Origin of the sequence: uncultured Oscillibacter sp., from assembly GCF_900546705.1 — a bacterium.
Taxonomy (GTDB): domain Bacteria; phylum Bacillota; class Clostridia; order Oscillospirales; family Oscillospiraceae; genus Oscillibacter.
The window spans coordinates 1-48097 of record NZ_URDP01000014.1 but is presented as its reverse complement, the minus strand read 5'-3'; the positions used below and the strand labels follow the sequence as shown (position 1 = coordinate 48097).

44 protein-coding genes and 1 other annotated feature are annotated in these 48097 nt (G+C 62.1%); of the genes, 32 read left to right on the top strand and 12 right to left on the bottom strand.

Going from position 1 to position 48097, the window contains the following annotated elements:
- Positions 1-1795, bottom strand: a 1795-nt coding sequence (locus QZS13_RS04765) for a polyribonucleotide nucleotidyltransferase (protein ID WP_295586195.1), incomplete at its 3' end; no start/stop codon positions are given.
- A 183-nt stretch (positions 1796-1978) separates the two neighbouring features.
- The gene (gene rpsO, locus QZS13_RS04760) at positions 1979-2245 is read right to left on the bottom strand and encodes a 30S ribosomal protein S15 (RefSeq protein ID WP_295586192.1); all 267 of its coding nucleotides are present in this window, start codon (positions 2243-2245) and stop codon (positions 1979-1981) included.
- A 301-nt stretch (positions 2246-2546) separates the two neighbouring features.
- Here rpsO and QZS13_RS04755 point away from each other — a divergent pair, with 301 nt between their 5' ends.
- From QZS13_RS04755 to QZS13_RS04735, 5 genes are all read left to right on the top strand, one after another.
- Entirely contained in the window at positions 2547-2909 is a 363-nt protein-coding gene (locus QZS13_RS04755) for a GntR family transcriptional regulator (protein WP_295586189.1), read from the top strand.
- On the top strand, positions 2906-3802 hold the full coding sequence (locus QZS13_RS04750) for an ABC transporter ATP-binding protein (protein ID WP_295586186.1): 897 nt from the start codon (positions 2906-2908) through the stop codon (positions 3800-3802). The genes QZS13_RS04755 and QZS13_RS04750 overlap by 4 nt, the downstream gene beginning before the upstream one ends.
- Positions 3777-5780: an ABC transporter permease gene (locus tag QZS13_RS04745; RefSeq protein ID WP_295586183.1), complete on the top strand. Its 2004-nt coding sequence runs from the start codon at positions 3777-3779 to the stop codon at positions 5778-5780. Before QZS13_RS04750 ends, QZS13_RS04745 begins: the two co-directional genes overlap by 26 nt.
- Positions 5777-6415, top strand: coding sequence for an N-acetylmuramoyl-L-alanine amidase family protein (locus QZS13_RS04740; RefSeq protein WP_295586180.1), 639 nt, complete (start codon positions 5777-5779; stop codon positions 6413-6415). Before QZS13_RS04745 ends, QZS13_RS04740 begins: the two co-directional genes overlap by 4 nt.
- 110 nt (positions 6416-6525) lie before the next feature.
- A complete protein-coding gene (locus QZS13_RS04735) occupies positions 6526-6696 on the top strand; it encodes a hypothetical protein (protein ID WP_295586178.1) in 171 nt (56 codons plus the stop codon).
- A 39-nt stretch (positions 6697-6735) separates the two neighbouring features.
- Here the strand turns inward: QZS13_RS04735 and QZS13_RS04730 are convergent, their stop codons facing one another.
- Positions 6736-6951 carry a helix-turn-helix domain-containing protein gene (locus tag QZS13_RS04730; protein ID WP_295586174.1) on the bottom strand — a complete coding sequence of 72 codons (216 nt, stop codon included), beginning with the start codon at positions 6949-6951 and terminating at the stop codon, positions 6736-6738.
- Between the two features lie 88 nt (positions 6952-7039).
- Between QZS13_RS04730 and QZS13_RS04725 the strand changes: the two genes are divergently transcribed.
- Together QZS13_RS04725 and ileS are read left to right on the top strand one after the other, a co-directional pair.
- Positions 7040-7225, top strand: coding sequence for a hypothetical protein (locus QZS13_RS04725; RefSeq protein WP_295586171.1), 186 nt, complete (start codon positions 7040-7042; stop codon positions 7223-7225).
- A 73-nt stretch (positions 7226-7298) separates the two neighbouring features.
- Positions 7299-7548: a binding site (T-box leader), on the top strand.
- Positions 7549-7610: 62 nt separating this feature from the next.
- Positions 7611-10424, top strand: coding sequence for an isoleucine--tRNA ligase (gene ileS / locus QZS13_RS04720; RefSeq protein ID WP_295586168.1), 2814 nt, complete (start codon positions 7611-7613; stop codon positions 10422-10424).
- A gap of 137 nt (positions 10425-10561) precedes the next feature.
- Here ileS and QZS13_RS04715 read toward each other — a convergent pair whose 3' ends face one another.
- From QZS13_RS04715 to QZS13_RS04690, 6 genes are all read right to left on the bottom strand, one after another.
- Positions 10562-11308, bottom strand: coding sequence for a nucleoside phosphorylase (locus QZS13_RS04715; RefSeq protein ID WP_295586166.1), 747 nt, complete (start codon positions 11306-11308; stop codon positions 10562-10564).
- A gap of 89 nt (positions 11309-11397) precedes the next feature.
- Positions 11398-12309 (bottom strand): ABC transporter permease, encoded by a 912-nt coding sequence (locus tag QZS13_RS04710; protein ID WP_295586163.1) that lies wholly within the window; start codon positions 12307-12309, stop codon positions 11398-11400.
- Positions 12306-13403, bottom strand: coding sequence for an ABC transporter permease (locus QZS13_RS04705; RefSeq protein ID WP_295586160.1), 1098 nt, complete (start codon positions 13401-13403; stop codon positions 12306-12308). Before QZS13_RS04705 ends, QZS13_RS04710 begins: the two co-directional genes overlap by 4 nt.
- Positions 13390-15042, bottom strand: a complete 1653-nt coding sequence (locus tag QZS13_RS04700; RefSeq protein WP_295586158.1) for an ABC transporter ATP-binding protein — start codon at positions 15040-15042, stop codon at positions 13390-13392. The genes QZS13_RS04705 and QZS13_RS04700 overlap by 14 nt, the downstream gene beginning before the upstream one ends.
- Before the next feature lie 47 nt (positions 15043-15089).
- A complete protein-coding gene (locus QZS13_RS04695) occupies positions 15090-16157 on the bottom strand; it encodes a BMP family protein (protein WP_295586155.1) in 1068 nt (355 codons plus the stop codon).
- 312 nt (positions 16158-16469) lie between these two features.
- Entirely contained in the window at positions 16470-17633 is a 1164-nt protein-coding gene (locus QZS13_RS04690) for an iron-containing alcohol dehydrogenase (protein ID WP_295586151.1), read from the bottom strand.
- Positions 17634-17947: 314 nt separating this feature from the next.
- Here QZS13_RS04690 and QZS13_RS04685 point away from each other — a divergent pair, with 314 nt between their 5' ends.
- The gene (locus QZS13_RS04685) at positions 17948-18736 is read left to right on the top strand and encodes a DeoR/GlpR family DNA-binding transcription regulator (protein WP_295586148.1); all 789 of its coding nucleotides are present in this window, start codon (positions 17948-17950) and stop codon (positions 18734-18736) included.
- A gap of 55 nt (positions 18737-18791) precedes the next feature.
- Here the strand turns inward: QZS13_RS04685 and QZS13_RS04680 are convergent, their stop codons facing one another.
- Both QZS13_RS04680 and QZS13_RS04675 read right to left on the bottom strand, forming a co-directional pair.
- Positions 18792-20093 carry an amidohydrolase gene (locus QZS13_RS04680; protein WP_295586145.1) on the bottom strand — a complete coding sequence of 434 codons (1302 nt, stop codon included), beginning with the start codon at positions 20091-20093 and terminating at the stop codon, positions 18792-18794.
- Positions 20094-20112: 19 nt separating this feature from the next.
- Positions 20113-20934: a purine-nucleoside phosphorylase gene (locus QZS13_RS04675; RefSeq protein ID WP_295586142.1), complete on the bottom strand. Its 822-nt coding sequence runs from the start codon at positions 20932-20934 to the stop codon at positions 20113-20115.
- A 237-nt stretch (positions 20935-21171) separates the two neighbouring features.
- On the opposite strand from QZS13_RS04675, the gene QZS13_RS04670 reads away from it, so the two are divergent.
- From QZS13_RS04670 to lepA, 22 genes are all read left to right on the top strand, one after another.
- A complete protein-coding gene (locus QZS13_RS04670; RefSeq protein WP_295586140.1) occupies positions 21172-21858 on the top strand; it encodes a GNAT family N-acetyltransferase in 687 nt (228 codons plus the stop codon).
- An 89-nt stretch (positions 21859-21947) separates the two neighbouring features.
- On the top strand, positions 21948-22439 hold the full coding sequence (gene lspA, locus QZS13_RS04665; protein WP_295586137.1) for a signal peptidase II: 492 nt from the start codon (positions 21948-21950) through the stop codon (positions 22437-22439).
- Entirely contained in the window at positions 22420-23337 is a 918-nt protein-coding gene (locus tag QZS13_RS04660) for an RluA family pseudouridine synthase (protein WP_295586133.1), read from the top strand. Before lspA ends, QZS13_RS04660 begins: the two co-directional genes overlap by 20 nt.
- A 238-nt stretch (positions 23338-23575) precedes the next feature.
- On the top strand, positions 23576-23797 hold the full coding sequence (locus QZS13_RS04655) for a hypothetical protein (RefSeq protein WP_295586130.1): 222 nt from the start codon (positions 23576-23578) through the stop codon (positions 23795-23797).
- 111 nt (positions 23798-23908) lie between these two features.
- Positions 23909-25321, top strand: coding sequence for a tRNA (N6-isopentenyl adenosine(37)-C2)-methylthiotransferase MiaB (miaB, locus tag QZS13_RS04650; protein ID WP_295586128.1), 1413 nt, complete (start codon positions 23909-23911; stop codon positions 25319-25321).
- Positions 25322-25367: 46 nt separating this feature from the next.
- Positions 25368-27974 carry a DNA mismatch repair protein MutS gene (gene mutS, locus QZS13_RS04645; RefSeq protein ID WP_295586125.1) on the top strand — a complete coding sequence of 869 codons (2607 nt, stop codon included), beginning with the start codon at positions 25368-25370 and terminating at the stop codon, positions 27972-27974.
- Positions 27975-27987: 13 nt separating this feature from the next.
- The gene (locus tag QZS13_RS04640; RefSeq protein WP_295586122.1) at positions 27988-28695 is read left to right on the top strand and encodes a CPBP family intramembrane glutamic endopeptidase; all 708 of its coding nucleotides are present in this window, start codon (positions 27988-27990) and stop codon (positions 28693-28695) included.
- 11 nt (positions 28696-28706) lie between these two features.
- Positions 28707-29195: a hypothetical protein gene (locus tag QZS13_RS04635; RefSeq protein WP_295586120.1), complete on the top strand. Its 489-nt coding sequence runs from the start codon at positions 28707-28709 to the stop codon at positions 29193-29195.
- A 1-nt stretch (position 29196) separates the two neighbouring features.
- Complete coding sequence (gene mutL / locus QZS13_RS04630; protein WP_295586116.1) at positions 29197-31251, top strand: DNA mismatch repair endonuclease MutL; 2055 nt, start codon at positions 29197-29199, stop codon at positions 31249-31251.
- A 180-nt stretch (positions 31252-31431) separates the two neighbouring features.
- Complete coding sequence (locus QZS13_RS04625) at positions 31432-31617, top strand: DUF6440 family protein (RefSeq protein ID WP_295586114.1); 186 nt, start codon at positions 31432-31434, stop codon at positions 31615-31617.
- A 3-nt stretch (positions 31618-31620) separates the two neighbouring features.
- Positions 31621-32214, top strand: coding sequence for an NAD(P)H-dependent oxidoreductase (locus QZS13_RS04620; RefSeq protein ID WP_295586110.1), 594 nt, complete (start codon positions 31621-31623; stop codon positions 32212-32214).
- 35 nt (positions 32215-32249) lie between these two features.
- The gene (gene miaA, locus QZS13_RS04615; protein WP_295586107.1) at positions 32250-33194 is read left to right on the top strand and encodes a tRNA (adenosine(37)-N6)-dimethylallyltransferase MiaA; all 945 of its coding nucleotides are present in this window, start codon (positions 32250-32252) and stop codon (positions 33192-33194) included.
- Between the two features lie 62 nt (positions 33195-33256).
- The gene (gene hfq / locus QZS13_RS04610) at positions 33257-33490 is read left to right on the top strand and encodes an RNA chaperone Hfq (RefSeq protein ID WP_295586105.1); all 234 of its coding nucleotides are present in this window, start codon (positions 33257-33259) and stop codon (positions 33488-33490) included.
- 33 nt (positions 33491-33523) lie between these two features.
- Positions 33524-34783, top strand: a complete 1260-nt coding sequence (locus tag QZS13_RS04605) for an HlyD family efflux transporter periplasmic adaptor subunit (protein WP_295586102.1) — start codon at positions 33524-33526, stop codon at positions 34781-34783.
- Between the two features lie 28 nt (positions 34784-34811).
- Positions 34812-35507 carry a YggS family pyridoxal phosphate-dependent enzyme gene (locus tag QZS13_RS04600; RefSeq protein WP_295586100.1) on the top strand — a complete coding sequence of 232 codons (696 nt, stop codon included), beginning with the start codon at positions 34812-34814 and terminating at the stop codon, positions 35505-35507.
- A 23-nt stretch (positions 35508-35530) separates the two neighbouring features.
- Positions 35531-35968 carry a cell division protein SepF gene (locus QZS13_RS04595; RefSeq protein WP_295586097.1) on the top strand — a complete coding sequence of 146 codons (438 nt, stop codon included), beginning with the start codon at positions 35531-35533 and terminating at the stop codon, positions 35966-35968.
- Between the two features lie 27 nt (positions 35969-35995).
- On the top strand, positions 35996-36763 hold the full coding sequence (locus tag QZS13_RS04590) for a DivIVA domain-containing protein (RefSeq protein WP_295586095.1): 768 nt from the start codon (positions 35996-35998) through the stop codon (positions 36761-36763).
- A gap of 50 nt (positions 36764-36813) precedes the next feature.
- A complete protein-coding gene (locus tag QZS13_RS04585; RefSeq protein ID WP_295586092.1) occupies positions 36814-37692 on the top strand; it encodes an HAD family hydrolase in 879 nt (292 codons plus the stop codon).
- A 144-nt stretch (positions 37693-37836) separates the two neighbouring features.
- Entirely contained in the window at positions 37837-38523 is a 687-nt protein-coding gene (locus tag QZS13_RS04580; RefSeq protein ID WP_295586090.1) for a helix-turn-helix domain-containing protein, read from the top strand.
- Position 38524: 1 nt separating this feature from the next.
- Positions 38525-39952 carry an MBOAT family protein gene (locus QZS13_RS04575; RefSeq protein ID WP_295586087.1) on the top strand — a complete coding sequence of 476 codons (1428 nt, stop codon included), beginning with the start codon at positions 38525-38527 and terminating at the stop codon, positions 39950-39952.
- 10 nt (positions 39953-39962) lie between these two features.
- The gene (locus QZS13_RS04570) at positions 39963-41042 is read left to right on the top strand and encodes a hypothetical protein (protein WP_295586084.1); all 1080 of its coding nucleotides are present in this window, start codon (positions 39963-39965) and stop codon (positions 41040-41042) included.
- Positions 41043-41101: 59 nt separating this feature from the next.
- Positions 41102-42907, top strand: a complete 1806-nt coding sequence (gene lepA / locus QZS13_RS04565) for a translation elongation factor 4 (protein ID WP_295586082.1) — start codon at positions 41102-41104, stop codon at positions 42905-42907.
- A 313-nt stretch (positions 42908-43220) separates the two neighbouring features.
- Here lepA and QZS13_RS04560 read toward each other — a convergent pair whose 3' ends face one another.
- Entirely contained in the window at positions 43221-45494 is a 2274-nt protein-coding gene (locus tag QZS13_RS04560) for a PAS domain-containing protein (protein ID WP_295586079.1), read from the bottom strand.
- Positions 45495-45750: 256 nt separating this feature from the next.
- Here QZS13_RS04560 and QZS13_RS04555 point away from each other — a divergent pair, with 256 nt between their 5' ends.
- Together QZS13_RS04555 and carB are read left to right on the top strand one after the other, a co-directional pair.
- Entirely contained in the window at positions 45751-46815 is a 1065-nt protein-coding gene (locus QZS13_RS04555; protein WP_295586077.1) for a carbamoyl phosphate synthase small subunit, read from the top strand.
- A partial coding sequence (carB, locus tag QZS13_RS04550) for a carbamoyl-phosphate synthase large subunit (protein ID WP_295586074.1) occupies positions 46815-48097 on the top strand: 1283 nt, incomplete at its 3' end. The genes QZS13_RS04555 and carB, both read left to right, overlap by 1 nt.

Below are 48097 nucleotides of genomic sequence, written 5' to 3'. Positions count from 1 at the left end.
TGATGTCGATCTTGGCGCCGGTGTCGGCCACGATCTTCTGGATCACCTTGCCGCCGGAGCCGATGACCTCCCGGATCTTGGAGGGATCGATGTGCATGGTCAGCATCTTGGGAGCGTACTTGGACACTTCCTTCCGGGGCTCAGAGATGCAGGGGAGCATAATCTGGTCCAGGATCTCGCACCGGGCGTCGTAGGTGATGTCCAGAGCTTCCTTGATGATCTCCATGGTCAATCCGTCGTTCTTCAGGTCCATCTGGATGGCGGTGATGCCCTTCTTGGTGCCGCCCACCTTGAAGTCCATCTCACCGTGGAAGTCCTCCACACCCTGGATATCGATGAAGGTGGTGAAGGAGCCGTCGTCGTCCTGAATCAGGCCGCAGGAGATGCCGGCCACGGGGGCCTTGATGGGCACGCCGGCGTCCATGAGGGCCAGGGTGGAGCCGCAGATGGAGCCCTGGGAGGTGGAGCCGTTGGAAGAGAGCACCTCGCTGACCACGCGGATGGCGTAGGGGAACTCGTCCACGGAGGGCAGCACGGGCAGCAGAGCCCGCTCTGCCAGAGCGCCGTGGCCGATCTCACGCCGGCCGGGGGAGCGGGCGGGCTTGGCCTCGCCCACGGAGTAGCCGGGGAAGTTGTAGTGGTGCATATACCGCTTCTCCGTCTCCTCCCAGATGGTATCCAGCTTCTGGCAGGCGGAGAGGGTGTCCAGCGTGCACACGGAGAGCACCTGGGTCTGGCCGCGGGTGAACAGGCCGGAGCCGTGAGCCCGGGGCAGCACGCCCACCTCGGCGCTGAGGGGACGGATCTCGTTCTTGGCGCGGCCATCCACGCGGTGGCCTTCCAGCAGCCACTGCTTGACAATCTTCTTCTGGAACTTGTAGGTGAACTCCTCCAGGTACTTGTCCATGTCGGGGTACTGCTCCAGATACTTCTCATGCCACTTTTCGATCATGGCGTTCCAGCGGGCCTCGCGGACGTTCTTGTCGTCGGTGTCCATGGCGGCCTTGGCCTCGTCCATAAAGTTGGCAACAATATCGTCGAACAGCTCCTGGTTGAAGTCGGCATGGGGATAGTCGAACTTGGGCTTGCCCACCTCGGCGACCATCTGGTCGATGAGAGCAATCACCTTCTGGTTTTCCTCATGGGCGGAGCGGATGGCCTCAAACATGACGTCGTTGGGCACCTCGTTGGCGCCGGCCTCGATCATGACCACCTTCTTGTGGGTGGAGACCACGGTCACGTCCAGATCGCTGACCTTGCGCTGCTCACTGGTGGGGTTGAACACCAGCTTGCCGTCCACCAGGCCTACCTTCAGGGCACCCACGGGGCCGTTCCAGGGGATGTCGGAGATGGCCAGGGCGGCGGAAGTGCCGATGAGGGCGGCGATCTCGGGAGAGCAGTCGTGGTCCACGCTCATGACGGTGCACATAATGGACACGTCGTTGCGGAAGTCATAGGGGAACAGGGGACGGATGGGCCGGTCGATGACGCGGCTGGTGAGGATTCCCTTCTCACCGGGACGGCCTTCCCGGCGGTTGAAGGAGCCGGGGATGCGGCCCACGGCGTAGAGCTTTTCCTCAAAGTCCACGCTCAGGGGGAAGAAGTCAATGCCGTCCCGGGGACGGGGGGCGGCGGTGGCGCAGCAGAGCACCCGGGTGTCGCCGTAGCCCACCATAACGGCGGCGTTGGCCAGCTCGGCCATCTTGCCCACCTCCATGAACAGGGGGCGGCCGGCCAGTTCCATCTCGTACTTGTGGTAGCCGGGGAACTGTCTCTTGGTAATAATGGTTGACATAACAATCTCCTTTTCGTTTGGATTTCATCCATGGGAGCCAACCATTTAGCACTTGAAAAAGCGTCCTGCCCGGGAAGAAAAAGGGCGTTTTTTCAACTGCTAAAGGCTTGAGAGGCTCTCATGGCGCCGGTGGAAAATGTGAAAGAAGGGTGGTGCAGAAGTCTACACCACCCTGTTTCAAACTTACTTACGGATGCCCAGCTTGGCAATCAGGGCGCGGTAACGCTCGATGTCCTTCTTCTGCAGGTAGTCCAGCAGGCTGCGCCGCTTACCGACCATCTTCAGCAGGCCCCGGTTGGAGTGCTTGTCCTGAGGATTGGCGCGCATATGCTCGGTGAGCACGTTGATGCGCTCGGTGAGAATGGCGATCTGGACCTCGGGAGAGCCGGTGTCCGTGGGATGAGTGCGGTTGGCATCGATGATAGCGGTCTTCTGTTCCTTACGAAGCATGGTTAAGTTCCACCTTTCTGAATATTCCCCACGATACTGCGCTTTGGGCCGGTGAAAGTCCGCAAAACGAAGCGCCGGGGCATGATACGCCGACATTGGCGTTCTTTGAGAGCATACCACAGCCGGAAGCGGTTGTAAAGAGGAAATCCGTACTTTTCGGATACTTTTTTAAATAATAAGACGTCCAATGGGCAAAAGGGGGATTGACAACCGCATGTTTGGGTAGTATCCTAACTGTACTAGAACAGTTAATACAGTTGTCGCGGCGGCCGGGACCCGCCGCGGAAGGGAGGGTGATAGGATGATCAGCCTGAACTATCGGGATTCCCGACCCATTTATGAGCAGATCAAGGACGGACTGCGAAAGCTGATCGTCACCGGCGGCATCGGCCCGGATGAGAAGCTGCCGTCGGTGCGGGCGCTGGCGGCGCAGCTTGCCATCAACCCAAATACTATCCAGCGGGCGTATAACGAACTGGAGGGTGAGGGCTACATTTACTCCGTCCCGGGCAAGGGCAGTTTCGCCTCCGGCAGTGCCGGAGCGGAGGACGGCCGCCGGGAGGAGCTGGAGCGCCAGCTGCGGGAGCTGCTGGCGGAGCTACGATATCTGGGCGTCACAGCGGAGGAGCTGGGGGCATTGGTAAAGGAGGCGTACGGGAAATGATTGAAGTGAAGGAACTCGTCAAGCGGTTTGACGGCTTTGCCGCGCTGGACGGAGCCACCCTAACCATTCCCACCGGCAGCGTGTACGGTCTGGTGGGGCCCAACGGCGCAGGCAAGTCCACCCTGATCCGCCATCTGACGGGGATTTACCGCCAGGACGGCGGTACCATCTCCATGGGCGGGGAGGACATCTGGGAAAATGCGGCGCTCAAGGCCCGGGTGGCTGCCATCCCCGACGACTGGTACTATTTTCTCCAGGCCACCGTTCGGGATATGATGCGCTTTTACCGTGGATTCTATCCCAATTTCAATATGGAGCGGTACGAAAAGCTCAAGGATGTGTTTTCCATTGACGAAAAGCGGATGATCCGCCGCCTGAGCAAGGGTATGCAAAAGCAGGTGGCCTTCTGGCTGGCCCTTTGCTGTATGCCGGAGTATCTCATTCTGGATGAGCCGGTGGACGGGCTGGATCCGGTCATGCGGCGGCAGGTGTGGTCGCTGGTCATGGGCGACGTGGCCGAGCGGGGCACCACGGTGCTGGTCTCGTCCCACAACCTGCGGGAGCTGGAGGATGTGTGTGACCACGTGGGCATCATGGACCACGGCAAGGTGCTGCTGGAGCGGTCGCTGGAGCAGCTCCAGGACAACATGGTCAAGATGCAGGTGGTATTCCGGGACGGCCAGGATACGGTGCCGCCGGAACTTCCGGTGCTGCATGCCTCCCGCGTGGGGCGGGTGCATACGCTCATCATGCGCATGAACGCCCAGGAGGCCACGGAGCGGCTCATGGCCTACCAGCCCATGCTGGTGGACGCGGTGCCGCTGACGCTGGAGGAGATTTTCATTTACGAGCTGGGAGGTGCAGATTATGCAGTCAAGGACATCGTGCTTTAACGGCACCCTCTTTCGCAAGAACCTGAGCCGGTTCTGGCCGCTGTGGGGCCTTGCGTCCTTTGTGGGAGCCCTGTTCCCTCTGGCGCTTTTTTTGCAGCTGGTGCGCAAGCATACCGCCATTGCTCCCCTGGAGATGACCGGAGTCTATTACGCGACGGTGTCCTGGGTGCTGCCGGCCCTGACCCTTTGCTACGCGGTGCTGTGCGCCATGACCGTGTGGAGCTATCTCTATAATGCCCGCAGTGTGGGGCTCATGCACACGCTGCCCATAGAGCGCCGGGGACTGTTTTTCACCAATTTCCTCTCCGGCATGGCCATGATGCTCATTCCCTACGCCGTCACCGGCGGACTGTGCGTTCTGGTGACCCTGTACGCCCGCGCCCTTGACCCGGTGGGTCTGGGCATCACTATCCTGGCGGTGGTGGGGGAGAGCTTTTTCTACTTTGCCAGCGCCACCTTCGTGGCCTTCGTCACCGGCAACATCTTCGCCCTGCCGGTTCTTTACTTCCTGCTGCACTTTCTGGCGGTGCTGGCGGACTTTCTGGTGTCCTCCTTTGCCCAGGGCTTTTTGTTCGGCTTCACGTCCGACTATACGGGCGTGGCCGAGTTTCTCAGCCCCACGGTGTACTTGGTGCACCATCTGAACACAAATCTTGAATACGTGGACATCACCGCGGAAAGCGGCGAGTACAACCGGATGCTCTCTGCCGTGACGCTGGAAAACGCATGGCTCATTGCCGTCTACGCCCTGGTGGGCGTGGTGCTGCTGGTGCTGGCCTACGGGGCCTACCGCCGCCGCCACAGCGAGTCCGCCGGGGACGTGATGGCCGTGCGGTGGCTGCGGCCGGTGTTCCGCTGGGGCGTGACGGTGCTGGTGGGCTCTCTGGGCGGACTGCTGCTCTACGAGCTGTTCTGGCGCAGCTTTCAGTACAGTTACAGCTCCACCTACGAGGCGTTGCCCATGACCGTGTGCCTGGTGATTGCCGGCATCATCGGCTACTACGCCGCGTCCATGCTGCTGGCAAAGTCGCTGCGGGTATTCCGGGGCAGCTGGAAGTCTCTCGTCGCGGTGGTGGTGCTCTCGGCCGCCTTCTGCATCGGCATGCACACGGATGTACTGGGCGTGGAGTGCCGGGTACCGGAGCTGAGCCAGCTGCGGCAGCTGGAGGTGCAGGTGGACGGCAATACCTATACCCTGACCCCCGGTGAGGACGACACCCTCATCCAGCAGGTGCGGGAATTGCACCAGACCATTGTGGCCGACGAGGCATATATCAGAGAGATGGACTCCGACGGCCCCTGGCCCGAGGACAGTGACGTCAGCTACGGCAACGCCCTGAATCTGAACTACACCCTCCGCTCCGGCATCCGGGTGGAACGATTTTACCGCCTGACGCTTACCCGGGAACGGATTGCCCAGGACGGCACCTACGATGCCCAGCTGGACGCCCTGGTGCGCAGCCAGACCATGAAGCAAAAGCGGCTGCATCTGGACGACGGCTTCACACCCGACGGCGGCAGCCTGTATGTGGAGGCCCAGGGACAGGGCTATGATCTGGGCAGCCGGGAGGCCACAGCCATCCTGAACGCCGTGGCCCAGGATGCCGCCGTGGGCGCCTGGGGCGATCCGGACTGGTTCAAAAATACGGACCGGGACGACTACGCCATGAGCCTGGATCTGAGCTTTACCCGCCAGGGGAAGAACGGCACCGACACCGACTGGATTACCATCACGGTGCACTCGGGCATGAACTACACCGTGGCCTGCTTGGAGAAGCTGGCGCTGGTGACGGAGAAGGACCTGCTGACCAACGGTCAGATGTACCCGGACCGGTATGATGCCTACGAAGCGGAGGAGGACGGGATCATCGATACGGCCCAGGTCCTGGAGCCGGAGGAGCATACGGTGGAGGCGGAACCCTCCGCAGACCCGTCTGCCACCACCAGCGTCGTAGGCGCCATGGTGCTGACGGCATGACCACCGTACAGACAAGACGCCGCCGCCGTACCCGCCGGGTTTCTCCGCTGTGGCTGGCAGCCGCGGCTGCGGTGCTGGCCGCGGTGCTATTCCTGACGAACCGGGGACTGCCGGGGGAGGGAGTCCCCCTGCCGGAGTACGTACAGGAGGACTATCTGCCCGTCAATCCCTACTCCCGTCCCGGCACGCCCCTGGAGAAAATCGACGGCGTGGTGGTCCACTATGTGGGCAATCCCGGCACCACCGCGCAGGCCAACCGGAACTATTTTGCCTCCCTGGCCTCCGGTACCGACGGGACCTATGCTTCCAGCCACTTTGTGGTGGGACTGGAGGGAGAGGTCATCGCCTGCGTGCCCTTGACGGAAGTGGCCTATGCCTCCAACAGCCGCAATGACGATACGGTGTCCATTGAGGTGTGCCACCCGGACGAGACAGGGGAGTTTTCCCAGGTGACCTATGAGCGCACGGTGGAGCTGACGGCCTGGCTGTGCAGGGAGTTTCACCTGGACCCGGAAAAGGACGTGATCCGACACTACGATGTGACGGGGAAGCTCTGCCCCCTGTACTATGTAGAACATCCAGAGGCGTGGGCGGAATTTCTGGACGATGTGGCGGCGGCGCTGGAGGCGTCGTGATTGTCCGAAAATAAAAAAATTTTTAAAAAAGTGAAACAAAACGGCCGGCTGAATCGTCTTATAAGTAAAACCCCGCTGCGCCGGGCCATAAGAAGGAGGGAGCCTTCCAAATGGAGCAAAAGCAGGTTGTGAACAATCTCTGGAGAATCTGGGTGGACACCAAGCGCCGTATTGTGTCTTTCCACGAGGAGGAGGGCTGCCAGATGCTGGAATTTCACAGCCACGAGATGTTTTTGAGTTGTGTGGACCAGTATTCCGGGAAGCAGTACCGCTATCAATAAGAAGATCCGCCAAAAAGGACGCCCGTCGGGCGTCCTTTTTTAATCTGGGTAGGGGACGGGACAACTGGTCAGCCCCAGCAGATAGTCCGTGCTGGTCCGGTAAAAACGGGCCAGGGCAATCAGCGCGGCGCTGGGAATGTCCAGTGAGCCGCTTTCATAGCGGGAATAGGTGGCCTGGGAGACGTGGAGCACCGCCGCCACGGTCTGCTGCTTCAGATCGCGGTCCTCCCGCAGTTCCCGCAGACGGCAATACATGGCGATCCCTCCTGCGTTTTTGTCCATTCTATGATATGCAAAAAATGCATATTGATTTTTATGCGAAAATCGCATAAGATAGGAGGAAATGGGAGGGAGCGGAACCATGGAGCAGGCGGGAAGGGCGCGGGTCTGGCGGATCTGGGTGGATGCAGAGCGGAAGATTGTCTCCTTTCATGAGATGAAAGGAGCACGGCTGCTGGAATTCCGGAACTGGGAGATGTTTATTTCCGCCGTGGACGACTATGCAAAAAGACAGTTTCGTTATCAGTGAAGTTTTTCGCCGGTTTTGCCGGAAAAACAGTTGACAAACCGGCGGAACGTGATATCATAGGCAAGGAATTGGATAATTGGCGTAGATAAGGACGAGTACCCCTTTTTCCCCGTGAAGAGAGCCGCCGTTTGGTGCAAGGCGGACGGGCGGGAAGGGCGAAGATCCCCTTGGAGCCTCCTGCTGAAAGACGACGCGAGTAGGACAGGACGCGTGATGCCCGTTAGCGCATCGGCCCGTGACGGCGGGCTGCGAGAGGCCGCATCCCGTAAGGGGACGGCAAGAAGAGTGGTACCGCAGAGTGTTTTCCGCACCCTGTCTCTTTAGTGAGAGACAGGGTGTTTTTATTTTGCCTGAACAAATTTGTGGATATAAAGGAGAAGCGGATATGGATTACAACAAGACCATCAATCTGCCAAAGACGGACTTCCCCATGCGGGCGGGATTGCCCAAGCGGGAGCCGGAGATGCTGGCGCGCTGGAAGGACCAGGACGTCTATCATGAGATGCTCAAAAAGAACGAGGGCAAGCCCCTGTTCAACCTGCACGACGGCCCTCCGTTTAGTAACGGCGCCCTGCACATGGGTCACGCCCTCAACAAGGCCATCAAGGACTTCATCACCCGTTCCTATGCCATGCGGGGCTATTATACCCCCTATATCCCCGGCTGGGATAACCACGGCATGCCCATCGAGTCTGCCATCATCAAGCAGAACAAGCTCAACCGCAAGGAGATGAGCGTGCCTGACTTCCGTTCCGCCTGCCAGGAGTTTGCCCAGCACTACATGGATGTCCAGAGCGAGGGCTTCCAGCGCATGGGCGTCCTGGGCGACTGGGAGCATCCCTACGCCACCATGCACCCCGGCTTTGAGGCCGAAGAGGTGAAGGTGTTCGGAAAGATGTACCAGAAGGGCTACATTTACAAGGGTCTCAAGCCCGTGTACTGGTGCCCCCACGACGAGACGGCTCTGGCCGAGGCGGAGATCGAGTATCAGGACGATCCCTGCACCACCGTGTATGTGAAGTTCCCCATGCACGACGATCTCGGCAAGCTCCCCAATGTGGATAAGAGCAAGCTCTATTTCGTGATCTGGACCACCACCATCTGGACGCTGCCCGGAAACCTGGCCATTGCCCTGCACCCCGATGAGTCCTATGCCCTGGTAAAGGCCCCCAACGGGGAGATCTATATCATGGCCGAGGCCCTCACGGAGAAGGTCATGAAGATCGGCGGCTTTGAAAGCTACGAGATTGTGGAGACCCATCCCGGCTCCTTCTTTGAAAACATGCTGGCGGACCATCCCTTCCTGCCCAAGACCAGCCGTCTGGTGAATGCCGACTACGTTACCATGGACTCCGGTACCGGCTGCGTCCACACGGCTCCCGGCTTCGGTGCCGACGACTATCAGACCTGCAAGCGCTACGGCATGGACATGGTGGTGCCCGTGGACGATCAGGGCCGCCACACCGACTATGCCGGCAAGTACGCGGGCCTGACCACCGACGAGTCCAACCCCATCATCCTCAAGGATATGAAGGAGAGCGGCGTGCTCTTCGCCCAGGAGGACATCGTCCACAGCTATCCCCACTGCTGGCGCTGCAAGGGCCCCATCATCTTCCGCGCCACCCCCCAGTGGTTCTGCTCCGTGGAGGCCTTCAAGGACGAGGCCTGCGCTGCCTGCGACGACGTGCGCTGGGTGCCCGGCTGGGGCATCGACCGCATGAAGTCCATGATCCGCGAGCGCAACGACTGGTGCATCTCCCGTCAGCGCAAGTGGGGCCTGCCCATCCCCGTGGTGTACTGCAAGGACTGCGGCAAGCCCATCTGCACCGACGAGACCATTGCCGCCATCTCCGCCCTCTTTGAGAAGGAGGGCTCCAACGCCTGGTTCGCCAAGACCGCCGAGGAGATCCTGCCCGAGGGCTTCACCTGCCCCCACTGCGGCTCCAAGTCCGGCTTTGAAAAGGAAGAGGACACCCTGGACGGCTGGTTCGACTCCGGCTCCACCCACTTCGCCGCTATGAAGCGGGACCAGGGCTTCTGGCCTGCCACCATGTACCTGGAGGGCCTGGATCAGTACCGCGGCTGGTTCCAGTCCTCTCTGCTCACCGCCGTGGGCGCCTTTGGTCAGGGCGCGCCCTTCAAGGAGTGCGTCACCCACGGCTGGACCGTGGACGGCGAGGGCAAGGCCATGCACAAGTCCCTGGGCAACGGCATGGACCCCTATGAGATCATGGACAAGTACGGCGCCGACCTGCTGCGGTTGTGGGCAGCCAGCGCCGACTACCACGCCGATATGCGCTGCTCTCACGAGATCTTCAAGCAGCTGAGCCAGAACTATCTGAAGTTCCGCAACACCGCCCGCTACTGCCTGGGCAACCTGAATGGCTTCGATGCAGACCACCTGGTGTCTGCCGAGGAAATGGAGCCTCTGGACCGCTGGGCTGTGACTGCGCTGAACAGCCTGATCGAAAAGTGCGAGCAGGCATACAAGGATTACGAGTTCAACGCCGTCACTCACGCCATCAATGACTTCTGCGTGGTGGAGATGTCCAACTTCTATCTGGACATCATCAAGGACCGGCTCTACTGTGAGGAGGCTGACGGCCTCAAGCGCCGCAGTGCCCAGACCGCCCTGTTCCTGATTCTGGACACCATGACCAAGATCATGGCTCCTATTCTGGCTTTCACCTGCGATGAGATCTGGCAGTCCATGCCCCATCGCGCCGGCGACGACGGCCGCAACGTAGTGTTCAACGAGATGAACAAGCCCTTCACCGCCTACGCCCTCAGCGATGAGGAGATGGCCAAGTGGGCCGTCGTAGAAAAGCTGCGGGACGACGTGAACGCCGTGCTGGAGACCGCCCGTGCCCAGAAGAAGATCGGCAAGGCCCTGGAGGCCCATGTAACCCTCCACGCCGGGGACGACGCCACCGCCTCTGCCCTGATGCAGGTGGCCGGACTGAACCTGGCGGAGCTGTTCATCGTCTCTGACTGCCGCCTGTCTGCGGGAGAGCCCGAGGAGGGCGCCGTGACCGGCAAGGGCACTGCTTATCCCGGTCTGACCGTGGCTGTCAGCGAGGCCAAGGGCGGCAAGTGCGAGCGCTGCTGGATGCACTCCACCCAGGTGGGCGAGGACCCCAACTATCCCACTCTTTGCCCCCGCTGCGCTGCTGTGGTGGCAAAGCTGCCCCAGTTCTGATTCCTGCGTTTTCCCTGAAGTGCAAAAGCACCCGGACCGTAAGGCCCGGGTGCTTTTTTTGCGGTGTGGTGAGAAGGCAGCCTGTCCGTCAGAAAAAACGTGGCCCCGCGGCAGCTGCCGCGGGGCCACGTTTCACATCAGTCCACAGGTACCTGAATGATGGCGTCTAGGGCAATGGAGATTTCGTTTTCCACCGCCTGCGCCACATCGGCAGCGTCGGCGGTCTGGTTGTAGCCCTCCACGCCCACCAGCTCGAAGGCGGGGGCATCGGCGGCGATGATGGCGCCGGCCTTGACGCCGTGGAGGGAGGCCACCACCAGCAGGCTTGCCACCTCGTTTTCCATGGCCTTGACGCCGGCCTTGGCATAGAGCTTCACGGTGGACTCCAGGAAGCCGGGATAGAACAGCGCCTGGGTCAATACGATGCCTTTGTGGACGGGGATGTCCAGGGCACGGGCGGAGGCGCTCAGGGCCGCCACCACCTCGCCATCGGCAATGGCGGGATAGGACAGGGGAATCATCTTCTCGGTGACGCCCTCCTCCCGGCAGGCGCCGGTGGCAATGATGAGGCTGCCGGCGGTAATGTCGGGCTGCATGCCGCCGCAGGTACCCGTGCGGATGATGACTTTGGCACCGGCCCGCCACAGGCTCTCAAAGGCGATGGCGGCGCCGCCGCAGCCTACGCCGTGGGAGGTAACGGCCACCTCCACGCCCTTATAGGTACCGGTGTAGGTCCAGTACTCCCGGTTTTGGGCAAGGCAGCGGGCGTTTTCCAGACGGTGGGAGATGCGCTCGGCCCGGGCGGGATCGCCGCACACCAATACCCGGGGCGGGATATCGCCGGGGGCCACGTGAATGCAGGGGAGCAGATTCTTTTCAGACATGAGAATAACCTCCTGACAGATGATACAACGTCCAAGATGACACTGGCCCGCTAAAAAGCGGGCCAGTGCGGGGATACGGGATGGACAGCTCAGCCTTTTTTGCGGAGCTTGCCGGAGGATGTGGTGCGCCGGCTGAAAATCACCAGTGCCACAATGGTGGCGATGTAGGGCAGGGCAGAGGTCAGCTGGCTCTTGATGACATTCTGGAGCGCCACGCCGATGCCCTGGCACAGTCCGAAGAACAGGCTGGAGAAGATCACCAGCAGCGGATGGGACATGCCCAGGGAAGAGGCTGCCATGGCGATGAAGCCTCGGCCGGAGGTCATGTTCTCGGTGAACATGGTCACCTGGCCCATGCTCAGTGCCGTGCCGCCAAGGCCGCACAGGGCGCCGGAGAGGATCACCATCCACATCTGGATGCGGGTACCCTTGGTACCTAGGCTCTCCGCTGCGGCCTTGTTGATGCCCACGGACAGTGTCCGGTAGCCGGCCACGGTCTTGAACAGGAAAATGAAGAGCACAATGGCGATCACATAGCACAGGTAATCAATGATGGTCAGGTTTTCCAGTACCCGGCCCAGGAAGGGAATGTCCTTGATAACAGGCAGGTTGATCTTGTAAATGGGGACCAGCCGCTCGTCCACCAGGCGGCCCCGCACATCAAAGATCATGTACAGGAGGAAGGTGGTCAGACCGTTGATCAGCAGGTTCAGGGAGGTGCCGATAACCATATCGGGGGCCTTGTACTTCACCTGCAGCACGGCCACTACGGCGCCTACCAGCGCACCGGAGACGATGCCGGCCAGCACGGACAAAATCACGCTGCCGGTAAAGTAGTTCACCACAATGGAGCAGAAGCACGCAATGAGCATCTGGGCTTCCAGGGCGATGTTGAACACACCCACCCGGCTGCAGATGGCACAGCCCAGCGCCGCCAGCAAAATGGGGGTGGTGGAGCGCAGGGTGGAGTTGACGATAGAGGCAATATACGCGCTGTTCATGCCTGAGCCCCTCCTTCCGCGGTCTTGGCCTTTTTCTTTCTGGTAAACTGGAACACCACTTTCACGGAGACGAACAGCGTGATGCAGCACTGGATAATGGTCGCAATTTCCAGGGGAATGCCCATGGAGCGCTGGATGGCGCTGCCGCCGATCTGGAGTCCGGACAGGAAAATGGAGGCCACGAACATGCCCACGGGATGTAGGTTGGCCATCAGGGCGGCCATGAGGCCCGTCCAGGCGTAGCTGGTGGAGGTGAACATGCCATCGATGAAGCGGTACTTGATGCCGAAGACCTCGGTGGAGCCGCCGATGGCGGCGATGGCGCCGGAGAGAGCCATGGTAATCATCATGACTTTGACCTGCTTGGTGCCGCCGTAGCGGGCAAAGGCTGCATTAAAGCCGCCCATCTTGGACTCGTAGCCGAACACCGTGCGTCTTGTCAGGTAGAGCATAGCCAGCATGACGATGACGGCGATAATAAAGCCGGCGTTGAATGTGCTGGTGGAGGACAGACGGGGCAGCTGCATGGCCTCGCTCAGCTCCATAGTCTGCAGGGCCAGGCCGTCGCCGGCGGTGTCCTTGAGGGGATAGGTGACAAAGTAGCTGGTGATGTAGCTTGCCACGTAGTTGAGCATCAGCGTGGTGATGACCATGCTGACGTTGAACTTCCAGGTGAGCACGGCGGGCAGCAGGGCATAGAGCGCGCCGGCGATCAGGCCCACAATCCAGGCCAGCAGGCAGATGAGCACCGGAGGACCGGGCACATACAGGGCAAACACCGTGGCGGCAAAGGCACCGGTGATCATCTGGCCCTCCACACCGATGTTGATGTAGCCCGCCCGCCAGGCCATGGCGGTGGCCATGGCGGAGATGATAATGGGCGTGGCACGGGTCAGGGTGGAGAAGAGGTAATAGGGCTTGAGAAAGGACTTTTCAAACATCTCTGCGTATACCAGCAGAGGATTCTGGCCGCAGGCGAGGATGACCACCGCGCCGACCACCAGGCCGAACACCGCGGCGATCAGCGGCTGGCGCAGCGCCAGCAGCGACCGCATACAGCTGCGGCCGAAAGCGGAACCGTTAGACTGCTTCATGGAGTGATCCTCCCATCATCAGGATACCAAGGGCCTCCTCCGTGGCGTCCGCCTTGCGGAACTCGCCTACGGCGCGGCCTTCAAAAATAACATAGATCCGGTCGGAGAGGGACATGATCTCCGTCAGCTCCGAGGAGATCAAGAGCACGGCGCCGCCCCGCTCCCGCTTTTCCAGCAGCTTGTTGTGAATGAATTCCATGGCGCCGATGTCCACGCCGCGGGTGGGCTCCGCCGCAATGAGCAGGGGAGAGTGCTGCTCGATCTCCCGGGCCACAATGAGCTTTTGGATGTTGCCGCCGGACAGCTCCCCGGCTTTTTGCTCCTGGCCGCTGTTGCGCACGTCATACCCGTCCAGCAGCTGCTGGGTGAAGGCCCGGATGCCCTTGGGGTTGAGCAGACCGTGGCTGGAGATCTGGCTCTGGCGCTGGTGGGCCATGATGGCCGTCTCTGCCAGGGTGGCCTCCTTGGCGCAGCCGTAGAGGTAGCGGTCCTCCGGAATGCAGGCACAGCCGGCCTGGCGAATCTGGCCCACAGTCTTGCCGGTAACATCCTTGCCCTCCAGCAGGACATGGCCGCCGGTGGGAGCGGTCAGGCCCGTCAGGCACTCAATCAACTCCGACTGGCCGTTGCCGGACACGCCGGCAATGCCTACGATCTCGCCGGCATCCACATGGATATTGAAGTGGTCCAGAATGTTCTTTTTCTCGGAGCCGGCCAGGACCAGGTCCTGAACATCCAGCACCGTGTTGCCGGGGGTCTTGGGGGCCACCTCCCGCTCCACAATGTGGCGGCCCACCATCAGGTAGGACATCTCCTCGATGCTGGTGTCCTCCTTGCGCATCTCCTTGATGTACTTGCCCAGCCGCATGACCATGACCCGGTCGGCCACGGCCATGACCTCGTGGAGCTTGTGGGTGATGATAATGATGCTCTTGCCCATCTGGGCCAGCTTGCGCATGGTGGCCAGCAGCTCCCGGACCTCCTGCGGCGTCAGCACGGCAGAGGGCTCGTCGAAGATAATAATGTCTGCGTCCTGGTAGAGGACCTTCAGAATCTCCACCCGCTGCTGCAGTCCCACCGGGCAGTCGGATACCCGCAGGTTCGGGTCAATGTGCAGGCTGTACTTTTCGCAAAGAGACTCCGTAATGCGCACGGCGGCCTCCCGGTCAAAGAAGATGCCGTGCTTGCGGGGCTCCCGGCCATAGACGATGTTCTCGGCCACGGAGCAGGGGCCCAGCAGCATGAAGTGCTGCTGCACCATGCCGATCTTCTTGGCAATGGCGTCGTGGGGAGAGCGGAAGTGCTGCAGCTCCCCGTTGAGATAGATCTCACCGGAGGTGGGGCGCTCCAGTCCATAGAGGATTTTCATCAAGGTGGATTTGCCTGCGCCGTTTTCGCCGACAACCGCCAGGATCTCCCCTTTTTCCAGGGAGAGATGAACGTCGTCGTTGGCGCGCAGAGAGCCGTATACCTTGGTGATGTGCTTCATTTCCAGCAGCAATGGAATCACCAGTCCTTTCATTGCGATCTTGTCTGTGCCGTCTCCCCGGCGGGAGGAAGCCTGCCGTCCGGGAGGCAGCGCAAGCGGAAAAAGCAGACGGGAAGAGATGCTTCTTCCCGTCTGCTTTTGCGTGTTCATTCTGAAAGCCCCTGAGAAAAGCTCAGAGCAGACGACCTTTTCGCGAATCAGCCGGCAAAATACTCTTCCTCGGTGGGAATCTCAGTCAGATCCAGCTTGCCGGTACGCAGATCCTCGGCAATCTGCTGCAGCTGGGCGATGTCCTCATCACTCAGACGGTCGCTTCTGGGGTTCTCGGAATCCTGGGTCACATACACAGCGCCGATGGCACCCTCGGAAACACCCCAGACGGCAGTGTCGTTGGTCCAGTTGCCGCTGAAAAACTCGTCGATGAGGTTCAGCATGGTCTGATGGGTATCCTTGATCTGGGAAGAGACGATATAGGGGTTGTTGGCGTCGGTCTCATCCACGTCCTGACCGGAGGTGTAGAAGCCCTTCTCCTGAGCAGCCTCATACACACCGCTGTCGCCGGCAGCAGCAGCGCCGTTGATGAACAGGCAGCCCTGCTCATACTGCTGGATGGCCAGCTCCTTGGCCTTGGCGGGATCGGAGTAGGAGTTGGTGTAGTTGAAGACGAACTGGGCATCGGGATCGATGGACTTGACGCCTTCCATGTAGCCGTAACGATACTTCCAGGAGCCGGGGCCCTCGTTGCAGTGGACACCGCCGTACATGTGGGACTCGCCGTCCACGGTCAGAGCGGCCAGAGCGCCGATCAGGTAGGCGCCTTCCTGCTCACGGTAGGCAATGCACTTGACGTTGTCGCTGTCGACCTCGGAGTCGATCAGGGCATAGTGGGCATCGGGGAACTCGGCGGAAACCTTCACCAGAGGATCGCCGGCAGCCCAGCCGCCGCCGATGATCAGGTCGTACTCCTCGGCAGCCAGAGCGCGGATGTTGTCCTCGAAAGCAGCGGTGTCAGCGCACTCCACCACGGTGGGCTCGAAGCCGTATTCCTCAGCGGCCTCGTTCAGGGCGTCGGACATCTGGACCAGGAACATATTGGTGCCGATCTTGTCGCACACCAGGGCGATCTTCATGCCCTCACCAGGCAGAGCGGTCTCCTCGCCTTCGGCGGGAGTCTCCTCAGCGGGGGTCTCTTCCTTGCTGCCGCAGGCAGTCAGCAGGGACAAAGACATGACCAGCGCCAGGAGCATAGCAAGCGTCTTCTTCATCTTTCATCCTCCATCGTTCACTTGTCAAAATCACGGGAAACCCGCGGCCCTTTTGCACACATTCCAAAAAGAACCAAAATTCGCCACGGTTCCCAAGGGGTATTATAGGGCAAGGTGTTATCTTTTGTCAATCGAGATTTTACAATTTCACCGCTCTTAAGCCTTGTTTCAACGAAAACCAACAAAATTTCGCCATTTTTTCATGAAAAACGCAAAAGAAAAGTCGACCTTTGATGAAATTCAACAAAAGAATGCGGGGCCAATCCGCTGTGCGGAAAAGGAGCTGCCGCCATTTTGGCGGCAGCTCCTTTTTTAAAGACTCATGCGCAGAATATTGAGGATATCCTCCTCGCTGAGGGGGACAAAGGTGCGGTCAAATGCGGCGGTGCGGGCTTTTTTCGCCATGAGCGGCAAAAATTCCTCATCGATGCCCACCTCGTGCAGCGTGGCGGGCAGGCCCATGGCGGTGAAGAAGTCCCGGGTGCGCTGGATGGCTTCCAGGGCCAGCTGCCGTTCCGGCAGCGTGGGGTCCAGTCCCCACACGGCGGTGCCGTACCGGGCAAAGCGGTGGGCGGTACGGTCATTGAGCACATAGCGCATCCAGTTGGGGGTCAGGATGGCCAGGCCCACGCCGTGGGTGATGTCGTAAAAGGCGGAGAGCTCGTGCTCAATCTTGTGGACACTCCAGGCTACGGGCTTGCCCATGTCCAAAAAGCCGTTGATGGCCCAGGAGGCGCACCACATGAGGTTGGCACGGGCCTCATAGTCGTCGGGCTTTTCAATGGCCCGGGGGCCGTACTGGATGCAGGCCCGGAGGATGGCCTCGGCCATATTGTCGGCCAGGAAGGAGCTCTCAATGGGGCTGAAGTAATTTTCAAAGGTGTGGGACATAATGTCCGCCGTGCCCGCGGCGGTCTGGGAGGCGGGCAGGGAGCAGGTGTAGGTGGGGTCCAGAATGGACACGGCAGGCAGGCAGCAGCGGGCGGCAAAGTCCAGCTTTTCCTGGGTGTCCGGGTTGGAGATGACAGCCACGGAGTCCATCTCCGAGCCTGTGGCGGCCATGGTCAGCACGGTGAAGATGGGCAGGGCGCGCTCAGGTTTGGCTTTGCCGCTGGGGAAGTCCCAGGGATCGCCGTCGTAGCAGGCACCGGCGGCAATGGCCTTGGCGCAGTCGATGACGCTGCCGCCGCCCAGGGCCAGTACGCCGTCCAGATGGTGCTCCCGGCACAGCGCCACGCCCCGGCGGACGGTGGCAATGCGGGGGTTGGGTTCCACGCCGCCCAGCTCCGTCCAGTAGAGGTTTTGAGACTTGAGCTGTTCCACGGCACCATCATAGACGCCGTTGCGGCGGATGCTGCCGCCGCCGTAGACCATCAGAAGCCGGGTGGAACGGCGGGCCAGCTCCGGCCCCAGCTTCCGGATCTGACCTTGTCCGAAGTGGACCACGGTGGGAATTGCGAAGGTGAAATTCTTCATGGGAGGGTACCAGCCTTTCCGCTGTATTTTATAAGGTATCGGCCGACGCATCTGTGGGAGCGGCACCGATGAAACGATGGTATCACACAAATCAACAACAGTCAACAAACCTCTGGGGAAAAAGCACAGCGCGTGGATTGACGAATGGGGGAAAATGTGCCATAATGGGCGAAAATGCCCGGAAAATCCGACCGGCTGCGGTGGGACGGAGCGCTGTAGGACAAAAATGTTCCATAAAAACAGCGGAAAACATGATTCGAGCAGATGGATCAACAGAAATATTGGCGTTTGCCGGCGCAGGAGGAATGTCACCCATGATGACAGCCCAGAGAAGAAACGAACTGAAAAAGTACATGCTGGAGCACAAAAGCGCCTCCGTGCTGGAGATGGCGCGGCGGTTTTCCGTCAGTGGCCAGACCATCCGCAGGGATTTTGAGGTGCTGGAGAATGAGGGGTTTCTTCTGCGCTCCTACGGCGGTGCCATGGTGAAAGACCGCAAAGCGGTGACAGAGCCCAACCGGGTGAAAAGCGGGCTGTTTGTGGATGAAAAGAAGGCCATCTGCCGTCTGGCGGCCAGCCGGATTTATCCCAATGACTGCATTTTCATTGACCATTCCACCACAGCTCTGGCCCTGTGCGCCGAGATCAGCCATATCCCCTTGACCGTGGTGACCAACTCCTACCGGGTGGTGGGACAGCTGGCCGGCTGCGCCAACATCAAGGTCATCTCCACCGGCGGCGTGTTTTACGAGCGGCAGGAGGGCTTTTTCGGACTGGAGACTGTGCGGTACCTGCAGCAGCACTGCGTGGACAAGGCATTTTTGTCCTGCCGGGCCATCGACTTTCAGCGGGGCGTCAACGACTCCGACGAGCTGACGGCGGACGTGCGCCAGACGGTTATTGAAAATGCCGACAGCGCCTATCTGCTTGCCGATCATACCAAGTTCGGGAAAACGGGCTTCATCACCATCTGTCCGCTGGAGCGGCTGACTGCCGTGGTGACGGATTGCCCGCTGGATGACCGCTGGCGCCGGCTGTTTGCAGACCGGCAGGTGGAGCTGCTGGAATCCGGCGGGGAAGAGGACGCAGAGGCGGCGGAGTGAGCCGGAATATAGAAAAAGCGGGGGCCGTTCGGCACGCGCTTTTTTCAAACCGTGTTCAGCGGTACAGCCGCTCCACGCATTTTTTCGCCTCGTAGAGAATCTTATCCGCATCCAGCGTCAAGAACTCGCCGTTTTCATAGAGGATACGGCCGTCCACCATGGTCATGGCCACATCGCTGCCCTGGGCGGAGTAGACCATGAGGGCCAGCGGGTCCAGGTTGGGATACAGGTGGGGATGACTCAGATCGATGGCGATCAGGTCCGCCTTCTTGCCCACCTGCAAAGAGCCGGTATCTGTCCGGCCCTGAAGCCGGGCGCCGTTGCGGGTGGCCATGTTCAGCACCTGGACAGGCTTCATGACGGTGGGGTCCTGGGTGTAGCCGTTGTGGAGCACGGCGGCCAGGTGCATCTCCTCCATCATGTTGAGGTTGTTGTTGCTGGCGGCGCCGTCGGTGCCCAGCGCCACGTTCAGTCCCAGCTCCAGCATGCGGGGAATGGGGGCAAAACCGCTGCCCAGCTTCATGTTGCTGGTGGGGTTGTGGACCACGCTGACGCCCCGGGCCTTCATGAGGGCCATGTCCTCCTCCGTGACCCACACGCAGTGGGCGGCAAAGGTGGGGGAGGCGAAGGTGCCCAGGTCATCGAACCACCGGGCCGGTGTCTTGCCGTATTTGGCTACGCACTCGTCGTGCTCCTTCTTCGTCTCGGACAGGTGGATGTGCATCCGGCCGCCCAACGCCTTGCAGTCGGCGCTGTACGCCTCCACAATGTGGGGGAAGTTGGTGTACTCGGCGTGGATGGCAAAGTCGATGAGAATGCGGCCGTTCTCCGCGCCGTTATAGGTTTTGTAGAGTTCGATGGACTCCTTGGCCCGGGTGTTTTCTGCGTAGGTCTCCGCAGAGTTGAAGCACTGGTTGGGTCGGCAGAGGTTTGCCTTGATGCCCGCCTGCCGGGCGTTTTCCACGGCGGTGTCCGCGTGGAAATACATGTCGGAGTAGCTGGTGGTGCCGGTGGAGATCATCTCCAGCAGCGCCAGGGCGTTGCCGACCCGGATGTCTTCCGCGGTAAACTGGTCCTCAATGGGCATCATCTTGTCGAACAGCCACTCCTGGAGGGGCAGATCGCTGCCCACGCCCCGCAGCAGCGTCATGGGGGTGTGGCCGTGGCAGTTGATGAGGCCGGGGCACACCAGCTTGCCGCCCATGTCCTTTTCCTGATCGTAGGGGGCCTGGGGTGCCTGCTCGCCCAGATAGTCGATGGTGTCGCCGTCAATGCCCAGGAAGCCGTTTTTGATCCAGCGGTAACCGTCAGCGCCGTCGTCAGCCAGGATCTCACAGTTTTTCAACAGCAGCTTCAAAGAAATCCCCTCCCTTTCTTTAGATGGCGGCCACGATTTTCTTCATGTAGTCGCTGAACCGGCCGGCCACCAGCTGGGCGGTCTCGTCCACTTCCTCGTTGGTCAGGGGGCGGTCCAGCACGCCGGCGGCCATGTTGGTCATGACGGACAGGGCCAGCAGCGGCATGCCGCAGTGGGCGGCGGTAAGGGCCTCGGTGACAGTGGACATGCCTACGGCGTCGGCGCCCAGGACGCGGGCGGCCCGGATCTCGGCAGGCGTCTCAAACTGGGGACCGGTGAAGAACATGTACACGCCCTCGTGGACCCGGATGCCGGTGCCGGCGGCGCACTCCAGGGCGATCTTGCGCAGCTCCGGCGTGTACATATTGGTGATGTCGAAGAAGCGGGGGCCGAACTCATCCACATTGGGGCCACGCAGGGGGCTGTTGCCGGTGAGCTTGATGTGGTCGGAGATAATCATCACATCGCCGGGACGGTAACCGGTGTTGACGGCGCCGGCGGCGTTGGTGAGAATGGTGGCCTTGACGCCCAGCAGCTTGAATAGCCGGATGGGGATCACCAGCTGCTCGAAGTCATATCCCTCGTAGGAGTGGAACCGGCCGGACATGCACACCACCTTGCGGCCGCAGATGGTGCCGAAGATCAGCTTGCCGGCGTGGGAGGCCACAGTGGACACCAGGAAATTGGGGATGTCCTTGTAGTCTATCACAATGGGATTTTCGATCTGCTGGGCGAAGGGGCCCAGGCAGGAGCCCAGAATGATGGCGATCTCCGGGGTGAAGTCCACCTTGCTTTTGACGTAATCGGCGCTCTTTTGGAAATATTCATAGGTATAGGACATAGTGCAGCAACCTCCTGATGATGTCTGCGGAACCGCACCGGGGCGGGCGTGGGGGAAGCCGTGGCCGCCGCAGAATTTTTTCCATTCTAGCATAGTTTCATTTTAGTGTCAATGTGACATAAAACAACGAAAAACAACAAAAAAGCAAATGCCGCGGACAGCGGGAGGGGAAATGGACTGGACAAAGTCCCCGGTGGTGTGGTACCTTGATACGAACAGACGAGAGGAGGCGCGGCATTGGAGCAGGCGGTATTGGATTGGGTGGCCCGGGATGGGGCAGGGTACGGCTATCTGCTGGATTTTCACCGGCGGGGCGGCCGGGTTTGCTGGATGGACGAGGAAGGACTGGCACTCTATGACCCGGACATCGACATCGCCTACGCAGGCGGACGGGTTCCCGGAGATCTGCCGGAGCTGGAGCAGGCCATGCTGGTGCTGACGGACAGCGGGGAAACCGCGCAGGCGCTTTTGAAAAAGGGCTGCTGCACGGAGCAGATGGTCTGCCGGCAGGCGCTGTATTTAAAAGATGAACCGCCGGTGGTACCCCTGCGGCCCGGCGTCGGGCTGCGGCCGCTGACGGAGGAGGATTTACCTTTTGTACTGGAGAACTACCACAATCCCGGCGCCTACGAAAGCCATATCCGCGGCCGGATTGCCGAGGGCATGGTGGCCGGCGAGGTAGACGGACAGCTGGCGGGCTTTGCCGGTGTGCACCAGGAGGGCGCCCTTGGCATGCTGGAGGTACTGCCCCGGTTCCGGCGGCGGGGTCTGGCAGAGGCGCTGGAGGCTGCCGTCATTGCCCGGGTGATGGAGGCGGGGGGCTTTCCCTACTGCCATGTGCGCCAGGGCAACACCGCCTCGGAATTACTTCAGGAAAAGCTGGGACTTACCTTTGACAGCCGGACGCTCTACTGGCTGGAGTGAGAAATGCATGAAATCCTGGGCCTGCGGTTGCTTTTCCGGGGAAAACCATGTAAACTGAACACGATTTTGATTTTGGAGGAAAGGCTTTCATGCTGTATGTCCTTTGTATCGGCCTGGCGGCTGCGGGTCTTGCGCTGGATCAGTGGCTCAAGGCCTATGTGAGCGCCAATATCCCGCTGGGGCAGGCCCAAAGCCTGCTGCCCGGCGTGGTGGAACTGCGGACGGTGCACAATTACGGCGCCGCCTGGTCCAGCTTTTCCGGCAGCCGGTGGCTGCTGGTAGGGGTCACATGCGCCATCGTGGTGTTTTTGACGGTGGTGCTGGTGCGGCGTGCGGTACGCCATCCCCTGGGCGTGACGGCGTGCTGCATGGTCATCTCCGGGGGCCTGGGCAACATTATTGACCGGGTGCGGCTGGGGTATGTGGTGGATATGTTCAACCTGCTGTTTATCAACTACCCCGTATTTAATGTGGCGGATATTTTTGTGGTGTGCGGCGCTGTACTGGGCGTGGTATACTATTTGTGGTTTTATGAGCGGTACGACAAGGCGGTGAGGGATCATGGAGCTTCGGACGATTGAAGCCGGCGAGGCGGACGCCGGCAAGCGGCTGGACGCCTTTCTTGCCACGCAGCTGGAGGATGTGACCCGCTCCGCCGCCGCCCGGCTGTGTGAGGAGGGCCGGGTGCGGCTGGGGGACAAGCCCCTGGCGAAAAGCTACCGCCTTGCAGGCGGGGAGACGGTGACGGTGGAACTGCCGGAGCCGGAGCCGATGGATGCCGTGCCCCAGGACATCCCCCTGGACATTGTCTATGAGGACGAGGACGTGATCGTGGTGAACAAGCCCAAGGGGCTGGTGGTCCACCCGGCGCCGGGTCATCCGGACGGCACGCTGGTCAACGCCCTGCTCTACCATTGCGGAGATTCTCTTTCCGGCATCGGCGGGGCACTGCGGCCGGGCATCGTCCACCGGATCGACCGGGACACGTCGGGCCTCATCATCGCGGCCAAAAACGACTTTGCCCATCAAAAGCTCTCCGCCCAGCTCCAGGACCACACCCTCGCCCGGGTGTACCGGTGCATTGTCATCGGGACGCTGCCCCAGGATGCGGGCACCGTGGACGCCCCCATCGGCCGCCACCCCACCGACCGCAAAAAGATGGCTGTGATCTCCGGGGGACGCCATGCGGTCACCCACTATCAGGTGCTGGAGCACCTGCCGGGCCACAGCTATGTGGAGTGCCGCCTGGAGACGGGGCGCACCCACCAGATCCGGGTGCACATGGCCTATCTGGGGCACCCGATTCTGGGAGACACGGTGTACGGACCTCACCGGCCGGTGCCGGGACTGCAGGGGCAGTGCCTCCATGCGGTGGGGCTGCGGTTCATGCACCCCCGCACCGGGGAGCTGGTGGAGCTTGCGTGCCCTTTGCCGGAGGAGTTTGTCCGGCAGCTGCACAAGTTGGAAAACGGACGCTGAAACGGCGCTCCGGCCTTTTGGGATTTGTGGGTCCCGGAGGCCGGAGCGCTGCTGTTTCAGCTGGGAAAAGCAAAAAGATGTACAACTTTTGCGGGGTGATAGTAGAATCTACACAAAAAGCAATCGATTACTTATCACATTTCTGACCATTTGAAACGTTGACACCTTCCGCGGGGACTGATACAATGTGGCCGTCTCAAGAGATTGAGGCGAAAATGTTCCGGAAAGAAGGGTTTTTATGACGAAAGTGATTGATATTAAGGACGAAAGTCAGGTGGAGAAGATCAACCGCCTGGCCTGCGAAGCCCCTTACGAGGTCTGGCTGAGCACGGATACCTTGATGCTGGACGCCCGTTCTCTGCTGGGACTGTTTGCCCTGATCGGCAAGAAGGCCCGCGTGGTTGCGGAGGATGATGTCAATCCCAAGCAGTTTAGTCGACTGGTTTCCAAAATGGAATAAAAGACCGCGCTCCGCGCCCCGGGAAACCGGGGCGCGGCTTTTTTTCTTGTGCTTTTTAGGTGGCTATGCTATGATATATTAGTTAAAGTATCTGAATTTGGAGGAACTGATTTGGAACGCAAGGAAGTACTGGTCTCCCAGGCGGAATTGGACCGCCAGCGGGACTATGAAGAGAAAATCCGGCGGATGTTTGAATCGCGCCAGGCCCACCCCACCGCCTGCGTGGATACGTTCGGCTGCCAGCAGAACGTGGCCGACGGGCAAAAGCTCATGGGTATGCTGCTCCAGTGCGGCTTCACATTGACGGACGAGCCCAAAGAGGCCGATCTGGTGATTTTGAACACTTGTGCCATCCGGGAGCATGCCGAGCAGCGGGTGTTCGGCAACCTGGGCATCCTGACCCACTCCAAAAAGGAGAATCCCGAGCAGGTCATCGCCCTGTGCGGCTGCATGGCCCAGGAGGAGCGGGTCTCCAAGCGCATCAAGGAATCCTACCGCCATGTGGATCTGGTGTTCGGCCCCCACGCCCTGTGGCGCTTCCCGGAGCTACTGTGGCAGGTGTACGAGACCCGCAAGCGGGTCTTCGCTGTGGACGATGAGCACGGCTCCATCGCCGAGGGCATCCCCGTGGTGCGGGAAAAGGGCGTCAAGGCGTGGGTGTCCATCATGTACGGGTGCAACAACTTCTGCTCCTACTGCATCGTGCCCTATGTCCGGGGCCGGGAGCGCAGCCGGGACCCCCAGTGCGTGCTGGAGGAGGTCCGGGATCTGGTGGAGCATGGCTACAAGGACATCACCCTCCTGGGCCAGAACGTCAACTCCTACGGAAACGACCTGGATTTGAATTATGACTTTGCGGATTTGCTCTCCGACATCGACAAGATTCCCGGCGAGTACCGCATCCGCTTCATGTCCAGCCATCCCAAGGACGCTACGCGTAAGCTCTTCGACACCATGGCCCGCTGCACCCACGTGGCAAAGCAGCTGCACCTGCCGGTCCAGTCCGGCAACGACCGGGTGCTCCATGAGATGAACCGCCGCTACACCCGGGCACAGTACCTGGAGCTGGTGCGCTATGCCAAGTCCGTCATGCCGGAGCTGGTGCTCACCTCCGACATCATCATCGGCTTCCCCGGCGAGACGGAGGCGGAGGCCATGGACACGGTGTCGCTGGTGGAGGAAGTGGGCTTTGATGCTCTCTTTACGTTCCTCTACTCCCCCCGGCCCGGCACCAAGGCGGCCGAGATGCCCGACCCGGCCACCAAGGCGGAAAAGCAGAAGTGGTTCGATAAGCTCCTGGAGGTGCAGAACGCCGCCTCCGCCCGGCTCCACGCCGCCTATGTGGGCAAAACGGAGCGGGTGCTGGTGGACGGCGAGAGCGACGACCCTGCGTTCCCTCTCACCGCCCGCACGGACGGCAACCGCCTGGTGCGGCTCAAGGGCGACCCGTCCCTCATGGGCCAGTTCACGGATGTGAAGATCACCGGCAGCAACACCTGGGCGCTGTACGGCGAGGCCCTTTGAGGTGCGCCGGGAAGGAAACTAGAATAGACAACGAGGTGAACACTTCATGGCGGAACTGACCCCCATGATGAAGCAATATCTGGAGATCAAGCGGGACAATCCGGACTCCATCCTGTTTTTCCGGCTGGGCGACTTCTACGAGATGTTCGCCGACGACGCCCGCCTTGCCTCCCGGGAGCTGGACCTGACCCTGACCTCCCGGGACAAGGACCCCAACAAGTCCGCCGAGGAGAAGATCCCCATGTGCGGCATCCCCTACCACGCCAGCGAGGCCTATATCGCCCGGCTCATCGCAAAGGGCTACAAGGTGGCCATCTGCGAGCAGATGGAGGACCCCGCCACCGCCAAGGGGCTGGTGAAGCGGGACATCATCCGGGTGGTGACCCCCGGCACCGTCATCGACGCGGCCTGCCTGGACGACAAGTCCTCCAACTTCCTGTGCGGCATCTGCCTGGAGGGGGAGGACGCGGGCGTCGCTTTCTGCGATATCACCACCGGCAAGGCCCATCTGACCAGCTTCACCGGCCCGGACCGGGTGGAGCAGGTCATCAACGAGCTGGGGCGTTTTTCCCCGGCGGAGGCGGTTTTGAATGACGGGGCCACTCAGGACGACAAGCTGGTAAAGACGCTCAAAGATACATTTTCCTGCCGGGTGGAGAGCGGGAAAAACCGCTTTTCCCTCTCGGAGGCGGAGAAGAACATCCGCCGCCAGTTCGGCGACGAGGCGTTTTCCTCCCTGCCGGCGGGAGTGCCCGCCGCGGCCATGGCGCTGGGGGGGCTGCTCAACTACCTCTATGAGACCCAGAAAACCGACCTTGGCTACATCAACGACCTGGAGTACTACGCCCAGGGCCGTTTCATGGAGCTGGACCTGACGGCCCGGCGCAACCTGGAGCTGACGGCCACCCTCCGCTCCAAGGAGAAAAAGGGCTCCCTTTTGTGGGTGCTGGACAAGACCCGGACCCCCATGGGCGGCCGGTGCCTGCGCAGCTGGCTGGAACGGCCGCTGCTTAGCTGCACCGCCATCGACCATCGCAGCGCCGCCGTGGAGGCTCTGGTAAACGACACCATGGCCCGGGAGGAGCTCATCGACGCCATGACGGGCCTGGGAGACATGGAGCGGCTCATCGGCCGCATTGTCTACGGCACTGCCGGCGGACGGGATATGGCGGCGTTGCGGGCGGCCATTGAGAAGCTGCCCGCCGTCCGGGCCCAGCTGGCCCGGTTCCCCTCCGGACGGCTCCATGCCCTCTGGCAGGAGCTGGACGAGCTGGAGGATGTGGGCGGCGCCATTGCCGCGGCCATCTGCGACGAGCCGCCCTTTTCCGTCCGGGAGGGCGGATTCATCCGCCAGGGCTTTCACCCGGAGGTGGACCGCCTGCGGAACATCCTCTCCGGCGGCAAGGGCGTCATCACGGAGATGGAGGCCCGGGAGAAGGAGAGAACCGGCATCCGCACGCTGAAGATCGGCTACAACAAGGTCTTCGGCTACTACATCGAGGTGTCCAAGTCCTTTATAGACCAGGTGCCCGAGGACTACATCCGCAAGCAGACCCTGGTCAATGCCGAGCGGTACATCACCCAGGAACTCAAGGACCTGGAGCATGAGATCCTCACGGCGTCGGAGCGGGTGGTGGCGCTGGAATACGAGCTGTTTACGGCGCTGCGCCAGCAGGTGTCCGAAAATGCCCAGCGGGTCCAGCGTACCGCTGCTGCTGTGGCGGAGGCGGATGCGCTGGCATCGCTGGCCGCCGTGGCGGTGCGCAACCACTACTGCCGCCCCAGCGTGGATGAGTCCGGCATCATTGAGATTCACCAGGGACGCCATCCCGTGGTGGAGCAGGTGCTCCAGGACGGATTGTTCGTCCCCAACGACACCTTTATGGGGGAGAAGCAGGAGCGGGTGGCCATCATCACCGGCCCCAACATGGCCGGCAAGTCCACCTACATGCGCCAGGTGGCCCTCATTGTGCTCATGGCCCAGATGGGCTCCTTTGTCCCGGCGTCCAGTGCAAGGATCGGCGTGGTGGACCGGATTTTCACCCGGATCGGCGCCAGCGACGACCTGACGGCGGGGCAGTCCACCTTTATGGTGGAGATGACCGAGGTGGCGGAGATCTTGCGCCGGGCCACGAAGCACTCCCTGCTGATCCTCGACGAGATCGGCCGGGGCACCTCCACCTTTGACGGCATGGCCATCGCCCGGGCGGTGCTGGAGTACTGCGCCGATGAAAAGCGCCTGGGGGCCAAGACCCTCTTTGCCACTCACTACCACGAACTGACGGAGCTGGAGGACACGCTCCCCGGCGCCGTGAACTACAACATTGCCGTCAAGGCCCGGGGCGAGGAGATTATCTTCCTGCGCAAGATCCTCCGGGGCGGGGCGGACCGCAGCTACGGTATCGAGGTGGCGGCTCTGGCGGGCCTTCCGGACCGGGTGCTGCGCCGTGCCCGGGAAATCCTGCGCCAGCTGGAGCAGGAGGGCGGCGGGGCGAAAAGCGCCCCGGCGGCCCGGGAGGCGGCATCTCAGATGTCCATGGAGAATCTGGGGGAGGCGGAGGTGCTGGAGGCCATCCGCCGCTGTCAGCCGGATACCCTGACGCCCATTGAGGCCATGGGCCTGCTGTACCAGTGGAAGCAGAAGCTTTCCTGAGCGGGGGGCAGGCATGGCAAAGAAAAAACGTGCTTCCTATATGACCCCCGGCGAGCAGGTGGCCGGTACGGTGCTGTTTGTGGTATATCTTGCGGTGCTGCCCCTGGCGGCGCGGCCCATCTTTACCCTGGCGGAGCGTCTGCTGGACACCTCGTTTTCCGCGGCCCAGCGGAGCATCATCGTCTACTATCTGCTGTTCGCCGTATCCGTCGTCATCTTCCACAGCTTCCTGGCCCGCACCTGCCATACCCTGACGGAGAATCTGGGCGGTGCCGTGCGGACGCTGGGGGTGGGACTGGTGGCGCTGTACGGCCTCAACGAGCTGGTCTACCGGCTCACCTACCATCTGGCGGGCAACCGCACCAACCTCAATGACACCTCCGTCTTTGCCCAGCTGGACACGGCGCCCCATATGACGGCGCTGATCGTGGTGTTCCTGGCGCCCTTTGTGGAGGAGGTGCTCTTCCGGGGGCTGGTGTTCGGATGCCTGAAGGCAAAAAGCCGGGCGGCGGCGTATCTTATCTCGTGTGCCCTCTTTGCCCTGCTGCATGTGTGGCAGTTCGCTGTGGGCGGCGGGGATCTTACTTACCTTGTGCTGATGGTACAGTATCTGGTGCCCGGCGCCGTGCTGGCCTGGGCCTACGAGCGCACGGGCACGCTGTGGACGTCCATTGCGCTCCATGCCGCTGCCAACGCCCTGAGCCTGTGGGCGGCCATGTGAAAGGAGAAACTATGTCGGGTGAACTGATCTTGGAAAAAAGCGACTGGCGGCGGGTGCTGGCGGCCGTGGTGGGCGTGTGCGTCCTGGACGGGGCGCTGATGATTTTCTTCCTGCCCCGGCTGCACATGACGGGCATGACGCTGGCGGTGGTGGCTGCCCTGACGGCCTATGTACTCTTCCGCCTGCTCTATCCGGCCCTGGAGGGGATGCTTCCCGGCGGAAAAGAGACGGTAAAGTGGAACTTGACGGCGGACACGCTGCATCTGGGCGGCACGGCCATTGACCGCAGCACCATCAAAATGGTGCACTGCTGGCCCAACCGGGATGCCCTGGGCAACCGGGGCAATGGCATTACCGTCAACATCGAGACTACGGGGAAAAACCAGCTGCTGCGTTCCGTGCGGGACGGGGTGGATGCGGACCCATCTGCCCGGCAGCTGCGCGCGCTGGTAACGGCTCTGGGCTACGGGAGCCGTTGGCCGGCAGAACAGGAGAGATAATATGCCCCACATTCAAAAGCTGGACCATCATGTCTCAGAGCTGATCGCCGCCGGCGAGGTGGTGGAGCGCCCTGCCAGTGTGGTCAAGGAGCTGGTGGAAAACGCCATTGATGCGGGAAGCTCCGCTGTGGTGGTGGAGATCCGCCGGGGCGGCATGGGCCTCATCCGGGTAACGGACAACGGCTGCGGCATTGCCCCCGACGAGCTGCCCACCGCCTTTTTGCGCCACGCCACCTCCAAGCTCCGTACCGGCGAGGATCTGGGCCGCATCGGCACACTGGGCTTCCGGGGGGAGGCGCTGGCGGCCATTGCCGCCGTGAGCCATGTGGAGATCCGCACCCGGGAAACCGGCGCGGATACGGGGGCATGCCTCCGGCTGGACGGCGGCGTACCGGGGGCGGTGGAGGAGACCGGCACGGCAGAGGGCACTACTATCGCCGTACAGGACCTCTTCTACAATACCCCTGCCCGGCTGAAGTTCATGCGCAAGGACAGCGCGGAGACGGCGGCGGTGGCGGGGCTGATGCAGCACCTGGCGCTGTCCCACCCGGATATCTCCTTCAAGTTCATCAAAGACGGCGCGGAAGCCCTTCACACTCCCGGCGACGGGCGGCTGGATTCAGCCATTTATGCGGCGATGGGCCGGGACTTTGCCCGGAGCCTCGTCCCCGTTTCCGGCCGGGGCGGCGAGGTGGCGGTGGACGGCTTTGTCACCAGGCCCTTGATGGGCCGGGGCTCGCGGTCCATGCAGGTGTTTTTCGTCAACGGACGGTTCATCAAGTCCCAGCTTCTCACGGCGGCGGTGGAGGAGGGGTACCGCAACCAGATCATGAAGGGCAAGTTCCCCGGCTGCGTGCTTGCCGTGACGCTGCCGGTGACGGCGGTGGACGTGAACGTCCATCCGGCCAAGACCCAGGTGAAGTTTGCCCGGGAGCGGGAGGTGTTCGACGCCGTTTACCACACGGTGCTCGACTGCCTGGACCGCTCCGGCGCCCCGCAGAGTGCTCCTGAGCCCCAGACATTGACGGCGCCCGCCCGCAGGGATTTCTTCCAGACCATGGACGCCGCGTCCTTCCGGGCACAGCACGGCAGCGCGGAGAAAAAGCCGTCCACGCCATCCCAGCAGAGCGGCGTGCCTGTGCGCGGATGGGACACGGAGCGCCGGAGCGCGGTGGTCCGTGTGGCGGACAGCGTGCCGGAGAAGCAGCCGGTCCGGCCGGCGGCTCTGAGCGCCCCGCCCCGGTCCGCAGTGGAACGGCCTTCCGCGGAGCAGAGGCCCGCCGTATCCCGCCCGGCGGCGGAACCCGGCATGCCGGTGAGTCCGGCACGGGAGACGCAGGTCCGGCCCGCCCCGGTGGAGCAAACGCGCGATCTTCCCCGGATGGCAAAGGCGGCCCCCGAGGAGGACAAGCCCCAGAGGCCCTTTGTGCCCGCCATCCCGCAGTCCCACACTGGGGAGGACTTGCCCGGCCAGCAGACCCTGGAACAATCCGAGGCCCCCTGGCGGATGGTGGGCGAGGTGCTGCATACCTACATCGTCTGTGAGAGCGCCGACGGATGCGTATGGCTCATCGACAAGCATGCCGCCCATGAGCGGGTGAACTTCGACCGCCTGATGGCGTCCCGGACGCCGCCCATGCGCCAGACGCTGCTGCGTCCTGTACCGGCGGAGCTGGGGCGGGAAGACGCAGCGCTGCTGCTGGAGAACCTGCCGGTATTGGAGCAGCTGGGCTTTGCGTGTGAGGACTTCGGCGACGGCACGGTGCTGGTGCGGGAGGTCCCGGCGGATCTGGATGCCGACGAGGCCGCCGCCACGCTGGAAGAGCTGGCCCAGACGCTGCGCAGCGGCCGCTCTCCGGAGGAAAAGCGGGAGGCGCTGCTGCACACCATGGCCTGCAAGGCGTCCATCAAGGGCGGCTGGACCAGTGATCCGGCGGAGCTGCGGGTACTGGTGGAGAAGGTACAGCGGGGCGAGGTGAAGTATTGCCCCCACGGCCGCCCTGTCGCCGTGAAGCTGACCAAGTACCAGATCGAGAAGATGTTCGGGAGAGCATGAGTGTATCGGAATGCGCATCCGTGGGGCAGAGGATCGGAAATCCCGCGCCTGCGGCGCGATACGGCCGCCCGGTTGCGGTGAAGCTGACAAAATATCAAATCGAGAAGATGTTCGGAAGAGCGTGAGAGTATCGGAATGCGCGGGCGGACATTCCACAGCACTGGAAAAGGAGACAAGGATATGGCAAAGGACCGTTTCGTGAAAGTATACAGCCAGGGCGCCATCAACGTCTCGGAGATCTGGGTGGACCGGGAGACCGGCGTCCAGTATCTGTTCCATGCCAGCGGCAACGCCGCCGGGCTGACACCGCTGCTGGACCGGGAGGGCCGGGTGATGGTCACATACTTGAAGGAGGAATTGGATTAAACCATGAAGCTGCTGTTTGTGGATTGCTGTATCAGCCAGCGGGGCGAGGACTCCCGGACGAGAAAACTGGCCAAGGCGTATCTGGATGCGTTTTCCAAGGCCCATCCCGGCGCGCAGGTGGAGACCGTGACACCGGAGATGCTGCTGGCCCTGCGCCCCTTTGATGCGGCTATGCTGGACGAGCGGGATGCCCTGGCTGCCGAAAAACGCTGGGATGCGCCGGTATTCGACCTGGCCCGGCAGCTGCGCGGGGCGGATGCGGTGGTGGTGGCGGCGCCCTACTGGGATCTGAGCTTTCCGGCAGCGCTGCGGACGTACATTGAATATGTCTCCGCCAATGGCCTGACCTACCACTATGAGTCCGACGGCTGCCACGGGGACTGCCGGGCGGAGCGGCTGGTGTATCTGACCACCGGCGGCGATGTGGAGCGGGAGGACAGCGTGGGCGTGGTCCACTGGCGGCAGCTGGCCGCCATGTTCGGCATCGGCCGGTTTGACTATGTGTTTGCCGGCGGACTGGACATTGTACCGGATCGGGCAGAGGAACTGCTGGCTGCTCAGTGCAAGCTGGCGGCGGCGCTGGGCGCCGAGGAGTGACCGGCTGGACCGGGCAGGGCGGAAAGGAGGCGGCCATGGCGCCGAAAATCGTGTGTGTGGTGGGCCCCACGGCCTGCGGGAAAACGAAATTGGGCGTGCTGCTGGCCAAGCGGTACGGCGGGGAAGTGGTCTCCGCAGACTCCATGCAGATTTACCGGGGGCTTACCATCGGCACCGCCGCACCCACGGAAGAGGAGATGGAGGGGGTGCCCCACCACATGGTTGCGGTGGCGGACCCTGCTGAGCAGTGGTCTGCGGGACGGTATGTCCAGGCGGCTGTTCCGGTGGTGGACGATATCCTCCGCCGTGGGAAGCTGCCCATTGTGGTGGGCGGCACCGGCCTTTGGATCGACGCCCTGGTGCGGGGGCACAGCTTTGCCCCCGGAGCCGCCGGCGGCGCCGTGCGGATGGAGCTCCAGCGCCGGCTGGCAGCGGAGGGCATTGAACCGCTGCTGGAGGAACTGCGCAAAGTGGACCCACAGGCGGCGGCGCGGCTGCACCCGCGGGATGAAAAGCGCGTTCTCCGGGCGTTGGAGGTGTACCTGGAGACGGGCACCACCATTACCGCACACAACGCCGCCGAGGCGGCGCTTCCGCCCCGGTACGACGCTGTGTGGATCGGCCTTGCCTTTGCAGAACGGGCGGACATGCGGGCGCTCATTGACCGGCGGGTGGACGCCATGGTGGAAGCGGGCCTTTTGGATGAGGTGGACTGGCTTTTGTCGCTGGGACTGCCGCCGGAGGCCACGGCCCTTCAGGCCATCGGCTACAAGGAATTCCTTGCGGCCAGGGCGGGAGAGATCAGCGTCCGGGAGGCGGTGGAGGAGGTAAAGCTCCGCTCCCGGCAGTATGCCAAGCGGCAGCTGACCTGGCTGCGGCGCAACAAGGCCATCCACTGGATTTTGTGGGAAAAAGAGCGGGATTTTGCCCGTGCTGTGCAGGTTTCGACGGAAATCCTCTCCGCTGCGGGGGTATGCTAGCCTCAGGCGGACGGGAGATGTGGCATCGTCCGACCGAGAAAGAACAAAGGAGCGGACATACCATGGGAACCAAAGCCAATTTGCAGGACCTTTTTTTGCTGCGGGCCAGACAGGAGCACTTGCCGGTCACACTGTTTTTGATGAACGGCTTTCAGATGCGGGGCATTATCACCGGCTACGACGCCTTTGTGGTGGTGCTGGACTCCGACGGCCGTCAGCAGATTATCTACAAGCACGCCATCTCCACCATTGCGCCGTCCCGGCCGGTGGATCTGGAGGAGGCGGGGGGACAATAAGCGCGCCGGCGGGCCGGCGCCGTAAGGAGAGTCATGAAAGAGAGCGCACTTGGAACAAAACTATTGCTGCTGCTGGTGACCGTGGGAGTACTGAGCTACTTTGTGGTCCAGGGGCTGGAGTATCTGTCCGACCCGCTGAACACCACGCTGGCCTATACATACGAAGTGGAGGAGACCATCGACCTTTCCGGGTATGTGGTGCGGCAGGAGACTGTGCTGCCCGACGAGTCCGGCGGCCTTCTGCAGCTGCAGCGATCCGAGGGCGAGCGGGTCAGCGACGGGGGCACGGTGGCACTGGTCTACGCGGACCAGGCGTCCCGTGACCGCCAGGAGCAGATCGAGGAGCTGACCGCCAGGCTGGAGCAGCTACAGTTTGCCCAGGAGGCGTCGCTGGAGGCGGATGTGTCCGTGAAGCTGGACGCCCAGATCCTCCAGGGAATCCTGGACTACCGGACGGACATCACCGCCAACCGGCTGGACAAGGCGGAAGAGCACGAGACAAACCTGCGCTCTCTGGTGCTCAAGCGGGACTACACCTACACGGACACGGAGGACCTGACCGGGCAGATCAGCGACCTGCAGACCCAGCTCAAGAGCCTGCGGGCCCAGGCGGCCTCCTCTGTCCGACGGATCACGGCGCCCTTTGCCGGAACGTACTCCGCCGTAGTGGACGGCTATGAGGCGGTGCTCACGCCGGAGTCAGCGGCGCAGATGACGCCCTCCCAGCTTTCGGTGGTGGAGCCGGACAGCGCCGCGGCCTCCAACCAGGTCGGCAAGCTCATCAAAGGCGACGACTGGTATTACGCCGTCATTATGGATGTCCAGCAGGCCGCGGAGCTGAAGGAGAGCGGCACGCTGACGCTGCGCTTTGCCAAGGGCGTGGAGCAGGATCTGGAGGTCACCGTAAGCTCCGTGGGTCCGGAGGAGAACGGAAAGGCCGTGGTGCTGTTTCACGGGACCAAAAATCTGCCCCAGCTGACGCTGCTGCGGGAACAGAGTGCCCAGCTGATCCAAAAATCAGTCAGCGGTATCCGGATTCCTCAGGAGGCCCTGCGGGCCTCCAACACCAAAGTGGACGAGGAGGGGAACCTGGTCCAGGAGGAGGCGCTGGGCGTGTACTGCGTGGTGGGCATGGAGGCCCGGTTCAAGCCGGTGGAGGTGGTCTACCGGGGCGACAGCTACGTGCTGGTGCGCTCCACGGCCCAGTCCAATCAGGAGAAGCTCCGGCTGCGTCCGGGGGATGAGGTCATCCTTACGGCAAACGATCTCTACGACGGAAAAGTCGTTGGATAAATTGAATTTCAGAAAGAAGTTGGAAAGCATGTCCATTGCGGAAAATATTGCGCAGGTACGCGCGAACATGGCCGAGGCCTGCCGCCAGGCGGGCCGCGCGCCGGAGGAAGTGACGCTGGTGGGTGCCAGCAAGATGAATGACGCCCAGGCCTGCCGGGACGCCATTGCCGCCGGCATCGACGCGCTGGGAGAGAACCGGGTGCAGGAGATGACCAGCAAGCTGGCGGAGCACGCCTATGACGGCGCGCCGCTGCATTTCATCGGCCACCTCCAGCGCAATAAGGTCAAGCAGGTGGTGGGCAAGGTGGCCCTCATCCAGTCGGTGGGGTCCACGGAGCTGCTGGACGAGATCGAGAAGGTGGCCGCTGCCCGGGATCTGGTGCAGGATATTTTGCTGGAAGTGAACATCGGCCGGGAGGAGGCCAAGAGCGGCTTTGCTCCCGAGGAGGTGTTCGCTGCGGCCGAGCATGCCCTGGCGTGTCCCCATGTCCGGGTACAGGGTCTGATGACCATTCCTCCCGCCGACGCCGACCGGGAGACGAATATGCGGTATTTTCAGGAAGTGCGGGCGCTTTATGTTGACATCAATGCAAAATTGTTCCATAATGAACTAAAGTGCCTCTCCATGGGCATGAGCGCCGACTATGCCGACGCCATTGCCTGCGGCGCCACCATGGTCCGGGTGGGCACCGCCATTTTCGGCAAGCGGAATTACAATATCTGACACTCCCACAGGAGGTTTTTTCCATGAGCATCATTGATGAATTGAAAAAGTGGACCCATCCCTACGAGGATGAGGACGAGGAATTCGACGACTTTGACGACGCGCCCCGGCGGGAGCCTGCGTTTGAGGACCGGAAGGCCAAGGCGGAGGAGCGGCGCAACAAGGTGGTCAATATCCACGCCACCACCCAGCTCAAGGTGGTGCTGGTCAAGCCCGAGCGGTTTGAAAACGCCTCCGAGATTGCCGACCATCTCAAGGACAAGCGTACGGTGGTGCTGAACCTGGAGTCCACCAACAAGGACATTGCCCGCCGTCTCATCGACTTCTTGTCCGGCGTGGCCTATGCCGGAGAGGGCAAGATCAAGAAGGTCGCTGCCAACACCTACCTCATCACGCCCTACCATGTGGATATTGAGGGCGACCTGATCGACGAGCTGGAAAACAACGGGCTTTATTTCTAAAAAGAAGAGAACGGGGGATTTTGGGCTATGCTGACACCGCAGGAAGTTTCCACCCACGCCTTCAGCAAGGCGGTCATGGGCGGATATAATATGGCCATGGTGGATGAGTTTCTCGATGAGCTCACCGACGACTATACCGCACTTTACAAGGAGAACGCCGCCCTCAAGGCCAAGATGAAGGTCTTGGTGGAGAAGGTGGAGGACTACCGGGCCACGGAGGACTCTATGCGGGCCACGCTGCTCACCGCCCAGAAGATGGCGGATTCCATTGTCCGGGAGGCGGAGGCCAAGCGGGATGAGCTGATGGCACAGGCACAGACCCAGGCTCAGGAGAAAATGGACCAGCTGCGCAAGGAACTCAGCGAGGCGGAGGACCGGCTGCGTCAGGGCCGCCAGCAGCTGAGCCAGTTCATCGCTGACAGCCGCGCCATCTGTGCCAAAGAGCTGGAGTTCCTGGAGCAGTTGCCTCAGCTTCCGGCGGAGGAGCCCGGCGAGCATGCGGTGCAGGATGAGGCCCGTGAGATCGGCGAGACGGTGATGGCCGCTTTTGCCGCCCAGGAGCAGAGCGCGCCTGCGGCGGAGCCTGCCCAGAGTGAGGAGCCGGCTGCGCCTGCTCCGGAAGCGGAGCCCGCCGCGGAGCCGGTCCGCAGTGAACAGGCCCGTCCGGCGGAGGACTATCCCGCAGGTGACCCCTTTGCCCGGGAAGACGAAGGCGAGGAGGAAGTCTCCGAGCCCACCCGGCGCATCAATCTCAGCGATCTGAAATTCGGCCGCAACTACAAGGGCGACCGGTAACAAAAAGCGGCTCATGGAATGAGCCGCTTTTTTCATAAGGAGGGAATCCTATGGACAGACAGCCCATTGTGGCGCTTTTGTATGACTTCGACAAGACTCTTTGTACCACGGATATGGAGGACTACGCCTTCATTCCCTCTCTGGGCATGACCCCGGCGGAGTTCTGGGCCCGGGCCAACCACTTCGGAAGATCCAACCGGGTGGACGGCATCCTGGCCTATATGTACACCATGCTGCAGGAGTCCGCACAGCGCCATCTTCCATTCACTCGGGAAGATCTGGTGGAAATGGGGCGGGGTATCGTACTCTTTCCCGGGGTGGAGGACTGGTTCGGGCGGATCAACGCCTTCGGCGAGAGCCAGGGGGTCACGGTGGAGCACTATGTGATCTCCTCCGGACTGCGGGAGATTATCGAGGGCTCAGCCATCTCCGGTGCGTTTAAGGAGATCTACGCCAGCGAGTTTTACTATAACGAGGCGGGCGTGCCGGTCTGGCCCAAGCTAGCCGTCAATTTTACAGCCAAGACTCAGTTTGTCTACCGGATCAACAAGGGCGTGCTGGACGTGTCCGACGACAAGACCCTCAATGACTCCATGCCCGACGACAGCAAGCGGGTGCCCTTTTCCAACATGGTCTACATCGGAGACGGCCTCTCCGACGTGCCCTGCATGAAGATGATGCGCTCCTACGGCGGCCAGGCCATTGCCGTCTACCAGGAGGGCAACCGCCAGGGCGTGGAGGACCTGCTGGCCAAGGGGCGGGTGGATTTCATTTTCCCGGCGGACTACTCCCGGGGCACTGCGCTGGAGTCCACGATGCAGGACATCATTCGCAAAATGGCCACCTGCGACCGTCTGGCCGAGTGCAACGCCAGGCAGCTGCGGTCCATCGGCGGAGACATATTGCAGGGACAGGTAGGCCTGTTCTGAGGGCGCTGACCCCGGGTCCGGCCGAAAAATGGGAAAACCGGCGTTTCGTTGACTCGAAACGCCGGTTTTTTCCTTTACTTTTTGTAGCCTTTTTGCTAAACTATACTCTGCGTATTTTAGAGCGCGCAAAGGAGAGAGAAAATCATGGCATCTGAATTTTCCCGTACACTGTCGCTGCTGCGGCAGGAGCGCGGCGTGTCCCAGAGGACGGCCGCCGGGGATCTGGGAATTTCCCAGGCGCTTTTGAGTCACTATGAAAACGGCATCCGGGAGCCGGGCCTTGCCTTCGTGGTGCGGGCGTGCGACTATTACCACGTTTCCGCCGACTTTATTCTGGGGAGGACATTATCCCGGGAGGGCAATATGCTCTCGGAACAGGAGGTGCTCTCCGCTGCGGACGAGGGCAATATCCTGCAGGGCAGCGTGTTGGCCACGCTGCAAAGCAAGCTCCTCTCCGGCGCCATCGGGGTGCTGTTCGGCCTTTTGGGCAAGCTGGGAGACAAGACGGCCATCAACGCCGCCGCGGCCTATGTGGGCAGCGCCGTCTACCAGCTCTATCGGCATCTCTACCGGGGGGCCGGCGCCAATGAGGCCTACTTTGCCCTGGACCCCGCCGCCTGCACCATGGGCGCTGCAGATGCGGACATGAAGGTGTCCGAGCTCCACTATGCCCGGGCGCTGCGCCTCTGCCAGGGACAGAAAAAACCGTTTCCGGACCTTTCTCCGGAGGCGCTGACCGCTGCCTACCCCGGCCGCTGCCAGAGTCTGACCCAGGTGCTGAGCACCGCCGACGCGCGCCTTTGCGCCGTGGCGGACAAGCAGGAGAAATAAGATGAGTTTTCAATCCCTTTCCTTCCTGGCGTTTTTGGCTGTGACCCTGGGCGTGTGTCTGCCTCTGGGAAGCCGGAATCTCCGATGGGGGCAGGCGGCGCTGAGCGTGCTGTGCCTTGTGTTCTACGTGCTGGGCGGCGGCTGGGCGGCGCTTTTGGTGCTCCTGGCAGGCGCTGCCGTCACTGTGGGGGCGGTGCGGTACCTGACCGACGGCAAACCGGAGAAACGGCGCCGGGCCGTGGCTGCCGGGGCCATCGTCTGGCATGCGGCGGTGCTGCTGGTGTTTAAATACACCGGCTTTTTCACCGGCGGCGCCGTGGATCTTGGGTGGGCTCCCCTGGGACTGAGCTTTTTCACCTTTCAGCAGATCTGGTGCATCAAGGAGGTCTATACCGGGGCCTTCCGGCCGGCGGACACCGGCAGTTTCCTGCTCTATGACTTCTTTTTCCCCACCGTCACGTCCGGACCTATCCTCAAGCCGCAGAACTTTTTTCCTCAGCTGACGGAGGGGCGCTTTCTGCACCCGGATTGGGAGGACGCGGCGGCGGGCGTGTATGCCATCGCCGTGGGCACCATCAAGAAGGTGCTGCTGGCGGACCCCTTCGGCGTGGTGGTGAACAACGGCTGGGCGCAGCTGGCGGACCTGAGCGCCCCGGCGGCCTGGCTGGTGATTCTGGGCTATACCCTGCAGCTGTACTTTGATTTTTCCGGATACTGTGACATTGCCGCAGGGCTTGCCCGGCTGCTGGGACTGCGGCTGCCGGTGAACTTCAACTCCCCCTATCGCAGCCTCTCCGTGGGAGAGTTCTGGAAGCGCTGGCACATCACCCTCACCAGCTTTCTGCGGGAGTGCGTGTATTTCCCCTTGGGCGGCAGCCGGAGGGGGACGGTGCGCACGTACTGCAACATCCTGGCCATCTTCCTTGTCAGCGGGCTCTGGCACGGAGCGGGATGGACGTTCATTGTCTGGGGGCTGCTCCATGGCCTGGGCCAGGTGATCGAGCGGGTGTGGGGGCCCGGCCGGGATAAGCTGCCCCGGTGGCTGCGGTGGTGTATGACATTCCTCTTTGTGAACGTGGCCTGGGTATTTTTCCGGGCACCGGATTTTTCCGGGGCGCTGGAGCTGCTGGGCCGGGCCGTAACCGGCGGATTCTCCGGACCGGAGAGCTGGCTGCTGACGGGGCTTTTCTCCAAGGAGACCAGCGCGGCGGAGATCCTGATTTCCGGCGCGGCGGCCTGGGAGGACACGGTCCGTCTGGCGGGACTGTACGGCATCGGACTGCTGGCGGCTCTGTGGCCCCGGAATGCCGCGGCCCAAATGGACCGGTTCCGGCCCACCGTCTGGCAGGGAGCCCTGCTGACGCTGGGACTTGCCTGGTCTATCCTGTCCTTTACCGGGATCACCACCTTTATCTATTCCAATTTCTGAGGAGGCCGCCATGAAACAAGCATATCGACGCTGGGTCTGCGGCCTTGTGGCGGCGCTTTTGGCGCTGCTGGCGGTGTGTGCCGCCGTGGTGTATGCGGTGGACCCCTGCCTGTATTACCGGATGCCGGAGGACTGGGAGCCGGTGTTTTTCAGCGAGCGCTATCAGGCGGCGGGCCTGGTAAAAAATGTGGAGGCGGACACGGTGCTGCTGGGCACCTCCATGGCGGCTAACTACCGTGCCTCCTGGGTCGGCGACACCTTCGGCGGCACCGGACTGCGCATCACCATCCCCGACGGGTACCTGAGCGAATTTGACCAGGTGATGGAGCTGCTCTTCCGCAGGCAAAACCCGCGGCGGGTGATCTTCGGCCTGGATCTGAACATCCTGGTGCGGGACGAGAGCGGCCTCACCGGCGCCATGCCCGGCTATCTCTACAACGTCAATCCGCTGGATGACGTGCGGTATCTTCTCAACAAGGACACGCTGTATTACAGCTTTTACACCCTGATGGCACGCCAGTGGGGCACCGGACAGACCCTGGACGAGGGCTTCACCTGGGACGAGGGCGTCTGGTGGAACCACATGACGGCTCTGGAAAACTATGAACGGCCGGAGCAGACGGCGGAGATCCTGCCGCAGGATGCCTATCTGTCCGCGGCGGAGGACAATCTGGCGGTGGTGGAGGATTGGGTGCAGTCCCATCCGGATACGGAATTTGACATCTTCTTCCCACCCTACAGCATCCTCTTCTGGGACAAGGCTGCCCGTCAGGGCACCACGGACGCCATGCTCGGGGCGCTGGAGCTGGCGGTGAACACGCTGGCGCCCTACCACAATGTCCGCCTGTACGGATTTTTGCTGGATGAGGATATCGTCACAGATCTGGATTACTACTGTGACTACGTCCACCACTCCGGAGCTGTGTGTCGGATCCTGCTGAACAAGCTGGCGGCAGACCAGGAGCGGCTGACCGAGCAAAATATCGGCCAAATCCTCGCCAATTGGCGGGAGATTGTGGTAAACTACAACTATGAGAAATTCTGGGATGAGTCGTTCTGGATTGCCTGGAATGCATCCCACGGCGCCTGAGACTTGGTTTTTCGGCGCGGCGCGCGTCAGCGCAGACCTGCCAAGGAGGCTGAAGCATTATGATTAAACAAAGCAACATTCGAAATTTTTCCATCATTGCCCACATTGACCATGGCAAGTCCACACTGGCGGACCGGCTGCTGGAACAGTGCGGCGCCGTCAGCGCCCGGGAGATGGAGTCCCAGCTGCTGGACAATATGGACCTGGAGCGGGAGCGGGGCATCACCATCAAGGCCCGGGCCGTCCGGCTGACCTACCACGCCAAGGACGGGCAGGACTACGAGCTCAATCTGATCGACACCCCGGGCCATGTGGACTTCAACTACGAGGTCTCCCGATCCCTGGCGGCCTGCGAGGGAGCTGTGCTGGTGGTGGATTCCACCCAGGGCGTGGAGGCCCAGACTCTGGCCAATACGTACCTTGCCCTGGAGCACGACCTGGAGATCTTGCCGGTGTTCAACAAGATCGACCTGCCGGCGGCGGACCCCCAGAAGGCCAAGCACGAGGTGGAGGACATCATCGGCCTGCCCGCCATGGACGCGCCGGAGATCTCCGCCAAAATGGGCATCAACATTGAGGCGGTGCTGGAGGACATTGTGAAAAACGTGCCGCCTCCCGCCGGCGATGTGACGGCTCCCCTGAAGGCGCTGATCTTCGACAGCCAGTATGACAGCTACCGGGGCGTCATCGTCTACTTCCGTATCATGGAGGGCACCATGCGGGTGGGCCAGCAGGTGAAGATGATGGCCTCCGGCGCCACGTATCAGGTTATCGAGTGCGGCCATCTGCTGCCGCTGGGCATGGAGCCCTGTGAAACACTGGAGGCCGGCGAGGTGGGCTACTTCACCGCCAGCATCAAAAACGTCCAGGACACCCGGGTGGGCGATACCGTCACCGATGCCGCCCGGCCTGCGGCGGAGGCGCTGCCCGGCTACCGGCCTGTGCAGCCCATGGTCTACTGCGGCATCTATACCGAGGACGGGTCCAAGTACCCGGACCTGCGGGACGCGCTGGAAAAGCTCCAGCTCAACGACGCGTCGCTGAGCTTTGAGCCGGAATCCTCCGTGGCATTGGGCTTTGGCTTCCGCTGCGGCTTTTTGGGGATGCTCCACATGGAAGTCATCCAGGAGCGGCTGGAGCGGGAGTTCGACCTGGATCTGGTGACCACGCTGCCCTCGGTCATCTACCACGTCTACAAGACGGACGGCACCATGGTCAAGGTGGACAATCCCCACAACTACCCGGACCCCGCAACCATTGAGCACGCGGAGGAGCCCTATGTGAAGGTCTCCATCATTGCCCCCAACGAGTATGTGGGCAATATTATGCCCATGTGCCAGGACCGCCGGGGCGAGTTCAAGGACATGCAGTACCTGGATACCAACCTGGTGGAGCTGCACTATCAGATGCCCCTGAACGAGATCATCTATGACTTCTTCGATGCCCTGAAGGCCAATACCAAGGGCTATGCGTCGCTGGACTATGAGCTCTCCGGCTACCGCCCCAGCGAGCTGGTGAAGGTGGACATGAAGCTCAACGGCGAAGGTGTGGACGCCCTGAGCTTTATTGCCCACAAGGACAAGGCTTACCCCCGGGCCCGGCGGCTTTGCGAAAAGCTCAAGGAGAACATTCCCCGTCAGCTGTTCGAGGTGCCCGTCCAGGCGGCCATCGGTGGCCGGGTCATTGCCAGGGAGACCGTCAAGGCTATGCGCAAGGACGTGCTGGCCAAGTGCTACGGCGGTGATATCACCCGGAAAAAGAAGCTGCTGGAAAAGCAGAAAGAGGGCAAAAAGAAGATGCGGTCCCTGGGGTCGGTGCAGATCCCCACAGAGGCATTTTTGGCGGTGCTGAAGCTGGACGAGTAAAGGGGCATCTTCATTTTGCCCGGGGCCCCGCAGCGCGGGGCGGCGCAATGCGCCGTACAAGCGTTTTCACTGGAGCGAAAACCTCAAGGTGAATTGGCTGAAAGCCAAGAGAGAGCGGCCTGGGCCGTGGCGCAGGCGGAATTCACTTCCGCCGCGCAGGTAAAAATAGGTCTCCCGGCGGATAGTATATCCGGCGGGACAAAAAGAAGATGCGGTCCCTGGGGTCGGTGCAGATCCCGACGGAGGCATTTTGGGCCGCGCTGAAGCTGAACGAATAGAGGAAAAGCGCCGGAGAGATTTCTCCGGCGCTTTTTTATGGGTATTCCAGCGTAATGAGCAGGGTTTTCCGTTCCTCGTCCAGGAAGGAACAGCAAACCCGGCCCGGCGGCCCGCCTACCTCCCGGGGCGGACAGTCCAGCCGATAGACAGGGGATTCCCGCAGACGGGACAGAATTGTCTCTACACGCAGTGCCCGGCGCAGGGCAGTCCGCTGCGGTGTGGGAGGCAGATTCCGCAGCTGGCGGGCGGCCACAGCATCAAAGGAGGCTCCTGCCGGAAACAGCCCGCCGGGGCCGTAGACCCGGCAGCTGCCGTCGGCCACGTCCACAGTCACCAACGCAGCATAGTCCCGCCGGGCCAGTGCCGTCAAAAGGGCGCTCTCCCGGCACCGGCTGTCCACGTCCGCAACGGCGCAGAAAAGCTCCACATGCCGGCTGTCGGGATTTTCCGCCATCTCCAGGGTGGTGTGCACCCAGAGTTCTCCTGCCTCCACACGCAGGCGATGTTCCAAATCATAGTGGGACTGGCCATGGGCAAAGGACTCCATCAGGGCGGTAGGGGTAAAGCGGCGGGCGAATTCCGCCCGCTGTGTCCGGTCGGGGATAATCCGACGAAGGTGGCGCAGGCTGGCCTCAGCGGAGTTGGCAAACACCACACCCAGCAGGTGGTCATTTTCCCCCTGGGCATCCAGGATGCGGCCGGCGGTCAGATCCAGACGGATGAACACCAGCGTCCCCGGCGGCACCGCCTTGTATCGGTCCGACAGCGTCTGAAACCGCAGGGCGGCGGCCTTGCGGTCGGAGATGTCCTCGGCCTTGCCCAGAAGCCCGTATACGTCGCCCTTGGCGTCAAACAGGCTCACCAGGGACACCCGGAACCATCTCCAGCCCCGACCGTCGTAGTTGCCCCGGTATTCCAGGGCACCGGTGCCGGGGTGGGCGCAGGCCCGCCGCAGGGCGCTGATCAGCCGGCGCCGGTCGTCGGGGTGGATCACCGGGGCATCCTCCAGATAGGAAAGATATGCCTCAATCCGGCGGGTGGACCGGTGTCCGCCGCCGTCATAGGTCTCCACATGGGCCACGTCCTCGCCGGGCAGGTAGTCCAGGCTGATGATCTGGGAGCGGTCCAGCAGCAGGTCGCACAGCTGGGTGCGCAGCCGGAGCTCAGATTGGGTCTGCTGTTCCTCCGTCCGGTCCCCGCAGGTCAGGTACAGCTCTGCGCCATCCTGCCCGTCCGGACGCCAGGTGCCCTCCAGCACCAGCTGCAAAAGGCGGCCGGTACCGGTGCGGACGGGGCACAGCTGCCGGAAGGGAAGCCCCATGACCCGGCCCCGGACCAGCGATGCCTCCAGCTCTTCCCGCTGCTGGGCGGGGATGCAGAAAAACGGGTCCAGGTTCAGCTGCCGGATCAATTCCTGCGCCGGATACTCCAAAAGCTGTGCCAGGCGGTCACTGACCGCCATGATCTCCGGGGATGCGTCCGGCAGACAGCGTGCCAGCAAAAACGCGCCGGGCAGGGTGTGCAGCAGGGCGGACAGCTGCGCCCTGGCGCTGTCCAGCTGGGACTGCCGGAGGGCCAGCTGCTCCTGGTGCTCCCGGGAGGGCTGGAGCTCCGGCAGCAGTGCACAGAATGTACCTGCGGCGGTGCGGTGTGCCCGGAAGCTCACCCATACCGACTGCCCGTCCCGGCAGGTCAGGCGCAGCTCCTGGCATACGGGTCCGCCTCCCGCGGGAGCGTCCAGCAGTGACTGGAGCAGCGCCGGCCAGTCCCCGGAGTGGATCAGCGCGGAGAAATCCTGGGAAAAGCGGTCGTACAGTTCCCGCTGACTCCAGCCGGTCAGCCGGCACAGGTGCTGGTTGAACGACAGGCACCGCAGCCCACGGCGGCTCAGCTCCAGTACACAGGCGGCGCAGGGGAAGGCGTCCGGCGGCAGGGCTGGCGTCTCTGATGCCGGGGCGTCCCGGGCCTCCAGCACACAGGCCACCACACCGTACATGACCTGGTAGCAGGTGACCTGCAGCGTGGTGCCGGTGGCAGACTGGAATGTGAGGCTGGCACCCGAGCCGGAGAAGGCCACAGCCTGCATGGCAGCCAGCTCCGCCAGACGCTGGGGCGGGTAGAGCCTGGTAAAGCGGCAGCCCTTGAGCGTCTGGGGCGCTGCACCCAGCAGCGCGGCAGCGGGAGGGTTTGCAAAGCGGCATACCAGATCCACCATGGTGCCGTCTCCGTCGGTGATGACCTCCGTGAGCACAAAGGGAATCCGGCTGTCCTGAAAGGGCTTTGAAAATTTTTCCAGGTGCTTGGCCATGGCGCGCCTCCTTCCCAATGGTTATTTTTTCATTATAGCCTGCCAGCGGGGAAGTTGCAACGAAAGAAGGGGGGGCCCGGAGGTTTTTGGTACGATAGGTCGACCTTTGCCGGAAATGCACAAAAAAAGTAGTACCTCTTTGGAAAAAGTCTGTGGGTCCGAAGGCGCCAAACCATTGACGGGACTGGAAAAAAAACGCATAATAGCATAAAATAGAGTAAAATAGACGAAATGCGGTCTGAAGTGGGAGGCGGCTATGAAAAAAGGATACTTGGTGCTACAGGACGGCCGGGTGTTTGAGGGCATCCGGTTCGGCGCGGAGGGCGACACCGTGGGGGAACTGGTGTTCACCACGGGTATGTGCGGCTACATTGAAACGCTGACGGACCCCAGCTACGCAGGACAGATTGTCATGCAGACGTATCCCCTCATCGGCAACTACGGCATCATCCGGGAGGACTTCGAGGGCGCGTGCTGCGTCAAGGGCTACGTGGTGCGCGAGTGGTGTGACACCCCGTCCAACTTCCGCACGGACTGCGACCTGGACACGTTCCTCAAAGAGCAGGGGGTGCCGGGCCTCTGGGGTGTGGACACCCGGGAGCTGACCCGCATTATCCGGGAGCACGGCGTCATGAATGCCACCATCTGTGACGCGGTGCCGGAGGACCTCAAGCCCGTGGAGACGTACACCGTCACCGGTGTGGTGCGTGCGGTGACCTGCCGCGAACCCTCTGTCCACCCGGCGGCGGGGGAAGAGCGCTTCCGCGTCAGCCTCATTGACTACGGCGCCAAGCGCAACATTGTCCGGGAGCTTCAGAAGCGGGGCTGCACGGTGACGGTGCTGCCTGCCTCCGTGACGGCCGAGGAGGTGCTGGCCGCCGATCCCGACGGCGTCATGCTCTCCAACGGCCCCGGCGACCCGGCGGAGAATACCTTTGAAATTGACCAGATCCAAAAGCTCCTGGGCAAAGTGCCCGTCTTCGGCATCTGCCTGGGTCACCAGCTGATGGCCCTGGCCGCCGGCGGCAGCACCTACAAGCTCAAGTACGGCCACCGGGGCGTGAACCAGCCGGTGCGGGAGACGGCCGGGAAGCGGACGTACATCACCAGCCAGAACCACGGCTACGCCGTGGACGGCGAGACCATCCAAGCCGGCCGGGTGTCCTTCTTCAACGCCAACGACGGCACCTGTGAGGGCATCGACTACCCGGAACTGCGGGCCTTTACAGTGCAGTTCCACCCGGAGGCGTGCACCGGCCCCAAGGATACCTCGTTCCTCTTTGACCGGTTTATGAATGTGATGAAAGGCGGTGCGCTGTAATGCCTCTTGATACCAGTATCAAAAAAGTCCTTGTGATCGGCTCCGGCCCCATTGTCATCGGTCAGGCGGCGGAGTTTGACTACGCCGGCGCCCAGGCCTGCCGGGTTTTGAAGGAAGCCGGCGTCAACGTGGTGCTGTGCAACTCCAATCCCGCCACCATCATGACCGACCAGGCCATGGCGGACGAGATCTATCTGGAGCCGCTGACGGTGGAGACCATCAAGCGCATCATCAAAAAAGAGAAGCCCGACTCCATTCTGGCGGGCCTGGGCGGCCAGACGGGCCTGACCCTGGCCATGCAGCTGGACAAGGAGGGCTTTTTGGAGCGCGAGGGCGTGCGGCTGCTGGGCACGGACGCCAAGGCCATCTCCCGGGCAGAGGACCGGGAGCTGTTCAAGGAGGCCATGGCGGAGATCGGCCAGCCGGTCATCGCCTCGGATATTGCCGAGACGGTGGAGGACGCCCTGGCGGTGGCGGAAAAAATCGGCTATCCGGTCATCGTCCGTCCCGCCTTTACCCTGGGCGGCGCCGGCGGCGGTGCGGCCAAGAACGAATCTGAGCTGCGGATCATTGCTCAGACCGGTCTGGACGCCTCTCCCATTACCCAGGTACTGGTGGAGAAGGCCATCTTCGGCTGGAAAGAGATCGAGTTTGAGACCATGCGGGACTCTGTGGGCAACGTGATCGCCGTGTGCTCCATGGAGAACCTGGACCCCGTGGGCGTCCACACCGGCGACTCCATCGTGGTGGCCCCCACCCAGACCCTGGCGGACAAGGAGTTCCAGATGCTCCGCTCCGCCTCCCTGGATATCATCACCCACCTTGGCATCGTGGGCGGGTGCAACTGCCAGCTGGCGCTGAACCCGGACACCTTCGAGTACGCAGTCATCGAGGTCAACCCCCGCGTGTCCCGCTCCTCCGCCCTGGCCTCCAAGGCCACCGGCTATCCCATCGCCAAGATTACCACCAAGATCGCCCTGGGCTACACCCTGGACGAGATCAAAAACGACATCACCGGCAAGACCTGCGCCTGCTTCGAGCCCACGCTGGACTACATCGTGGTGAAGATGCCCAAGTGGCCCTTTGACAAGTTTGCCGATGCCTCCCGGACCCTGGGCACCCAGATGAAGGCCACCGGCGAGGTCATGGCCATCGGCCCCAGCTTTGAGATGGCTCTCATGAAGGCCGTCCGGGGCGCGGAGATCGGCCAGGACACCCTCAACCGCAAGGTGGACCCGGATGACGACGCCCCCATTTGGGAGCGGCTGCGCCGGGTGGACGA

Coding starts and splice junctions, on each gene's coding strand:
- QZS13_RS04750 (WP_295586186.1), top strand. CDS start 2,906: ATGATTGAAGTGAAGGAACTCGTCAAGCGGTTTGACGGCTTTGCCGCG.
- QZS13_RS04715 (WP_295586166.1), bottom strand. CDS start 11,308: ATGTCTGAAAAGAATCTGCTCCCCTGCATTCACGTGGCCCCCGGCGAT.
- mutL (WP_295586116.1), top strand. CDS start 29,197: ATGCCCCACATTCAAAAGCTGGACCATCATGTCTCAGAGCTGATCGCC.
- QZS13_RS04555 (WP_295586077.1), top strand. CDS start 45,751: ATGAAAAAAGGATACTTGGTGCTACAGGACGGCCGGGTGTTTGAGGGC.
- rpsO (WP_295586192.1), bottom strand. CDS start 2,245: ATGCTTCGTAAGGAACAGAAGACCGCTATCATCGATGCCAACCGCACT.
- QZS13_RS04600 (WP_295586100.1), top strand. CDS start 34,812: ATGTCCATTGCGGAAAATATTGCGCAGGTACGCGCGAACATGGCCGAG.
- QZS13_RS04745 (WP_295586183.1), top strand. CDS start 3,777: ATGCAGTCAAGGACATCGTGCTTTAACGGCACCCTCTTTCGCAAGAAC.
- QZS13_RS04570 (WP_295586084.1), top strand. CDS start 39,963: ATGAAACAAGCATATCGACGCTGGGTCTGCGGCCTTGTGGCGGCGCTT.
- ileS (WP_295586168.1), top strand. CDS start 7,611: ATGGATTACAACAAGACCATCAATCTGCCAAAGACGGACTTCCCCATG.
- QZS13_RS04590 (WP_295586095.1), top strand. CDS start 35,996: ATGCTGACACCGCAGGAAGTTTCCACCCACGCCTTCAGCAAGGCGGTC.
- hfq (WP_295586105.1), top strand. CDS start 33,257: ATGGGAACCAAAGCCAATTTGCAGGACCTTTTTTTGCTGCGGGCCAGA.
- mutS (WP_295586125.1), top strand. CDS start 25,368: ATGGCGGAACTGACCCCCATGATGAAGCAATATCTGGAGATCAAGCGG.
- QZS13_RS04675 (WP_295586142.1), bottom strand. CDS start 20,934: ATGTCCTATACCTATGAATATTTCCAAAAGAGCGCCGATTACGTCAAA.
- QZS13_RS04580 (WP_295586090.1), top strand. CDS start 37,837: ATGGCATCTGAATTTTCCCGTACACTGTCGCTGCTGCGGCAGGAGCGC.
- QZS13_RS04635 (WP_295586120.1), top strand. CDS start 28,707: ATGTCGGGTGAACTGATCTTGGAAAAAAGCGACTGGCGGCGGGTGCTG.
- QZS13_RS04595 (WP_295586097.1), top strand. CDS start 35,531: ATGAGCATCATTGATGAATTGAAAAAGTGGACCCATCCCTACGAGGAT.
- QZS13_RS04655 (WP_295586130.1), top strand. CDS start 23,576: ATGACGAAAGTGATTGATATTAAGGACGAAAGTCAGGTGGAGAAGATC.
- lepA (WP_295586082.1), top strand. CDS start 41,102: ATGATTAAACAAAGCAACATTCGAAATTTTTCCATCATTGCCCACATT.
- QZS13_RS04695 (WP_295586155.1), bottom strand. CDS start 16,157: ATGAAGAAGACGCTTGCTATGCTCCTGGCGCTGGTCATGTCTTTGTCC.
- QZS13_RS04710 (WP_295586163.1), bottom strand. CDS start 12,309: ATGAACAGCGCGTATATTGCCTCTATCGTCAACTCCACCCTGCGCTCC.
- QZS13_RS04575 (WP_295586087.1), top strand. CDS start 38,525: ATGAGTTTTCAATCCCTTTCCTTCCTGGCGTTTTTGGCTGTGACCCTG.
- QZS13_RS04700 (WP_295586158.1), bottom strand. CDS start 15,042: ATGAACACGCAAAAGCAGACGGGAAGAAGCATCTCTTCCCGTCTGCTT.
- QZS13_RS04740 (WP_295586180.1), top strand. CDS start 5,777: ATGACCACCGTACAGACAAGACGCCGCCGCCGTACCCGCCGGGTTTCT.
- QZS13_RS04705 (WP_295586160.1), bottom strand. CDS start 13,403: ATGAAGCAGTCTAACGGTTCCGCTTTCGGCCGCAGCTGTATGCGGTCG.
- QZS13_RS04730 (WP_295586174.1), bottom strand. CDS start 6,951: ATGTATTGCCGTCTGCGGGAACTGCGGGAGGACCGCGATCTGAAGCAG.
- QZS13_RS04690 (WP_295586151.1), bottom strand. CDS start 17,633: ATGAAGAATTTCACCTTCGCAATTCCCACCGTGGTCCACTTCGGACAA.
- QZS13_RS04560 (WP_295586079.1), bottom strand. CDS start 45,494: ATGGCCAAGCACCTGGAAAAATTTTCAAAGCCCTTTCAGGACAGCCGG.
- QZS13_RS04725 (WP_295586171.1), top strand. CDS start 7,040: ATGGGAGGGAGCGGAACCATGGAGCAGGCGGGAAGGGCGCGGGTCTGG.
- QZS13_RS04585 (WP_295586092.1), top strand. CDS start 36,814: ATGGACAGACAGCCCATTGTGGCGCTTTTGTATGACTTCGACAAGACT.
- miaA (WP_295586107.1), top strand. CDS start 32,250: ATGGCGCCGAAAATCGTGTGTGTGGTGGGCCCCACGGCCTGCGGGAAA.
- QZS13_RS04755 (WP_295586189.1), top strand. CDS start 2,547: ATGATCAGCCTGAACTATCGGGATTCCCGACCCATTTATGAGCAGATC.
- lspA (WP_295586137.1), top strand. CDS start 21,948: ATGCTGTATGTCCTTTGTATCGGCCTGGCGGCTGCGGGTCTTGCGCTG.
- QZS13_RS04735 (WP_295586178.1), top strand. CDS start 6,526: ATGGAGCAAAAGCAGGTTGTGAACAATCTCTGGAGAATCTGGGTGGAC.
- QZS13_RS04625 (WP_295586114.1), top strand. CDS start 31,432: ATGGCAAAGGACCGTTTCGTGAAAGTATACAGCCAGGGCGCCATCAAC.
- QZS13_RS04660 (WP_295586133.1), top strand. CDS start 22,420: ATGGAGCTTCGGACGATTGAAGCCGGCGAGGCGGACGCCGGCAAGCGG.
- QZS13_RS04620 (WP_295586110.1), top strand. CDS start 31,621: ATGAAGCTGCTGTTTGTGGATTGCTGTATCAGCCAGCGGGGCGAGGAC.
- QZS13_RS04605 (WP_295586102.1), top strand. CDS start 33,524: ATGAAAGAGAGCGCACTTGGAACAAAACTATTGCTGCTGCTGGTGACC.
- QZS13_RS04640 (WP_295586122.1), top strand. CDS start 27,988: ATGGCAAAGAAAAAACGTGCTTCCTATATGACCCCCGGCGAGCAGGTG.
- QZS13_RS04685 (WP_295586148.1), top strand. CDS start 17,948: ATGATGACAGCCCAGAGAAGAAACGAACTGAAAAAGTACATGCTGGAG.